A 57,321-nucleotide genomic window follows, 5' to 3' on the forward strand; every position below is an offset into this window, starting at 1 on the left:
GCCGGGATTCACCTGTCACCGAGAAGCTCACGCCCGCTTTCGATCAATTGATTCAACGTGTCGTGGAGGAGATCAACTGACCCTGTGGGAGCCGGCTTGCCGGCGATGCAAGCGCCGCAGTGTATGGCACCGGCTTTGCCGGTGATCGCCGGCGAGCCAGCTCCCACAAGACCCTGCTAAATCAATACGTTATGAGTTCCAAACGGTTTACTGCACAACCCCGCATGCCATCCGCGCACCACCACCGCCCAGTTTTTCCGGGTGGTCACTGTGGTTGTCGCCACCGGCATGCACCATCAACGCATGGCCTTTGAAGTCCGCAGCCTTGAGGCGTGGCGCGAGCACCGGATAGCTGGCCTTGCCATCGGCCCCCACGTACAGCGCCGGCAAGTCACCCCGGTGGCCGCTGTCATCGTAGGGGCCTTTATGCGCCTGGGTCGAATCCGGGTCCCAGTGGCCACCCGCCCCGCCAGCAGGCACCGGCTTGCCGTTCTCCTCCGTGGGAGCACACGACGCATTCTGATGCAGGTGGAAGCCATGCACGCCGGGTGGCAGGTCGTTGAGATCAGGGGTCAGAAGGGTGCCGTATTGGTTTTGCTCAATGCTGATGGTCCCGATCGACTTGCCTGGGCCGTCGGGGCCTGCCAGCTTGAGCTCCACCGTCTGGGCGGCCTGCGCAAGGCCGGTGCTGGCCAGCAATGCAACGAAAAGCGCTGCTTTCATGTTGGTTCTCCATGGCGTGGGATGACGGGTGTCGTACCCAGGTAACAGTTGGGACTGCACAGCCTGCCAGGTATTCCATTTGGCCACAGACTGAAACACTTCCCCCTGTGCGGTATGCACTCAGGCAGGTTGCTTGCGCGGTGTCAGCGACACCCAGTAGCGGGTCCGGTAATGCACCTGCAGCGGCAGGCTGGCAGCCAACAAGGCAAGGATGCGGTCGTTGTCGTCGAGCTGGAAGGTGCCGGTCACGCTCAGGCGCTCCAGGGCCGGGTCCCAACGCAGCAGCCCGGGGCGATAGCGGTCGAGTTCGCGCAATACATCGCCCAAGGGCTGGTTGTCGACCATCAACAGGCCTTGCTGCCAACCCGGTAACTGCGCGTCGAACGCCTCTATAGGCCCTGCCCCGCCTGCAGCAAGGGTTACCCTCTGCCCAGCCTGCAATGACAGCGCGCCGCCCTGGGCCGTTTGCAGGCGCACGGCGCCATCGCTGACCGACACGCGGTAGTGCTGCCCTTGCTGACGCACACAAAAACTCGCCCGGGTAGCAAAGACAGTGCCTTGGGCGGTCTGTACCTGCAACGGGCCGACGCAGTCCACGGCAATCTCACCCCGTACCAGTTGCACAACGTGCTGGCCGCCCTGCACAGACAGGTTCACCGCACTGGCAGTGTTCAAATGCACGCGCCCTCCCCCTGCCAGCACGTGGCCACGCCGTTCTCCGGTGGCGGTGTGCAGGTCGGCGCGCCAGCTGTCCACGGGTAGCTGACGGTAGCCATACCAAGCTAGCGGCGCCAGCGTGCCGATCGCCAGGGCCTGGCCCAGCAACCGGCGGCGGTCAGGGTCCGGACGGTCCAGGCAGGCCACGGCAAGCGACGATGGCACGGCGGAAAACTGCGTGCGCAGGGCCTCGGCTTTTTGCCACAGCGCTTCATGGGCAGCGCTGCGTGCACGCCAGCTAAGCAGCGCGGCAACCTGCCCATCATCCAGCGGGCCAGCGTCCTGCAAGGCCAACCAATGCGCGGCCTCGCGGGCCAGCTGCCGAGCGCGGGCGTCGACGGGCGCGCTCACAACGCCACCAACAGGCAATGCGCGTACGCCTTGACCATGTAGCGTTTGACCGTACGCTCAGAGACCTGCAAACGCTCGGCAATGGTTGCGTAGTCGACCCCTTCCAACTGCGCCCATAGAAAAGCTTGGCGCACGGCGCGTGGCAGGCCGTCGAGCAGTTCGTCCAAGGCCTGCAAGGCTTCAAGCAGTATCCAGCGTTGCTCCGGCGAGGGTGCCAGCGCTTCGGGCAGGTTGGCCAGGGCTTCCAGGTAAGCGCGCTCCAGGCTGCGTCGCTTGTAGTGGTTGATCAGCAGCCGCTTGCCCACGGTCAGTAGATAGGCCCTGGGCTCACGCAGGCTGGGTAGCGTCTGCCCGGGGTGCGCGGCGAGCACCCGCAAGAAGGTGTCCTGGGCCAAGTCGGCGGCCTCCCAGGCATCGCCCAGGCGGCGCGAGAGCCAGCCTTCCAGCCAACTGCGATGGTCGCGGTAAAGCGTGCCGAAGGAGGTTTCGTCTGCCGGGGTGGAGTCGGTCATTCAAGGGCACGCTAGCGGGCTAAAGGTATGAATGCGACTGATTCTAATTGCTTTTAGATCCCACCTCCAGCCAACAATTGCGTCATCACCTCGGCCAGTGCCTTGACCATCACGTCTGCCGTGGGCCGATGGACGATGACGATTTCGTAGCTGTCGACCTCGGGCAGCCCCTGCTCACCCCCCAGCACCCGGTGCTCGCGCGTTGCCGCCCGCGGCGGTAGCAGGCTGATGCCCATGCCATCGGCGACTGCAGCCTGGATTCCGCTGAGGCTGGAACTGGTAAAGCTGATGCGCCAGCGCCGGCCCATGCCTTCGATGGCGGTGATCATGTCATCGCGGTACAGCCCGCGTGGCGGAAAGGTCACCAACGGGATCGGGTCGAGTTCAAAAGCCGGCGTGCGCGCACTGTCTATCCACTGCAGGCGCTCTGGCCAGCAGGCCACCCCTTCGCGGCTGTTGCGCCGCTGCTTCAGCAGCACCAAGTCGAGCTCGCCATTGTCGTAGGCTTGGCTGAGGTCACGGCACAGCCCGCTGGTCACTTCCAGTTTGACCTGCGGGTGCAGCCGGCTGAACGCCGACAGGGCGTTGGTGGTGCGCCCACCGACGAAATCCTCGGGCACGCCAAGGCGCACGGTGACACCGACCATCGCCCCTGCCAGCGCTTCGAGCATCTGGTCGTTCAAGGCCAGCATATGGCGGGCATAGCCGAGCAAGGTCTGCCCAGCGTCGGTGGGCAGCACGTCACGGTTGCCGCGCACCAGCAAACGGTGGCCGACCATTTCTTCGAGTCGCCGCACCTTCTGGCTGATGGTGGACTGGGTCGAGTGCAGGCGTGCGGCGGCGGTGGTGAAACTGCCGCAATCGGCCACCACGACGATCGCGCGCAGCAAGTCGAGGTCGAACAGTGCTCTATTCGATTTCACGCTGATAGACATCTGGGTATTCAACTTCTGAATGGCAAGGTAGCGTTCTATCACGCCACCTCATACCCCGCAACGCGCTTGCTCAATCGCCGAGTGCCGCGCCTTCGCGTCGCGGGTCAGCCCCCCCGGACCAGCCAGCGCCAGTGCGCTGGATGATCTGCATGCCGCTGGTCATGGTCATGGGCGTGACCTCGTGCCCCCAGGCCGCCAGTTGCCGGATCAGCGCCGGGCTGGTCAGCCCCGCTTCCACCTCGGTACCGGCATTGCGGCTGCCGAAATTGGGCAGGTTGCTGGCTTGTTGCGGGTTTAGTTGCCAGTCCAGCAGGCCGACCAGCGCTTTGTTCACGTAGCCGATGATCTGCGAGCCGCCGGGGGAACCGACGCTGGCCACCAGTTCACCCGATGACCGCGAAAACACCAAGGTCGGCGCCATGGCCGACAAGGGGCGCTTGCCCGGCTCGACCCGGTTCGCCACGGGCTTACCTTGCTCCTGTGGCAAAAACGAGAAATCGGTCAGGTGGTTGTTCAGCAAAAAACCTTTGACCATCAAATGCGCCCCGAACGCCGCCTCCACTGACGTGGTCATGGCGAAGGCCTGGCCACTGTCGTCCACGGCAGAGAGGTGCGACGTGGAAATACGCAGCGGCGAACGGTCGGGGGCCATGGCCAGGTCGGCGCCCTGCGGGGTACCGGGGCGGGCGCGCTTCATGCTGTAGGTGCCGATCTGGGCGGCACGCCCAGCGAGGTAGGCAGGGTCGATGAGGGCTTTGACCGGCACCGGCACGTAGTCGCTGTCGGCCAGGTATTGGGCGCGGTCGGCATAGGCCAGGCGTTCGGCCTCGGCGATCACGTGGACCGCCAGCGGCGTGGGCTCCAGGCCGGCGGGCGATGACGTTGCGCGTGGCGCAAGTTTCGCCAGGTCATAGTGCGGCGACGCGCGCTGTAGCGCTTCAAGGATGCCCAGTGTCTGCAGTACAGCGACCCCGCCCGAAGAAGGCGGCGGCATGCCACAGATACGCCACAGTTTGTACGGGCCACAGACCGGCTCCCGCTCGCGCGCCCGGTACTGGCTCAGGTCCTGCAATGACAGTTGCCCGGCATTGGCATGCCCACGCACCTGGGCAACGATCGCTTCGGCCACTTCACCGGTGTAGAACGCATCAGGCCCCTGCGCGGCGATGCGCGCCAGGGTCTGCGCAAGCTCGGGGTTGCGCAGCAACGTGCCGACCGGCACTGGCTTGCCGTTTTCGCCGAGGAAGTAGCGGGCCATGCTGGGTGAGCGTGCGACATAAGGGTCAGCTGCCAGCAAGGTGTGTAGACGCTCAGAGACTGGAAAGCCCTTTTGCGCCAGCGCTATCGCAGGCGCGAACAAATCCTGCCACGCCAGCTTGCCATGCTGTTCATGGGCCAGTTTAAGCGCCCGTAGCACGCCAGGAACGCCGACCGCACGCCCACCGATTTGCGCCGCCCTGAATGGCATCGGCGACCCGTCGGCTTGCAGGAAGAGTGATTCCGTGGCCGTTGCAGGCGCCGCCTCACGGCCGTCGAACGCCTGCACACGCTTGCCATCCCAATAGAGGATGAAGGCCCCGCCACCTATGCCACTGGATTGCGGCTCGACCAGGGTGAGCACCATCTGCATGGCGATCGCCGCATCGATGGCACTGCCACCGGCGCGCAGCATCGCACGCCCCGCCTCGCTGGCCAGCGGGTTGGCAGCTGCGGCCATGTGCCGGCTGGCGTGGACGGGTTGCAAGGCGCTGCGGTAGCCGGACTGCAATTCTGGGGGTGGAGGTAGTACCTGGTCGGCCCAGGCCGGGCCAGCGGTGGTGGCCAGGCTTAGGGCGGCAATCAGTTGCCGAGGGCGTGATGAGAGGCTTGAGTGCATGGCGATGGATTGATTTCGCTTTTGAGATCGAGCACCGCCCGCGCGGCGCATCGCGAGCAACGCTCGCTCCTACGTTTGTTTCGGGCCAATTATGCCTGTGATGGCGGCGCGCGACCGCCTTGTTTTTCCAACTCGATATCGAGGCGGGCACCAAGGGGCGCGCGCGCCCATGCCATAGGACTCACCGGCCCGAAACAAACGTAGGAGCGAGCGTTGCTCGCGATGCGCCGCGCGGGCGGCGCTCGATTTTGCAGGCGCTGAAATTCTCCAGCCCTACCCCTACGCCACCTCTTCGAACGGCAAGCCCACATAGTTCTCGGCAATGTTCACCAACCCCGCCGGCGACGACAGGAAGTACTCGCGGTCAGCCTCCTGCATCTTCTGGTCCCAAGCGTCCTTGTGCGTACCAAAGTCATGCAGCAACTGGGTCATGAACCAGCTGAAACGCTCGCCCTTCCAGACCCGGCGCAAGGCCAGCGGCGAGTACTGCTGCAACAGGTCGGTGCGCCCTTCGTGGTAGACCTTGACCAGAATCCGGTACAGGTAATTGACGTCCGATGCCGCCAGGTTGAGGCCCTTGGCACCGGTAGGCGGGACGATGTGGGCGGCATCGCCGACCAGGAACAGGTGCCCGTACTGCATCGGTTCGACCACCAGGCTGCGCAGCGGGGCGATGCTTTTTTCCAGCGCAGGGCCGGTCACCAGGCTCGCTGCCACGTCCTCGGGCAAGCGGGCCTTGAGCTCCTCCCAGAAACGCTCGTCGGACCAGGCTTCGACCTGATCGTCCAACGGCACTTGCAGGTAGTAGCGGCTGCGCGTCTGCGAGCGTTGGCTGCACAGCGCGAAGCCCCGCTCGTGATGGGCATAGATCAGCTCGTGATTGACCGGCGGGGTATCCGACAACAAGCCCAGCCAGCCAAACGGATACACCCGCTCGTACTGCTTGAGCACACCCTCGGGGATGCTCTGCCGAGAAATGCCATGGAAGCCATCGCACCCGGCGATGTAGTCACAGTCCAGGCGGTGAACCTGCCCGTCCTTCTCGAACGTGAGGTACGGACGCTCGCCTTTGAGCTCATGCGGCTGCACATTGCTCGCCGCGTAGATGATCGGTGCACCACTGGCTTCACGGGCTTGCATCAAGTCACGGGTGACCTCGGTCTGGCCGTAGACCATCACCGTCTTGCCACCGGTCAGGGCCTTGAGGTCGAGGCGCTGGCGACGCCCGCCGACCAGCAACTCGACGCCTTCATGCACCAGCCCTTCGCGGTCCATGCGCGCAGCCACGCCGGCCTCACGCAACAGGTCGACCGTGCCCTGCTCCAGCACGCCGGCACGGATGCGGCCGAGCACGTATTCGGGGGTCTGGCGTTCGACGATGACCGTCTCGATGCCGGCCTTGTGCAGCAACTGGCCGAGCAGCAGGCCGGAGGGACCTGCACCGATGATTGCAACCTGAGTTTTCATTGTTGTTGTCTCTAGTCGGGCGATGCCGGCCCTGGACTGGCAGTGGCATGGCATCTGCTGTTAGGGTTTACACCTGCATTTTTACTGGCAAAGGCTGCCGGTTAAGTGTGCTATTCCATGCAAAACCTGCACTTTTACAAAAAACGTTCGATTAACGGACAGGCAAAACCGCATGAAATCCACCCTCCCCGGCATTCCGTTGTTCCAGCTGTACGGCGAAAACCAGGCGTGGCCTGGCACCGACCTGTTGCACTGCGAGTCGATCCCGGCACGCAGCCGCTTGCACCACTGGGAGATCAAGCCGCACCAGCATGCCGAGCTGTTCCAGTTGCTGTATGTGCAGCGTGGCCAGGCCGAGGTGGAGATCGAAGGTGTCCGCAGCTCGATCAGCCAGGCCGCCATCCAGGTGGTACCGCCACTGACCGTGCACGGCTTTCGCTTCAGTGCCGACATCCAGGGGCATGTACTGACCTTCGGCACCGCGCTGGTGGCCGAACTGGAACAGCAACTGGGCGCGCCCGTGGGCATGCTGGCCACGCCGGCGTGCTATGCGTTGGGCAAGGACCGCCAGCGTTTACGCAGCCTGATCGACACACTGCAGCAGGAATACCAGGGCAATGCCCCGGCACGGGCGACGATGCTGCAGGCGCTGGTGACCGCGTTGATGGTCTGGATCAGCCGCCGGCAGCAACTGGGCCAGGCGCCCCGTAACCGTGACGAACGGGACCGGCAGTTGCTCGGGCAATACCTGCGCCTGGTCGAGGCGCATTACCGCGAGCATTTGTCCGTGGAGGACTTCGCCGCGCGCCTGAACGTCTCGAGCCTGCAGCTCAACCAGCTGTGCCGGGCACTGAGCGGGCAAACGGCTTTGCAGGTGGTGCATCAGCGGCTGCTGCTGGAGGCGCGGCGCAACCTTCTTTATACGCGCATGAGCATTGGGCAATTGTCGGATAGTCTCGGGTTTACCGACCCCACCTACTTCGCGCGGTTTTTCAAGCGGCTGAGCGGGCAGACGCCCAATGGCTATCGCCGGGTGGGGGTGCCTGAATAGCGCCCCTGCTTGACGTAAACGTCAACCTGCATTCAGGATAGCCCCATACCCCACGCCGAGCCCCCGCATGAGCCTGCAGACCTACAGCATCTCCGACCTGTCCCGCGAGCTGGACATCACCACCCGTGCCATCCGCTTCTACGAGGAACAGGGCTTGCTGAGCCCCGAGCGACGTGGCCTGGAACGCATCTACTCGGCGCGTGACAAAGTCAGCCTGAAGCTCATCCTGCGCGGCAAGCGCATTGGTTTTTCCCTCGCCGAATGCCGTGAACTGATCGAGCTGTACGACCCCACCAGCGGCAACCTGAAACAGCTCAACAGCATGCTGGTGAAAATCGCCGAACGGCGTGCCCAGCTGGAGCAGCAGATGCTCGACATCCACCAGATGCAACTGGAGCTCGACACCGCCCAGGAGCGCTGCGAGCAGGCCCTTGCCGCGACCTTGAACAATAAAGACAACCGTTGACCCGCCACAGGAAACCCGCCATGTCCTTGCCTAAAGAAGTCCGTCTGGTCGAAGTAGGCCCCCGCGACGGTCTGCAGAACGAAGCCCAGCCCATCAGCGTCGCCGACAAGGTGCGCCTGGTTGACGACCTTACCGAAGCAGGCCTTGCCTACATCGAAGTCGGCAGCTTTGTCTCGCCCAAGTGGGTACCGCAGATGGCTGGTTCCGCAGAAGTGTTCGCAGGCATCGTGCAGCGCCCCGGTGTTACCTATGCCGCCTTGGCGCCGAACCTGCGCGGCTTCGAAGATGCGCTGGCTGCCGGGGTGAAAGAGGTGGCGGTGTTTGCCGCAGCGTCCGAGGCGTTCTCGCAGCGCAACATCAACTGCTCGATCAGCGACAGCCTCAACCGCTTCGAGCCGATCATGGAGGCTGCGCGCAGCCACGGCGTGCGCGTGCGTGGCTATGTGTCGTGCGTCTTGGGCTGCCCTTATGAAGGCAAGGTCAGCGCCGAACAGGTCGCCCCGGTCGCCCGCGCCCTGCATGACATGGGCTGCTACGAGGTATCGCTGGGCGACACCATCGGTACCGGCACTGCAGGCGATACCCGCCGGCTGTTCGACGTGGTGTCGGCCCAGGTGCCGCGCCAGCAGTTGGCCGGGCACTTCCACGACACCTATGGCCAGGCCTTGGCCAACGTCTATGCCAGCCTGCTTGAAGGTATCAATGTGTTCGACAGCTCGGTGGCCGGGCTGGGTGGCTGCCCCTATGCCAAGGGCGCCACCGGCAATATCGCAACCGAAGACGTGGTGTACCTGCTACAGGGGCTGGGCATCGAGACGGGCATCGACCTGGACCGCCTGATCGCCGCAGGGCAACGCATCAGCACGGTGCTGGGCCGCGCCAATGGGTCGCGAGTGGCGCGCGCACGCAGCGCGCACTAGTCACACGGGTGTCACATGAATGTGGGTGGAGTGTTACCTTCCCCACGTTTCGCAGCAAAAAATCGGGTAACAGGGAAACAAATCGACAAAATTTCAGGTCGAGCGTTTTCCACCAAAACACCTAAGTGCTTGATTTTAAAGGATTTGAAAAAGTTGGCACGGGCCATGCTATATCTTTGGTACAAGAACAATAAAAATGTGACACCCAATAAAAACAACAGGTAACGGCTCTGACATAACAAGAACAACACGGCAGAGGCGTAGCAAGCAGATTTTTTTGGAGTAGACACGCTTTTCAGGGGTACGCCCCGCGGTCTGACACAGAACAATAAAACTACCTCAAGGTAGCGGCAGTCAGCATCGGATCAGTCATGATGAAAGCAGGTCAGCGCTCAAAAAAATACGTTTGTTCTTGACCCCGCATGGGGGTCGCCCGCGACACAAAGACAGGCTGACAAAAACAACAAAAGGCCGTCTTCAATAATAAAAAGAGCAGGCAACAACGCTTTGGGGGGAGCTTCGGCTCCCCTCAGTGCTTCCTGCCCTCCTCCTCGCTCTGTTTCTCCTCATCCTGTTTCTCGAACTTGTCCACCAACATAGGCATCGTGCCCAGCACCAGCAGTGCCAGCACCGTGCTGATCAATGCCGTGGCTTCGCGCCCCATGCCGGCGGCCGTACCGATCGCGGCAGTCATCCACAGCCCTGCTGCGGTAGTCAGCCCTTTCACATGGCTGGCGTCCTGGCCGTTACCCTTGAGAATGGTACCCGCCCCCAGAAAACCGATCCCGGCGACAATGCCCTGGATCACCCGGCTTAGCGCCTGCTCGTCGGCCCCGGCCATGCTTGGCGCCAACACGAACAGCGCAGCGCCCAGTGAGACCAGCATGTGGGTGCGCACGCCGGCAGACTTGCCTTTGTGCTCACGCTCGAAACCCAGCACCGCACCCAGCACGGCCGCCATCAGCAGGCGCACCAGCACCCGCGTGACTTCGCGCTCGTCGCCGAGGTCGGCGAACTCGGCCTGAATGGTTTGCCAAATCGGATGCCACCAAGGGTTCATCGTGACGCTCCTGATCAAAATGCGCTGGGGCTGCCTCTGTGAGAGTTGACTCGCGCAGCGCCAGCAAGTGCGATACATCCCGCCCAGCGGATCGATGCAGCAACCACCTCTGCACAGTGGTCACAGCTGTAACCGCCACCAAGAGGACATTCCCATGCCGGTTGAAATCGACGAAAGCACCCGCCGTTGCACGCTCATCGGCGACCATGTGCACCTCGAAGGCGATGGCCCTGCCATTGAAATCATCACCGATGAACAGCTGCGCATGTCGGTGGCGGTGCTGGCGGGGGAACGGGTGCCTATCACCGAAGCAGAAGCTGATGCCCTCACCGTAGCGGGTGCGGTGGATAGCCGCAGGCATCTGAAGACCAGCGTGCCAGGCTCGGTAATCTAAGGCCTGGCGTGGTTTTGCTGATCATCTGATACGGTTTTTATCGCCAAACCTGAGCCTGTGCTGATAACAGCTCGGGGGCCATAGTGCTCATGCCTGATCGAGGCCTGATGAGCACCGAGCCATGAACGATAGAATCCCCTTTACCGAGATCGCCGCGCCCGCAAGTTCAGCCGCCAAACGCCACGTTGACAGCGGCCTTCACACCCGCAGTTTCACCGGGCTGTACCGCAACCTGCGGATCGGTTTCGCGGGGGCCTTGTTCGCACTGTTCTTTGGCACTGCCTGGCTTACCTGGAACGGCCGCCAGGCAGTGCTCTGGGACTTGGGCAGCAGCAAGTTCCACATCTTCGGCACAACGTTCTGGCCGCAGGATTTCATCCTGCTGTCTGCGCTGTTGATCATCTGCGCCTTTGGCCTGTTCGCCATCACGGTCTACGCCGGCCGCGTGTGGTGCGGGTACAGTTGCCCACAAAGTACCTGGACCTGGTTGTTCATGTGGTGCGAAAAGGTCAGCGAGGGTGACCGCAACCAGCGCATCAAGCTTGCCGCTGCCCCCTGGAGCCTGGAAAAACTGGCCCGCCGGGCGCTCAAGCACAGCCTGTGGCTGGCCATCGGCTTGCTCACCGGGCTGACCTTCGTCGGCTACTTCACCCCGATACGGCCCCTGGCGGCAGAACTGTTGACCTTGCAGTTGGGTGGCGTCGCGCTGTTCTGGGTGTTGTTCTTCACTGCCGCCACTTACATCAATGCCGGCTTGCTGCGCGAGGCAGTGTGCCTGCACATGTGCCCCTATGCCCGCTTCCAAAGCGTGATGTTCGACAAGGACACCCTGGCGGTGGCCTACGACCCGCGCCGCGGCGAAACCCGTGGCCCACGCAAGAAAGGCAGCGACGCCCACGCCCAAGGCCTGGGCGACTGCATCGACTGCACGATGTGCGTGCAGGTCTGCCCCACCGGCATCGACATCCGCGATGGCCTGCAAATGGCCTGCATTGGCTGCGCGGCCTGCATCGACGCCTGTGACGGGGTCATGGACAAGATGGGGTATGCCCGCGGCCTGATCGGTTACAAGTCTGAACACAGCCTGCAGGGCGGCACCACCCACTGGCTGCGCCCGCGCCTGTTGGGCTACGCCGCGGCACTGGTGGTGATGATCGGCGCGTTGGTAGTTGCCTTGCAACAGCGCCCGATGGTGTCGCTGGACGTGATCAAGGACCGCGGCCTGTTCCGCGAGAACGCCCAAGGCCAAATCGAGAACATCTACCTGCTCAAGGTCATCAACAAGACTGAAAGCACCCAACGTTATCACCTACGCCTGCTGGACGCTGACGGCTTCACCCTGCAGGGCAAAACAGAGTTCATCATCCCGGCTGGCGAAATGAGCGAACTGCCGGTCTCGGTGGCGATGCTTGCAGAACGCCCGACCAGCAGTTCGCAAACCTTGAGTTTCGAAGTGCAGGACAGTGACGAACCTGCCGTACGCAGCGTGGCACAAAGCCGCTTCGTCGCACCGATGAACCGCTGATCCCTTACACTGTTTTTCCACCTTGCCTGCCAGGCTTCGACAGAAGGCCAGAATGAAACGCTACGAACGATTCGCCGATGACATTGCCGAACTGATCCGCTCGGGTGTGCTAGGCCCTGGCCAGCGGGTGCCCTCGGTGCGCTATGCCAGCCAGACCCACGGGGTCAGCCCATCCACGGTGTTCCAGGCCTATTACCTGCTGGAACGGCGCGGGTTGATCCGCGCGCGCCCGCGTTCGGGGTACTTCGTCAACGCCCATGCACCGCGCCAGTTCTGCGAGCCGCAGGCCTTGCAGCCGGTCAGCGAGTCCACCGATGTCGACGTCAGCGCGCTGGTGTTCTCCATCCTCGACTCGATAAAGGACCCCAACACCGTGCCGTTCGGTTCGGCCTTCCCAAGCCCCGAACTGTTCCCGCTGCAGCGTTTGTCGCGCTCGCTGGCCAGTGCCAGCCGTGCGATGGACCCGCGCATGGTGGTCACCGACCTGTCGCCCGGCAACCCTCAATTGCGCCGGCAGATTGCCCTGCGCTACATGGTCGGCGGGCTGATGCTGCCGATGGAAGAGCTGCTGATCACCAATGGCGCGCTGGAAGCCCTGAACCTGTGCCTGCAAGCCGTGACCGAACCCGGCGACCTGGTGGCGATCGAAGCGCCGGCCTTCTATGCCTGCCTACAAGTGTTGGAGCGGCTCAAACTCAAAGCTGTGGAAATTCCCGTTCACCCCCGCGAAGGCATGGACCTGAGCGTGCTGGCGCAGACCCTGGAGAAGCACCCGGTCAAGGCCGTATGGTGCATGACCAACTTCCAGAACCCGGTAGGCGCCAGCATGCCGGAGGCCAAGAAGCAGGCGCTGGTGGAGTTGCTGGCACGCCATCAGGTGCCGCTGATCGAAGACGACGTCTACGCCGAACTGTATTACGCGCAACAGGCACCCAAACCCGCCAAGGCCTTCGACACCCAAGGCCTGGTGATGCACTGCGGTTCGTTCGCCAAGAGCCTGGCGCCCGGCTACCGCATCGGCTGGGTGGCCGCCGGGCGTTTCGCGCAGAAGATCGAACGCCTCAAGTTGATGACTTCGCTCTGCGCATCGATGCCGGCACAGGCGGCCATCGCCGACTACCTGCAACACGGCGGCTATGACCGCCACTTGCGCAAGCTGCGCTACGCGCTGGAAGGCCAGCAAGCCAACATGCTCGCCGCCATCTCCCGCCACTTCCCGGCGCAGACGCGGGTCAGCCAACCGTCTGGGGGCTACTTCCTGTGGCTTGAACTGCCAGAGCAGATGGATGCGCTCAAGCTGTTCCACATGGCCTTGGCCCAGGGCATCAGCATCGCGCCCGGCCCCATCTTTTCACCGACCCGTCGCTTCGGTAATTGCATCCGCCTGAACTACGGCAGCCCCTGGCATGACGGCGCCGAAAAGGCCATGGAAACCCTGGGGCGAATCATTCGTTCATTTTGATAGCTGTCAGCCTGCGCCGCGTCTATAGTTGCCCGATCCGCTCACCGGTTCGCCACCATGCAGCCAGTCACGCAAGCTTCCTACGAGCAACTGCAGGCACGTGTCGCAGAGCTTGAAACCCTGCTGGCCCAGCGCGGTGACATTGCGCAGGCAAACAACAATCTGCTCGGCGAACTGGTCGATAACAGCTTGGCCAACGTATTTGCAGCCGACCGCAAAATGCGCCTGTTGGCGATCAATCGCACAGCCCGCGAAACCTTCCAGCGGTGGCGCGGTTTTGTGCCGCAGATCGGCGATTACATCCCGCAGTTTCTGGCCAACCAACCGGACATCATGGGCCGCTTGGCCCCGGTGTGGCCGCGCCTGCTGGCCGGCGAAGCGTTCATCGACACCATCGCCCTCGGGCCACCTGACGCCCTGCGCCACTATGAAATCCGCTACCACCCGCTGCTCGACGCGCAGCAGCGCATCCAGGGCGGCTATATGTTCGCCTACGACATTACCGAGCGCATTGCCGAGCAGGAACGCCTGCTCCAAACCGAAGAGGCGCTGCGCCAATCACAGAAAATGGAAGCGGTCGGCCAATTGACCGGTGGCATTGCCCATGACTTCAACAACCTGCTTGGCAGCATCCTCGGCGCACTGGAGCTGGCCGAGCAACGCCTGAGGCAGCATCGTGTGTCCGACACCGCCAGGCTGCTCGAAGTCGGCAAGAACAGCGCGCTGCGTGCAGCCTCGCTGGTGCAGCGCCTGTTGGCTTTTTCCCGCCAGCAGACACTGCTGCCGCAACCCGTCGATGTACAGCGGTTGGTGGCCGGCATGCACGACCTGATCCGCAGTTCGATCGATGCGCACATCGACTTGCAGGACCGGACACTGGCCGGTCAGTGGTCGATCCGCATCGACCCCCAACAGTTAGAAAACGCCCTGCTGAACCTGTGCATCAACGCCCGCGATGCCATGCCCCTGGGCGGCACCCTGCGCATTGGCTGTGAGAATGCCGAGCTCGACGACGAGCAGGCCCGCCGCCTGGACGTGCCGCCAGGGCAATTTTTGCACATACGGGTGGACGACACTGGCATGGGCATGAGCAAGGACGTGATGCAGCGTGCCCTCGACCCGTTCTTCACAACCAAACCCATGGGCCAGGGTACTGGCCTGGGGCTGTCGATGGTCTATGGCTTCGTGCGCCAGTCTGGCGGGCAATTACGCATTGACAGCACGCCTGGGCAAGGCACCAGCGTCCACCTGTATCTGCCCCGGAACGAAAGCACCACCCCCGAGCATCCTTGCGCTACGCCTGAAAATACTGACGCCAGGCCGGTTCACAGGCCACACCGGATCATGCTGGTAGAAGATCAAGCGACCCTGCGCCTGGTACTCGGCGAAGTGCTAAAAGAGCTGGGCCACGAGGTCCAGGTTTTCGAGGACGGCCGCAGCGCACTCCAGGCGTTGCAGCACAGCCCATTGCCTGACTTGTTGATCACCGATGTTGGCCTGCCCGGCGGCATCGACGGCAACCAGCTCGCAGAGGCCTATCGGGGCCTTGCCAACGAAGCACCGGTGATACTGATCACCGGCTACGACATTGCCAGCAGCATGGCCCGAGGCTGGCCTGCAGAGCGCACCGAGGTGCTGTCCAAGCCCTTCGAGCTCAAGGCACTGGGTGAGCGGATCGATCGCTTGCTGGGCGTGGACGCGCATTTGCGTTAAGGGTGTTCTCGCCCTTGGGGTGAACACGTTAGAGTTTGGGCCTTTAATTTCGTCGGACGTCGGCATGCCTTCCCGCGACCTGCTTTCCCTGCGCCAACATGTCGAAGACCTGGAGCGCCGTAACGCGCTGCTGGAGTCGCAGTTGGCGAGCCACCAGGAGCACGATCAGATCCTCTATCGTTCGTTGTTTGACACCATGGACGAAGGGTTCTGCATCATTGAATTCTTCGATGGGCCACATGGCCCATTGAGTGACTACGTGCATGTCGTGGCCAATGCGGCGTATGCGAAACATGCCGGCATCCCCAATGTGGTCGGGCAAAAACTGCGCGAGATGGTCCCCGATGAGGCCGACGATTGGGTAGCCCGCTACGGTGAAGTGCTGCGCACCGGCGAGCCGCTGCACTTCGAACAGGAGCTGGTTGCCACTGGCCATGTCCTGTCCGTCACGACCTTTCGCGTCGAACCCGCCGAGCGGCGCCAGGTGGCGGTGCTGTTCAAGGATGTCACCGCACGGCGTCGTGCAGAGCTGGCCTTGCAGCGCATGAACGAAGAGCTCGAAGAACGGGTCAATGCGGCGCTGGCAGAGCGCCGGTTGTTTGCCGAAGTGGTCGAGCACAGCCTGGCTAACGTGCACATGATCGATAGCAACATGCGCTGGCTGGCGATCAACCGGCAGGCCAAGCTGGAATTTCATTACCTGTACGGCGCCACCCCGGAAGTGGGCGACTCTGTGACCACGCTGATGGGCGACAACCTCACCGACCTGAACGTGATCATGCCGATGTGGCAACGTGCGCTGGGGGGCGAGCAGTTCACAATAACTCAGCGTTTCGGCAAGGGGGCTACACAACGGCATTACGAGCTGCGCTTCAACTGCCTGCGCGACCCTGATGGCGCGATTCTTGGTGCCTACTTATTCGCGTATGACATCAGCGAACGCGTCGCCGCCCAGCAGCGCCTGCTCAGCGCTGAAGAGGCACTGCGGCATGCGCAGAAAATGGAGGCCGTGGGGCACTTGAGTGGTGGCATCGCCCATGACTTCAACAACCTGCTGGGTAGCATTCTGGCGGCCCAGGAATTGATGCAGCAACGCTTGCAACAGGCGCGTCACGACCAACTCGGCAGCCTGCTGGACGTTGCCAGTGGCGCGGCGCAGCGTGCCGCCGCCGTCGTGCATCGCCTGCTGGCGTTCTCGCGCCAGCAGACGCTGCAACCCCAGCCCACCGATGTCACCCAATTGGTCAATGACATGGAGCAGCTGGTCCGTGGCAGCATCGGTCCGTCCATCCAGTTGCACAGCCACTTCCCGCAGCACCTGTGGCCAACGTTCATCGACCCGCCACAACTGGAAAACGCCCTGCTCAACTTGTGCATCAACGCCCGAGACGCACTGCCAGAAGGTGGCGCGATTTCCCTCAGCGGCGACAACCTGACCCTTGACCTGCAGCGTGCCCAAGGGCTCGACCTGGCTGCAGGCGATTACCTGCGCCTTGGGGTCAAGGACAACGGGCGAGGCATGTCGGCAGAGGTCGCGGCGCGCGCCGTGGATCCGTTCTTCACCACCAAGCCGATGGGCCAGGGCACTGGCCTTGGGCTTTCCATGGTTTACGGCTTCGTGCGCCAGTCAGGGGGGCAGATGCGTATCCTGTCCAAGCCCGATGAAGGCACGCTGGTCGAACTGTATCTGCCCCGCCACCTTGCGTGGCAAGCGATGAACAGCTTCCAAACCCCGGCTCAGCGCCCGGCGAGTTGCAACACCGTGCAGGCTGGGCAAATCGTGCTGGTAGAAGACCAGGAGCCCCTGCGCTTGGTCATCCACGAAGTACTCGAAGAGCTCGGCCATGACGTCCAGGCATTCGCCGACGGCCCAAGCGCGCTGGCGTACCTCGAGCGCTGCCCGCCGCCGCACCTGCTGATCAGCGATATCGGCCTGCCCGGGGGCCTGAACGGTCGGCAGGTCGCCGACCGATGCCGCGTACGGCACCCGCACATAAAAGTGCTGTTCATCACCGGTTACGATGAAAGCGCTGTACTCAGTCACGGCCAACCCCTGGAAGCGTCCAGTGTATTGACCAAACCCTTTGACCTGGCGGCACTCGTGGAAAGGGTCGCACAGCTGCTGATGCATTAGCGGCCTGTGGTTTATCGATGGAGCGAAATGAATGCCCGGTGAATGCTTGAATACAACCGATGAGCTGGAGGGTTTACGCCAGCGAATCGATCAGCTCGAACAGCAAAACAGCCAGTTGAACAGCGAACTGTTGCGCTTGAACGCACGCGCGCAGGCGTCGGAAGGCTACCGCTTTCTGTTCGAGAACATGGAAGAAGGCTTCTGCATCATCCAGTTCATCGATGGACCGCTTGGGCCGTTGAGCGATTATGTACACCTGATGGCCAACCCGGCTTACTGCAGGCATGCCGGGCTGCCCAATGTCGTGGGCCGGACCCTGCGGGAAGTGATACCCGACGAGGCCCATGTCTGGCTGGACTACTTCGGCACCGTGGAGCGGACTGGCAATCCGCTGTACTTCGAGCATGAGTTGCTTGCCACCGGCCGCTGCCTTGGGCTGGCGGCAATCCGTATCGAACCGGCCCACAACCATCAGGTGGCGGTGATCTTTCGTGATGTGACAGCGCGCAAGCGCGCTGAGAGTGCCCTTCAAGACCTCAACGCAGAGCTTGAGCAGCGTGTCGAACAAGCCGTGGCGCAGAGCCAGAAGGCCGAAGAGGCTTTGCGCCAAGCGCAGAAAGTCGAGGCTGTAGGTCAGCTGACAGGGGGCGTTGCGCACGACTTCAACAACCTGCTCGGCGGCATACTCGGCGCACTGGAGCTGGCCAGGGACAGGGTGGCCATCGACCAGCCCAAGGCAACCATCACCCCCTTGCTGGAAAGCGCCCATAGCGCGGCACAACGGGCTGCGGCGCTTGTTCATCGATTACTCGCGTTCTCCCGTCAACAGACCTTGCAGCCACGCGCCACCGACGTCGCGGTGCTGGTCACCGGCATGCTAGACCTGATCAGCCGCAGCACCGGCCCCCACATCGAACTCGACTACCAGTGCAGCGACGCTTGCTGGACGGTGCATATCGACCCTCCTCAACTTGAGAGCAGCCTGCTCAACTTGTGCATCAACGCACGCGATGCCCTGCCCGACGGGGGCAGGGTCCGTATCGCCCTGTGCAATGTCTCGTTGACCAGCGAGCAAGCTGCGCAGCTTGAGCTGACGCCTGGCGACTACCTCTGCCTCAGCGTCGAAGACAACGGCAGTGGCATGACGGATGAGACCCTGACCCGCGCCGTCGACCCGTTCTTCACCACCAAACCGCTTGGCCGCGGCACGGGCCTGGGGTTGTCGATGGTCTTCGGTTTTGTGCGCCAGTCCGGTGGGCAACTGCACATCGCATCGTCCCTGGGCCAGGGCACCACGGTGCGCTTGCTGCTGCCGAGACACCACGCGCAGCCTGCGCCTGCCGTACTCAAACCCGTTGCACCGGCACCGCGCTCCAATACAAGCGCGACAAAGCGAATCGCCGTGGTCGAAGATGTCAGCGCCATGCGCCTGGTGATTGCTGAAGTGCTGCATGACCTGGGCCACGACGTGATGATGTTCGAAGATGGCCCCCAAGCGCTTGCAGGCTTGGCAGAGCAACCCGCGCCCGACCTGCTGATCAGCGACGTGGGCTTGCCGGGCGGGATCAACGGGCGCCAGTTGGCCGACACGTTGCGCGGGCGTTACACCGGGCTCAAGGTGCTCTTCGTCACGGGCTACGACGAAAGTGCAGCGCTGGCTAACGGCAACCTGGAAACCGACATGCGCGTGCTGACCAAGCCCTTCAGCCTCGAGGCACTGGCCGAGCAGGTCGGCCAGTTACTGGAAGGATAAGGCGCCTCAGCGCCCGCCGCCCAAATCGACGAAGCTGCCGGTGGAATACGAGGCCTTGTCCGAGAGCAACCAGACAATGGCCTCGGCAACTTCTTCTGGCCGGCCGCCGCGGCCCATGGGCAAGCCGGGTTCGAGCTTGGCGACCCGGTCCGGGTCACCGGAAAGCGCATGGAAGCCGGTGTGTATATAGCCTGGGCGCACGCCATTGACCCGCACGCCCTCGCCTGCCACTTCCTTGGCCAAGCCAAGGGTAAAGGTATCCAACGCGCCCTTGGAGGCCGCGTAGTCGACGTATTCGTTGGGCGAGCCCAGGCGCGCAGCCACTGAAGAGACGTTGACGATCGCCCCGCCCTGCCCGCCATGCCGACGCGCCATGCGCAACAGCGCATGTTTGGCGCAAAGCATGGGCCCAACGACATTGGTCTTCATCATCTTGAGCAAGCGAAACTCGGACATCTCCTCGACACGGCTTTGCTGGCCGATGGTGCCCGCGTTGTTGACCAGCGCAGTCACCGAGCCAAGCGCCTCATCGACACGCTGGAACAGCTGAATGATTTCATCCTCGACACTGACATCGGCCCGCACCGCAATCGCTTCGGCGCCAAGCGCGCGAACCTGCCCAAGGACGCGCTCGGCAGCCTGGTCATCCGCGTGGTAATTGATGCAGATACGATACCCCTGCCGAGCGGCCAGCAGGGCTGTCGCCGCGCCGATACCTCGGCTGGCGCCAGTAATGACGATGACATTCTCCATGGGCCTGCCAATGCTGTTGAAAGTGGGCTTTCGACAATAGGACAAATGCCAACGCATGGGAATGCCACCCCTTCCCCATAGCGCACAATCGCACGCAACGTTGACCCAGCTCTTGATCCGGCCCTTGATCCAGCTCTTGATCTTGATCTTGATCTGGCTTTTGACCTTCAGCGACTCAGGAGGCCGAGCGCAGGCCTTGCGGAGGGAGGTGACGGGCAAGGATGCCCGTCAAGCGCTGGGGCCCAGGATGGGCCCTGCAGCGCGGTCCTCCCGGGAGCAAGGCCGTAGCGAGGGGACCCCGAAGCGCAGCGTAGGGGCCGTATGATGGAGCGCAGCCCTTTTTGGTTACTTTTTGGGGCGTTTGCCAAAAAGTGACCCGCCGTAAGGGCGGAAAGGTGACTAAGCGTCGCCTTGGCAACTGGCCCCTGCCACACCTTCAACACCAACAACACCAACAACACCAACAACTACTATCCCATCAGTGCCCCGCAGAAGGCCCAGCCTTAGCCGTAAACGGCGGCCGCGCAAACCAAACCAACAAAATCAACCCCGCAAACACCCAAGTCATCATCATGAAATAGTCCACCGTAGACATCATGTAAGCCTGCGCATTCACGATCTGCTCCAACCGCGCATAGTTCTGCACACTGGCCCCCCCAAGCTGCTCCAGCGTATGCCGCGTCGCCGGATCAAACTGGCTGATATTCTCACTCAGATACGCATGATGCTGATCCGCCCGCCGTATCCAGATCCACGTCGTCAGCGACGCCGCAAAACTCCCCCCCAGCGTACGCAGAAAGGTCGCCAGCCCCGAGCCATCGGCAATCTGATGCGGCGGCAAGTCCGACAGCAAAATGCTCAACGTCGGCATGAAGAACAGCGCCACGCCAATCCCCATGAACAATTGCACCAACGCCACATGCTGGAAGTCCACCTCACTGGTAAACCCAGCCCGCATGAAGCAGCTCGTGCCAATCGCCAGAAACGCCAACCCCGCCAGCAGCCGCAAGTCGAACCGATGCGCGTACTTGCCGACAAAGGGCGACATGATCACCGGCAACAGCCCGATCGGCGCAACCGCCAACCCCGCCCAAGTCGCCGTATAACCCATCTGCGTCTGCAACCACTGCGGCAGGATCAGGTTGATACCGAAGAACCCCGCATAGCCCCCGACCAACACGATGGTGCCGACCCGGAAGTTGCGGTGCACGAACAGCCGCAGGTTGACCACCGGATGCCGATCGGTCAGCTCCCAGATCACGAACACCGCCAGGAACACCACCGAGATCAAGCTGCCCATGATGATGAACGACGACTCGAACCAGTCCAGGTCATTGCCCTTGTCGAGCACCACCTGCAACGCCCCCACCCCCACGATCAGCGTCAAAAGGCCGATGTAGTCCATCGGCTGGCGGCTGGTTACCACCGGCCGCGAGCGCATCTGTTGGCGTACAACAGCAGCGGCGAACAGGCCGATCGGCACGTTGATGAAGAAGATCCACGGCCAGCTGTAACTGTCGGTGATCCAGCCCCCTAGTATCGGCCCGGCGATCGGCGCCACCACCGTGACCATCGCCAACAACGCCAGGGCCATCCCCCGTTTCGCCGGCGGGTACACTGCTATCAGCAAGGTCTGGGTCATCGGGTACAACGGCCCTGCCACCACGCCCTGCAACACACGAAAGCCCACCAGCTCCGGCATAGACTGGGCGATGCCACACAAGAACGATGCCAGCACGAACAGCAACGTGGCCCAGATGAACAACTTCACCTCGCCAAAGCGCCGGCTCAGCCAGCCTGTAAGCGGCAAGGCGATGGCGTTGCTCACGGCGAACGAGGTGATCACCCAGGTGCCCTGCTCATAGCTCACCCCCAGGTTGCCGGAAATGGTCGGCAAGGCCACGTTGGCGATGGTGGTGTCGAGCACCTGCATGAACGTCGCCAGCGACAGACCGATGGTGGTCAGCAACAGGCTCGGCGGCGTGAACTGGGCGGCAGCCTGGTTGCTCATCGCTGCGCCGTCTTGCCGGATGCGCTGTTCTCGTGAATCAGCCGGGCGATCAGGTTATCGGCATCGACCAGTTGGCGGTCGTACACCTGGGTGGTGTAGCTGGCCTGCTGTGGCGGTTGCTGGGCCAGGGTCGGGCCGCTCTGGTCGTGCAAGTCGACCTCCACCAGCGTCGACAGGCCGATACGCAGCGGATGGTCCTTGAGCTGGTCCGGGCTTAGGTGAATACGCACCGGCACCCGCTGCACGATCTTGATCCAGTTGCCGGTGGCATTTTGCGCCGGCAGCAGAGCGAACGCGCTGCCAGTGCCTGCACCGAGGCTGTCGACCGTGCCGCTGTACTTGACCGCGCTACCGTACAGGTCGGCGCTGATTTCCACCGGCTGGCCGATACGCATGTCGCGCAGCTGGGTTTCTTTGAAGTTGGCATCGATCCACACCTGGTCCAGGGGGATTACCGCCATCGTCGCGGTGCCCGGCTGCAGGCGCTGGCCCAGTTGCACGGTGCGCTTGGCGACATACCCGGTCACCGGCGCTACCAAGGTGGTGCGGGCGTTGTCGAGGTAAGCCTGGCGCAGGTCGGCAGCGGCTGCCATCACTTCAGGGTGCGAGGAGACCACGGTGTCGTCGACCAGCGCGGTGCTGGTGTTGAGCTGCTGACGGGCACTGGCCAGGGCGCTCTGGGCCACACTCAGGTCGTCACGGGCGTGGGAGATTTCTTCTGCAGCAATCGCACCGCTGTCGGCCAGCACCTTGCGCCGGTTGTAGTTGTCCTGGGCCTTTTGCAATTCGGCCTGGCGCGTCTGCAACTGGGCCTTGAGCCCATCGACGTTACTGTACAGGCCACGCACCTGGCGCACCGTGCGCGCCAGCTTGGCTTCGGCAGACTGCAGCGCCACCTCGCTGTCGGACGGGTCGAACTGCAGCAGCACTTGGCCGGCGTGAACCAGGTCGCCGTCATCGGCACCAATGCTGGTGACGGTGCCGGTCACCAGCGGGGTGATCTCCACCACGTTGCCATTGACGTAGGCGTCATCGGTGCTTTCGTGCCAGCGCCCGACCAGGGAATACCAGGCCCAGGCGCCGACACCGCCAAGGATCAGCAGCAGAAGCAGGCCAAGCAGCCAGGCCTTGCGTTTGCGCGACGGCGCAGGTGGGTCGGCAGGGGTTGGGGTGTCTGTGGAAGTGGCCATGACAATACCTTGGATAATGCGTAACAGAGGTCAACGATCGCCAAAGCGGCGGATCGTCAAAGGGTCGCCAGCGCTGAGCAGCACCTTGGCCAACAAGCGCTCGAGCGTTTTGAGCTCTTCGGGTTCCAGTGCGCCGCACAATTCGTTCATCGCTGCCGCACCGATTTCTGGCAGCCGGTCCGCCAAGCGCTGGCCATCGGCGGTCAAGGCCAGGCGCACCTGGCGTCGGTCATCGGCGCAGCGGTTGCGCAGGATCAGACCCTTCTGCTCGAGGCGGTCGAGCATGCGGGTCATCGAACCGCTGTCCAGGCCCAGGTAGCGGCACAGTTCGGCCGGGGTGTCCACCTGGTACTGGGTGACGATGATCAACACCTTGAACTGCGCGGCGGTGACGCCCTCTGATTCGAGGTGCCAGTCGAGAATGCGGTCCTTGAGGATCGCCGCGCGGCCCAGCAGCATGCCGATGGCACAGGTCTGGAAGTTTTCTGGAGAGAAATGCGCCATGGAGTCTGCCCGGTTAATTGTTTAAAAATATTACTGCCTAGGCAGTGAATGTCAAAGCTTTGATTAGGGTGCTATGCAAAATTTCATGAATTTGCATAGCACGGACCTTTGTGGGCCGCGCCTACATCAATGCTGGCACCACGCCGCAGGCGATCGCCATGCCTACCAGTTCCGCCAGGCTTCCTGCTTGCAGCCGTTTCATCACCCGCCCCCGGTACAGGTCAACGGTCTTCACGCTAACCCCGAGGCGCTCGGCGATCTCACGGTTGTTCAAGCCTTGGGCCAACGGCACGAACACATCGCGCTCACGCGGCGTCAGGCCATCGACCCGCGCCTGAACCTGGGCCAACGCCTGGTCGCTCTGACGCGCGCGCCCTGCCCGCTCCAATGCCGCCTGCACACTGTCGAGCAGCAACTGGTCGCTGTAGGGTTTCTCGATGAAATCGCAGGCACCCGCCTTGAACGCCCTTACCACGATCGGCACGTCGGCATGGCCGCTGACAAAGATCACCGGCAGGTCCAGGCCCCGTTCCTTCATCAACTGCTGCACCGCCAGCCCGCCCAGCCCAGGCATGCGCACATCCAGCAGCACGCAGGCCGGGCCGTCATCGATGCACGCGTCCAGAAACGCCTGCCCACCAGCAAACGACAGGGCCTCGAGCCCCACCGACTGCAGCAGCCAGACCGTGGAATCACGCATGCCCTGGTCGTCGTCGACCACATACACCTTCGCTTGCACCCTGACCTCCCGTTATTCCCTGCTCACTGCCAAGCGGCAGCACAACACCAACCCACCGTTCTCGCCCGCACGCGCCCATAAGCTGCCACCAAAGCCTTCGATGAGGCTGCGGCTCATGCTCAGGCCCAGCCCCAGGCCATCGGCCTTGCTGGTGGTGAATGGGGTAAAGATTTCATCCAGGCGCTCGGCCGCCACGCCCGGCCCTTGGTCGGTGACCTCGACCAACACGCCGTCGCCTTCGCGCACGGCGCCCAGCAGGATACGTGAGGGCCGTTCGCCCTGCTGCTCGCGATTGGCATCGATGGCATTGCGCAGCAGGTTCAGCAGCACCTGCTCCAGCAACACCCGGTCGGCATACACCGCCGGCAATTGCGCGCTCATACGCAGTTCGATGCTGACCTGGTCGCGCGCCGCCTCCCAGGCACACAGGCGCATGGCTTCATTGGCCACATCGAGCATGTCGAGCGCTTGCAGCCGGCGGGGCCCTTTACGCAGGAACACGCGTAGCCGGCGGATCACCTGCGCGGCGTGGGTAGCCTGCTCGGTGATGCGCTGCAGCCCCTGCCCGACCCGCTCACGCGCCTGCGGGTCGCGCTCCAGGCCTTGCAGGTAACGCTGGCTGGCGTTGGCATAGTTGACCACCGCCGCCAACGGCTGATTGATCTCGTGGGCGATACCGGACGCCAACTCGCCCAAGGTAGCCAGCCGCGCGCTGTGGGCCAGGCTCTCCTGGGCTTCGATGCGCAAGGTGATATCACGTGAAACACTGACGATTTCCACCACTGCCCCGGTGTAGGTCTCGCGGATGGCGCGGCTGGCAATCTCGAACCAGCGGTAGCCGCCCGCCGCCTGGCGCACCCGGCAGGTCATGGTGTGGTAGCCGTCCTGGTCCAGGGCAGCAGCAGCCTGAGCCAGCACCTGGCGGCGTTCACGCGGGTGCAGCAAGGTCCGCACGGCCATGCCCCGCAGTTGCTCGGGCCACCGGCCCAACAGGCGGAAGGCCGCCGGCGAGGCGTCGAGGAAGCGCCCGTCAGGGCTGTGCCGGGAGATCAGGTCCGTGGTGTTCTCGATGATCAAACGGTACAGGCGCCGGGCGCGGCTGGCTTCGCGTGCACCCTGGCGTTCGGTGCTGGCGTCACGGCAGCGGCCAAGTACCTGCTGGCCCTGGTCGTCAGGGATGAAGGACCACAGCACGATGCGCTCGCCAACCTGTACTTCCACGTCGGCAATTGCCCGGTGCTGCCGCAGGCAGGCCCGCACCAGCGCGGCGCAGTTGGCCGGTAGCCAGGCCGCCAGCGGCGGGCCTTCCTGCAGCAAGGCCTGCAAGGCCGGGTTGGTGGCCAGCGGCCTGGCATCGGCGGCCAGCAACAGGCTGGGCTGCGGGTCTTTGGCGAGCAAGGGAGACAGGGTCTTGTCCACGGCGTGCAACTCGTTGTTATAGTAGTTTTACTATATTGCTATAGTCGATATTCCATCTACCATAGCGACTCGCGTAAAACTGCGACAGGGGAAAGCGGCTAACCGTACGCTTTTCCACACCCTGAACAGAGCTAACAATCAGCCACCGGGGGTCACGCGCACAGGCTGCGCTTGCCTCCCCTACAGGATTACCGCATGTCGATCTATGCCCAGGGCCTGATGCCCGCTGCCGTCAACCATGTCGCCCTCACCCCATTGAGCTTCATCGAACGCACCGCTGCGGTGTATGGCAACTACCCGGCTGTCATCCATGGCGCCATCCGCCGTAACTGGCAGGAAACCTACCAACGCTGCCGGCGCCTGGCCAGCGCCCTGGTGGGGCGCGGCATCGGCCGTGGCGACACGGTCGCGGTGATGCTGCCAAACACCCCGGCCATGCTCGAAGCGCACTTCGGCGTGCCCATGACCGGTGCAGTGCTCAACACCCTCAACGTTCGCCTGGACGCCGAAGCCATCGCCTTCATGCTGCAGCACGGCGAGGCCAAGGTGCTGATCACCGATCGCGAGTTCCACACGGTCATCGAAGCCGCCCTGGCCTTGCTCGAACACCCGCCCCTGGTGGTCGACGTCGATGACCCGGAGTACGGCGAAGGCCGCGCGGTCAGCGCGCTTGACTACGAAGCCCTGCTGGCCGAGGGCGACCCGGAATTTGCCTGGGAATGGCCCGATGACGAATGGCAGGCCATTTCGCTCAACTACACCTCCGGCACCACCGGCAACCCCAAGGGCGTGGTCTACCACCATCGCGGTGCCTACCTCAACGCGCTGGGCAACCAGATGACTTGGGCCATGGGCCACCGCCCGGTGTACCTGTGGACCCTGCCCATGTTCCACTGCAACGGCTGGTGCTACCCCTGGACCATCACCGCCTTGGCCGGGACCCACGTGTTCCTGCGCCGGGTCGACCCGCAAAAGATCCTCACCCTGATCCGCGAACACCGGGTCACCCATCTGTGCGGCGCGCCCATCGTGCTCAACGCCCTGGTCAACATGCCTGAGGCCGCCAAAGCTGCCATCGAGCACCCGGTGCAGGCCATGGTCGCAGGCGCCGCACCACCCGCCAAGGTGATTGGCGCGGTGGAAGAAATGGGCATTCAGGTGACCCACACCTACGGCCTGACCGAGGTGTACGGCCCGGTGACGGTCTGCGCCTGGCATGAGGAATGGGACGCGCTGCCGCTGGAAGCGCGCGCGCGCATCAAGTCCCGCCAGGGCGTGCGCTACCCGACGCTCGACGGCCTCATGGTCGCCGACCCGCAAACCCTCGCCCCGGTGCCGCGCGACGGCAACACCCTGGGCGAGATCTTCATGCGCGGCAACACGGTGATGAAGGGTTACCTGAAAAACCCTGAGGCCACGGCCGAAGCCTTCCGCGGCGGCTGGTTCCACACTGGCGACCTGGCAGTCTGGCATGCCGATGGCTATGTCGAGATCAAGGACCGGCTCAAGGACATCATCATTTCCGGTGGCGAAAACATCTCCACCATCGAAGTCGAAGACGCCCTCTACAAACACCCAGCGGTGCTGGAAGCCGCCGTGGTGGCGCGCCCCGACGACAAATGGGGCGAAACGCCCTGCGCCTTCGTGGCACTCAAGCCTGGCCGGGAAGACACCCGCGAAGCCGACATCACCCACTGGTGCCGTGAGCACTTGGCCGGGTTCAAAGTGCCGAAGACCGTGATTTTTGGCGAGCTGCCCAAGACCTCCACCGGCAAGATACAGAAGTACGTCCTGCGCGACCGCGCCAAAGCCCTTTAAGGCTGTAACTGCCTCTTCGCGGGTAAACCCGCTCCCACAAGAACAGCGCCGTTCTTGGGAACTGCATTAAACCGGTGGGAGCGGGTTTACCCGCGAAGAGGCCCGGCCAGACAACCTATTACTCACTTCCTCGAGCCGACGATGCCCCACTACACCGCCCCACTGCGCGACATGCGCTTCATTCTCCACGATGTGTTGCAGGGCCCTGCCCTGTGGGCACGCCTCCCTGCCCTGGCCGAGCGCATCGACGCCGACACCGCCGACGCCATCCTCGAAGAAGCGGCCAAGGTCACCAGCCAGCTGATCGCCCCGCTCAGCCGCAACGGTGACGAGCAGGGTGTGCACTTCGAAGCCGGCCAGGTCACCACCCCGGATGGCTTTCGCGACGCCTGGCGCACCTACCGGGAAGGTGGCTGGGTTGGCCTGGGCGGCAACCCCGAGCATGGCGGCATGGGCATGCCGAAGATGCTGGGCGTGCTGTTCGAAGAAATGCTCTACGCCGCCGACTGCAGTTTCAGCCTGTATTCAGCCTTGAGTGCCGGCAGTTGCCTGGCAATCGACGCCCACGCGAGCGAAACACTCAAGGCCACCTACCTGCCGCCGCTCTATGAAGGCCGTTGGGCCGGCACCATGTGCCTGACCGAACCCCACGCCGGCACTGACCTGGGGTTGATCCGCACCCGCGCAGAACCCCAGGCCGATGGCAGCTACCGCATCAGTGGCAGCAAGATTTTCATCACCGGCGGCGAGCAGGACCTGACCGAGAACATCGTCCACCTGGTGTTGGCCAAGTTGCCGGACGCACCGGCGGGGGCTAAAGGCATCTCGCTATTCCTGGTGCCTAAGTACCACGTCAATGCCGATGGCAGCCTGGGCGAACGCAACGCCGTGCAGTGCGGGTCGATCGAGCACAAGATGGGCATCAAAGCCTCGGCCACCTGCGTGATGAACTTCGATGGCGCCATCGGCCACCTGGTCGGCGATGCGAACAAGGGCCTGGCGGCCATGTTCACCATGATGAACTACGAGCGGCTGTCCATTGGCATCCAGGGTATCGGCTGCGCCGAAGCGTCGTACCAGAGCGCCGCACGCTACGCCAACGAACGCCTGCAAAGCCGTGCCGCCGCGGGCCCGCAGGCGAAGGACAAGGTGGCCGACCCGATCATCCAGCATGGCGATGTGCGGCGCATGCTGCTGACCATGCGCACGCTTACCGAAGGTGGCCGGGCCTTTGCGGCCTACGTGGGGCAACAGCTGGACCTGGCCCGCTATGCCGAAGACGCCGGAGAACGCGAACATGCCCAGCGTCTGGTGGCACTGCTGACGCCCGTGGCCAAGGCGTTTTTCACCGACAATGGCCTGGAAAGCTGCGTGCTCGGCCAGCAGGTGTATGGCGGCCATGGCTACATCCGCGAATGGGGCCAGGAACAACGCGTGCGCGACGTGCGTATCGCACAGATCTATGAGGGCACCAACGGCATCCAGGCCCTCGACCTGCTCGGGCGCAAGGTGCTGGCAGACGGTGGCCAGGCGCTGGCCAGTTTCACCGCCGAAGTGCGCGCCTTCAGCGTTGCCGCGCCACTGTACCGCGAAGCCCTGCAAGCCAGTGTTGCGCGCCTGGAAGCCACCAGCGCCTGGCTGCGGGCACGCGCAAGCCAGGACGCCAACCTGGTCAGCAGCGTGGCCGTGGAGTATTTGCACCTGTTCGGCCTCACCGCCTACGCCTACATGTGGGCGCGCATGGCCGCCGTGGCGCAGGCCAAGCGCGAACAAGACCCGGCCTTCCATGAGGCGAAACTGGCGTGTGCAGCGTTCTTCTTCCAGCGCGTGTTACCACGCAGCCTGGGGCTGGAAGCCAGTATCCAGGCCGGCAGCGCGAGCCTGTACGGGTTGACCGCGGAACAGTTCTGATCAGCGTGGGGGCGTAAAGCGCCCCCAGGCACTGCCCGCGAAGGGTTCTCAAACGCTGAAATTCCATTGCAAATCCGACGAAAAACCGGCACAACTGATAGTCATTCGCCATTACCTCGGTTCTCGGGAACCCTCTAGCAAGGGTAGAATGCGCAAAACCCGGAGCCGCAATGAATCACGACCGCCTCAATCCCAGCCCAGACGATGCCATTACCGACGCCGCCGCGCAGTGGTGCATGCGCCTGCACGCCGATGATTGCACGGCGGCAGAGCGCGAGGCGTTCGCCCGCTGGCTAGCGGCTGACCCACGGCACGCTGAGGAATACCAGGCGATGCTGGAAATCTGGCAGACTGCCGACCTGCTGCCGCGCAACGCGACCGTGGTCGACTTCAACCCGCCGTCACGCCAGGCCGCACGCGTGCGCAACTGGCGCCCGCTGGCCTCGGCTGCGGCCATCGCCCTGGCGGTACTGCCATTGGCAGGCTGGATGGGCTGGGAACAAGGTTGGCTGCCCAACCATTACCAGCACTTCGAAGCCAGCGACCGGATGCAGACAGTAGAGCTGAGCGACGGCAGCACGGTGCAGCTCAACCTCAATACCGAGCTGACATACCTCAACTTCAAGGACCAGCGCCAGGTTACCCTCAAGCGCGGCGAGGCGTTCTTCAAGGTCCAGCACGACAGTGCGCACCCCTTCATCGTCCACGCTGGCCGCGGCCAGACCCGGGTAACCGGCACCCAGTTCAACGTCTGGAAGTACCAGGACCAGGTCAAGGTCACCTTGGTGGAAGGTTCGGTGCTGGTGTCCAGTGACGGCAGTGCCGGCGGCTACCGCCTAGGCCCTGGGATGCAGGCCAGCTATCACAAGGGCGATTTCGAGCCGCAACTGGCGCAAAGCGACGATTACGGCAATGCCTTGGCTTGGCGCAATGGCAAGCTGGTGCTCGATAACCTGAGCCTGGAACAGGCGTTGCCAGTGATCAACCGCTACCTCGACGCCCCGCTGCTGCTGGCCGATGCCAGCACCGGGCGGATCCGCATCAGCGGCATCTATAACACCCGCGAAGTCGGGCGCCTGGTCAACAACCTGCCCAAGGTGCTGCCGGTCTACCTGACCCGCAGCAAGGACGGCAGCACAGTCCTCAACAGGATCTCGCCGCCGCCCGACAAGGGCTGACGCCCTCCCCGCCTTACAGCGTCATCGCCGCCAACCAGCCAAACGCCAGCAGCGGCAGGTTGTAGTGGATGAAGGTCGGCACCACCGTGTCCCAGATGTGGTGGTGCTGGCCGTCCACGTTCAGGCCCGAGGTCGGGCCCAAGGTCGAGTCCGACGCGGGCGAACCTGCATCCCCCAATGCCCCGGCGGTACCCACGATGCACACCGTGGCCACGGGGTCGAAGCCCAGTTGCACGCACAGCGGTACGAAGATCGCGGCCAGAATCGGCACGGTGGAGAACGACGAGCCGATGCCCATGGTCACCAGCAATCCCACCAGCAGCATGAGCAAGGCGCCAACGCCCTTGCTGTGGTCGATCCACTGCGCCGATGTCTCGACCAGGCTCTTGACCTCGCCGGTGGCCTTCATCACGTCGGCAAAACCCGATGCTGCAATCATGATGAAGCCGATCATGGCCATCATCTTCATGCCTTCGGTGAACAGGTCGTCAGTGTCTTTCCAGCGCACGATGCCCGACAGCGAGAAGATCAGGAACCCGACCATGGCGCCAATGATCATCGAGTCCAGCAACAGCTGGACGATAAACGCCGCCGCGATCGCCAGGCCAGCGACCATCAGGGTCAACGGGTTGTATTGCACGCTGACCTGCTCGACCTGCTCGATACGCGCCAGGTCGTAGTCGCGCTTCTTGCGGTAGCTGAAGAACACCGCCAGCAACAGGCCGGCGAGCATGCCCGCCGCCGGAATGGCCATGGCATGGGTGACATTGACGCCGCTCACATCGACCCCGGCGCGGGCGACGTTGGCCAACAGGATTTCGTTGAGGAAGATGTTGCCAAAGCCCACCGGCAGAAACATGTACGGGGTGATCAGGCCAAAGGTGATCACGCAGGCGATCAGCCGACGGTCGATGCGCAGACGCGTCAACACATACAGCAGCGGCGGCACCAGCAGCGGGATGAAGGCGATGTGAATGGGCAGGATGTTCTGCGACGACACCGCCACCACCAGCATCAGGCCGATCATCATCCACTTCACTTTGCCGCCATTGGCATGGCCCTGGCGGTCGATCATGGCCAAGGCCCGATCGGCCAGGGCGTGCGCCAGCCCTGACTTGGCGATGGCCACGGCAAAGGCGCCCAGCAGCGCATACGACAATGCCACGGTGGCGCCGCCACCCAGTCCGCCATTGAAGGCCTTCAGCGTGCCCTCGATGCCCAAGCCGCCGACCAGGCCGCCGACCAAGGCACCAATGATCAGGGCGATGACCACGTGTACCCGCGACAGGCTGAGTATCAGCATGATGCCGACCGCGGCGATCACTGCATTCATGGTTGGCTTACCTCATAAGGACAGAAAAAAAGCGCGCACTCTGAAGCAGTGGGCGGCAGATGTCAAAAGCGCCATGGTGCGGCGCATTACTCAGCCCCGCCTTAATTTAAATTGAACGTTTGAATAAAGAAAAAAGCGCGATGGCCGACACAGTCGACAGCCAGAACTATTACAAGGGATTCGCCCCATGCCTTTGCGACAACTTTCCATCCAGTGGAAGATCACCCTGCTCGCCGGTCTGTGCCTGGCCGGCATCGTCACCCTGCTCGTCGGCCTTTCGCTGTACCGCATGGACCACAGCTCGGACCTGGTCAAGGCGAGCAGCATGCAGATGCTCACCGATGCGGCCCAGGGGCGCATCGAGTCGCAAGGTGAAGTGCAGGCCTTGAACATTCGCCGTCAATTCATGGACGCCTATCAGTACGGCGCCGGCTTCGCCCGCCAGGTGCTGTTCCTGCGCGAGCAGGCTGAAAAGCGCTTTCTCGACGCTTACGACCTGCGCGAGGACATGACCCGCCAAGTGCGCGCCGCGTTGCAGGCCAACCCCGACCTGCTCGGCATGTCGCTGGTGTTCGAGCCCAACGCCCTGGACCACAAGGACAACCTGTTCACCGCCAAGCCAGCGCTGGGCAGCAACGAAACCGGGCGTTTCGCGCTGTACTGGTCGCAACCACGTGCCGGTCAGCTGACCGCCATGGCCCTGCCCGAGCATGACATGGCCAACACCGAGATCGGCCCCAGCGGCCAGCCCGCGAACACGTGGTGGGTGTGCCCGCGCAGCAGCGGCAAGGTCTGCGTGGTGGAGCCCTACTTCTATGACATCGATGGCCAGCGGGTGCTGATGACCAGCATCGTCTTCCCCCTGGCCGTCAACGGCAAGGTGATCGCCACCCTGTCGATCGACATCAACCTCAACAGCCTGCAGGCCTTGACCCAGAACGCCAGCCGCAGCCTGTACGAAGGCCGCACCACCGTGGGCATTCTCAGCCCGGCGGGCCTGTTGGCCGGTTACAGCGCCGATGCCGGCAAGCTGGCTCAGCGCTTCGACCAGGTCGACACGGCAAAGGGCGCCGAACTGGTGCGCAAGCTGGCCGAGGGCAAGCTGAGCATCCTGCACGACCAGCAACGCCTCAAGGTGCTGGCGGCCTTCGAGCCGATCCCCGGCGCCCAGCCCTGGGGCGTGCTTCTGGACGTGCCGGAAAACGCCCTGACCGGGCCCGCCGAAACGTTGAAACAGGAACTCGATACACTGAACACCAGTGGCACCTTGCTGGAGCTGGGCCTGGGCCTGGCCGCTGCAATCGCCGGCCTGCTGCTGGTGTGGCTGATGGCACGTGGTGTGACCCGGCCGATTCTGGGCGTGGCGGCGATGCTCAAGGACATCGCCAGTGGCGAAGGTGACCTGACCCGCCGCCTGGCCTACCAGAAGCAGGACGAACTGGGCGAGTTGGCCGGTTGGTTCAACCGCTTCCTCGACAAGTTGCAGCCCACCATTGCCGAGGTCAAACGTTCGGTGCAGGCCGCCCGTGGCACGGCTGACCAGTCCTCGGCGATCGCCAGCGAGACCAGCGCTGGCATGGAGCAGCAGTACCGCCAGGTTGACCAGGTGGCGACCGCCTCGCACGAAATGAGCGCCACCGCCCAGGACGTTGCCCGCAGCGCTGCCCAGGCTGCGCAGGCAGCCCGCGAGGCCGACCAGGCCACCCGCGAGGGCCTGGCCGTGATCGACCGCACCACCCACAGCATCGATGCCTTGGCCGCCGACATGAACAACGCCATGGCCGAAGTCGAGGGCCTGGCGCAGAACAGCGAGAAGATCGGCTCGGTGCTGGAAGTGATCCGCTCGATTGCAGAGCAGACCAACCTGTTGGCACTCAACGCCGCCATCGAAGCCGCCCGCGCCGGTGAGGCCGGCCGTGGCTTTGCCGTGGTCGCCGATGAAGTGCGCAACCTCGCCCGGCGCACCCAGGAGTCGGTGGAAGAAACCCGCCAGGTGATCGAGGCCTTGCAGGCCGGTACCCGCGAAGTGGTCGGTGCCATGGACAACAGCCATCGCCAGGCCCAGGGTGGCGTGGAGCAGGTCGGCCAGGCCGTTACTGCACTGCAGCGCATCGGCCAGGCAGTGACGGTGATCACCGACATGAACCTGCAGATTGCTTCGGCCGCCGAAGAACAAAGCGCGGTGGCCGAAGAGATCAACAGCAATGTCGCAACCATTCGCGACGTCACCGAATCGCTGTCAGGGCAAGCCAACGAGTCGGCGCGGGTCAGCCAGTCGCTCAACAGCCTGGCCAATCAACAACAGGCGCTGATGGATCAGTTCCGCGTCTGAAGCGTTAGAGGCCGGCGCTTGCCGGCCTCACCTCAAGGTTCGAAGCGGCCGTTGCCGAGTATGCGATCAAGCATCACCAGCGCACCGTGCACGTTGGGCCTGGCCCCCATCGGCAGGACATCGGTACCCGGCACGGTGGCGTCTTCGTATCCGGACGCCATGACCAGCAGGTGCATCTGGTCGGCATTCAGGTAGACGTGATGGTGCTCCATGGCATACGACTGGATCAGGCTAAGTGCGCCCGTCACCATGGGAGTTGCACTGGAGGTGCCGGCGTAGTTCTCGGAGTAGTCCCTGTTTTCACCGGGCAGGTCCTGCAAGTCGCCTCTGGACAACGTCACGACGCTATCGCCCCAGGCGTTGAGCATGCGATGGCGGTAGCGGTAGTTGGAGTACGCGTGGGGCTTGCCGCTGTACGATTGACAAGCACCAATCAAGATGACCCCAGCATCGCCGTAATCGTTGAAGTAGGGCCAATTGGCAAGATCGACGCCCTGGCTAGCCTGGGTCCCTTTTTGCGCCAAGGTCTTACTGCTGCCATTGGCAGCCGCATTGATCACCACGGCGCCTCGCTGGGTCAGTTGCTGCATCACTGTCCACCAGGCCTTGTCGTGCACGGACGGCAACATCGTACTCAGCACGGACGGGTTCGCGGTCTGACGGTTGATAGCGACGATATCCCCTGGCTCAACATTGCGCAGCAGGTCTTTGAGCACCTGATAGCTACCGTGAGTGTCCATCAAGCGGTTGTGGTAGAGGTACAATTCGCTGTCATGGCTGACACCCGTAGCCCCGAGGCCATTGCGCGCCGCCAGAATGACCCCCACAGACGCAGTTCCGTGCTTGGGGTCATCGTTTGGCTTTAGCGAGACTATCTTCAGGTCAGGATTGTCCCGCAGGTCTTCATGGTCAGGAAACAACCCACCGTCACTGAAATGGATCCGCGAGCCTCGCCCAGTTACCCCCCCGGCCCAGGCCTTGCGCACGTTCAATCCTTTCCATCTTGGCCCTGGTGCGTCGAGGTAATGCTGGCGATGCTCGAAGTCGGGCGTGGGCTGGGCATTTTCGTGGGCTCGATTGCCCGCCACCACGGCGGTGCCGGTCAACAGCGTGGCTACCACCGCCGCCGCGCCAAGCAAGATCAGGTTTGGCTCAGCGCTGGCTTGCAGAAAGTGCATGGACTGCACGTACTCCAGCGCGGCCAGGGTCTTGAGCAGTGCGAGGTAAGTGTCGTTGAGCATGCTCGGCGGCTGCTCCAGGTAGCAGAACGTGCGTAATGCCTGAAGCCGATCGTCATGCTGCTCCTGCTCATCCAGAACAGGCCGGGGGGTAAGCACGGTAATCAGATTCGGCCAATAACGAACCAGTACCGAGCCTGAATCGGGTTGCAGATCATCAAGCAGCCGTTGGTAGCCACCCGCTTCGAACGCGATAACCAGCGTGGGGTACGCGGCACCTGGCGCTACTGCCGCAAGGCTTTGCGCGGGCTGCTCACGAGGTTCGTATTCGCGGCTGCTCTGGTCCACCTCACGCTTGCCTCGCCCGCCCGCGGCCGGCAGCGGTATTTTTTCGAGCACGCTTCGGTTCAACTCCTCGGCCTTGATTTCGAGCACCAAAGGCGGCAAGTCAATGATCCCGGCAGCCCCGGTAGGCCGGTTCGCAGCCCGGGCATATTCATCTAGCAGGACGACCCTTGGCCGGATGCTGTAGACACCTACCGCTTCTTCGGCGATCAACGTGGCTGGGCATCCGTGGTCATTCAAGCGACCACTGTGCGCCTGTGACTGTACCGAAACGCCTCTGAACGAAACCGCACCCTCAGGCCCGGCCCGCTCCAGCTCGTAGCGAATGCTTCTGATTTTGTGCAGGTCTGCACCCATGCACCGAACGTGAAATTTTCCGTCGAAACAGAAGTTGCGGTAATAGACAAAACTCAAATCAAGGGTCATCAGGAATGCCTCGCGCCGTGGGCCAAATGGGCTGCCGAAATGGCAGCGCACACTCTTGCAACCGCGCGCCACGGAGCACAGAGAGAGCGCCTTCCCTGCCCCCGCCAGGCAAAGCAGACAAAGAGGTCGTCTACACTTGCCGGCACTGACTCAGCAGCTACCGAGGAGGCCCCGATGAAGAGAATTCCAACGCTGCTGGCCGGCCTGCTGCTGGCTGCTGGCTTGGCCAGCACCGACAGCGCCGCCTCAGCGGAACGCAACGCACCGATTCACTTTGGCGCAATTGGTTGGGAAAGCGGTGCACTCACCACCGAGATCCTGCGCCTGATCGTCGAACGGGGTTACGGCTACCCCACCGACACACTGCCCGGCAGCACCGTGAGCATGGAAGTGGCCTTGGCCCGCAACGACCTGCAGGTGATCGCCGAGGAATGGGCCGGGCGTAGCCCCGCGTGGATCAAGGCCGAGCAGGCCGGCCAGGTGTTCGCCCTAGGCGACACGGTCAAGCACGCTGAAGAAGGCTGGTGGGTGCCGGCCTACGTGATCCAGGGCGACCCATCGCGCAACCTCAAGCCCTTGGCACCTGACCTGCACAGTGTCGACGACCTCAAGCGTTACCCCAAGGTGTTCAGGGACCCTGAAATACCGGACAAAGGGCGCTTCCTCAACAGCCCCAGTGGCTGGACTTCTGAGACGGTCAACAGCCAAAAACTCAAGGCCTATGGGCTGGATGCGCTGTACAACAACTTCCGCAGTGGCTCTGGCGCAGCGCTGGATGCCGAGATCAGCTCGTCCATCCGCCGCGGCCAGCCAGTGCTGTTCTATTACTGGAACCCAACCCCGCTCATGGGGCGCTACAAGCTGATCCGCTTGCAAGAGCCACCCTTCAATGAAAAGGCCTGGGCCACCCTGACAGATGCCAGCAACCCCAACCCGCAAGGTAGCCAGTCACTGCCAGCCAAATTGTCGATTGGCGTTTCCAAGGCGTTCAAAGAAGGCTACCCGGACCTGGTGGCGGTGTTCGAAAAAGTCGACCTACCGATCGATCGGCTCAACAGCGCCCTGGCCGAGATGAGCGAAAAGCGCATCTCGCCCAACCAGGCTGCCCTCGCCTTTTTGCGCGATAACCGCGATGTGTGGAAAGCCTGGTTGCCTGCGCAGGTCGCAGCCAAGGTCGAGGGCAGCCTATGAGCGGCGGCTTTCCCGAAGCCCTGCAATTTTCCTTCGCGGGTCGCGTCAACCAGCTAGTCGACTGGCTGGTGTTGAACTACGGCGACCACTTGCGCAGCCTCTCGGATCAACTGCTGCAACTGCTGGTGGGGCTGGAAAACCTGCTGCGTCTGTTGCCCTGGTGGGCACTGTTGCTGGTGGTCGGGCTGCTCGCCTGGCACGCCAGCCGCAGCCTGTTGCGCAGCCTGATGATGGTGGCCCTGCTGGCCTTGATCGGTGTGCTCGGGCTGTGGGACAAGCTGTTGCAAACCTTGGCCTTGGTCCTGATCAGCACGGGCTTGTGCGTGATGGTCGGCGTGCCGCTGGGCATTCTGCTGGCGTCCCGCCCGCTGGCTCGACGGCTGTTGATGCCGGTGCTGGATGTGATGCAGACACTCCCGGCCTTCGTCTACCTGATCCCGGTGCTGATGCTGTTTGGCCTTGGCAAGGTGCCAGCGGTGTTCGCCACCCTGATCTACGCCTTACCGCCACTGGTGCGGCTGACCGAACTGGGCTTGCGGCAGATCGACCCGTCCTTGTTGCAGGCTGCGCACGGCCTGGGTGCCAGCCGCTGGCAGCGGCTACGTCGCATCGCCCTGCCACTGGCCCTGCCCAGCATCATGGCCGGGCTCAACCAGTCGGTGATGATGGCGTTGTCGATGGTGGTGGTGGCTTCGATGATTGGCGCCCGCGGGCTGGGTGAGGATGTGCTGGCGGGGATCCAGACCCTTAACGTCGGCCAGGGCGTCGAGGCGGGGTTGGCGATCGTGGCGCTGGCCATGGTGATTGACCGCATCAGCCAGGCGTATGGGCGCACGGGGCGTTGAAGTACGCAGATGCCGGCTTGCCGGCGACCGGCCCCGCACTGACAATGCACGCCTGCCCGCTCAGCCCTGGAGCCCCTTCGCGTGTCCCTCAAAGCCCTGCGCACCCTGGTGACCATCGCCCGCCACGGCACCTTCGCCCGTGCCGCCGACCTGCTCAGCCTCACCCCTTCGGCCGTGAGCCTGCACATCAAGACCCTCGAAGACGAACTGCAGGTCACCCTGTTCGACCGCAGCCGACGGCAAGTCGTGCTGACTGAAGCCGGGCAGTTGGCGGTTGCGCGCGCCGAGAGCATCCTCGGCGCCTATGACGAGCTGGCTGATGCCTTGGCCAGTGGCCCGAGCCTGCGTGGCCGCTTACGCCTGGGGGCGATCCACACGGTGCTGGCCCGGCGCTTGCCCAAGGCCCTGCTGTGGATCAAGACCCACCACCCGCAGTTGCACATCAGTGTCGCCTCGGGCATGTCGGCAGAATTGGCGCGGCGCGTCGAAGACGGCGAACTCGATGCGGCGATCACCACCGAGCCGGTCAGCCCCTACCCGCAGAGCCTGGTCTTCACCCCGCTGTTCGCTGACCGCTTCTGGGCCATCGCCAGCCCCGACCTGGCTGGCCAGAGCGTGCCCGAGCTACTGGCCAGCCAACCGTTTCTGCGCTTCGACAAACGCGCCTGGGCCGGACGGCAAATCGAACAGGAGCTGCGCCGCCAGCACCTGCAAGTCAGCGAACAAATGGAGCTGGACAGCCAGGAAGCCCTGGCCAGCATGGCGGTGATGGGCCTGGGCGTGGCCATCATCCCCATGGCCGACGCGGACCTGCAGCGCTTGCCGCCGGCAACCTGCCTGCCGTTTGGCGAGCCGCAACTGACGCGCCGGGTGGTGCTGCTGGAGCATGAGAAAAGCCAGCGGCGCCACCTGAGTGCGGTGCTAAAGACGGCCCTGGATGCCTGAACCGCGGCAACCGTGCAGTTTTTCTCAACGGTCACTGAAGAAAACAACGTTTTTACAAACCAAAGCGCCCCCGTAGTCTGTAGCGGTACCCGACGACGGAACGCCGACCATGCTCCACCTTCTGCTGACCACACTGCTACCCATCATCCTGCTGATTGCCCTGGGCACCTTTCTGCGTGTGCGCGGCTTTCTGGCCGAAACCTTCTGGCCCGGTGCCGAACGCCTGAGCTATTACGTGCTGCTACCGTCGCTGTTCCTGCATGGCCTGGCCACCGCCAACCTCGACGGGGTACCGATACTGGGCATGGTCGCAGTGCTGATGCTGTCGACCCTGCTCGGCGCCCTGCTGCTGGTGCTTTACCAAGGCGCGGTGAACCATGACGGTGCCGATTTCACCTCGGTGTTCCAGGGTGGCATTCGCTTCAACAACTACATCGGCGCAACCCTGGCGGCGGGCATCTATGGCAGTGCTGGCATTGCCTTGGCGGCCGTTGCCAACGCCGCCATCGTACCCTTGGTCAACCTGCTGTGCGTACTGGTGTTCGCCCGTTTCAGCGCACGCCACAGCTCACCAGCCACGGTACTGCGGGCGATCTTCGCCAACCCGCTGATCGTTGGCTGCGCGGCTGGCCTGCTGCTGCGGGTCACAGGGCTGGGCTTGCCGGCAGGGCTTGAACCGACGGTCAAGGCGCTCGGCCAGGCCGCCCTGCCCTTGGGCCTGCTGTGCGTAGGCGCAGCCTTGGGCGGTGCCAGCGTCGGCCACCAGGTGCGCCCGTTGATGGCCGCCTCGGCGTTCAAGTTCCTGGTCATGCCGCTGACTACCTGGGGCCTGTGCCGTGTGCTGGGCCTGGGTGGGCAGGCGGCAGTCGTGGCCGTGCTGTTCCAGGCCTTGCCTACGGCGTCCTCGTCCTATGTGATGGCCCGGCAGATGGGCGGCAACGCACCGCTGATGGCCACCATCATCGCTCTGCAGACCGTGGTAGCCGCCGCAACCCTTCCTTTGGTGCTAATGCTTACGCTTGGCTAGACTCTGAATCAACCCAGCGATCGGAAGCTCGGCCATGCGCCTCTCGTGGATGGTAATCGGCTTGACCTCGGCCCTGCTTGCAGGCCCATTGCACGCCGCCGACACGGCCAAGGCCGCGGTCGCCGAGGACAAGGCCGAAGTCCTTGAAGAAAAGGTGGTCGAGGACGCCCCGCCGCCGAAAAAGGCCGAAACCATCACCCCAGGCGAAGTAAAAGCAGTCGACCCGGCAGGCCAATCGCCGCTAGACGACAGCATCACCTGCCTAGCCCGCACCATCTATTGGGAAGCCAAGGGGGCCAACGAAAAGGACATGACGGCGGTGGCCAGTGTCGTGCTCAACCGCCTGGGCCATGATGGCTTCCCGGACACCATTTGTGGCGTCGTCAAACAGGGCGTGGAAACCAAGGCCTGCCAATTTTCCTGGTGGTGTGACGGGCGCTCGGACCAGGTCGAGGAAGCGCAGCGTTACGACATCGCCAAAGAGATTGCGCGCAAGGCGCTCAACCAGCAGCTCAAAGACCCTACCGGCGGTGCGCTGTACTTCCACGACCGCAATGTGCACCCGGATTGGGCCAAGGCCTACCGCAAGACTGCGGTAACCACACATTTTCTGTTCTACAAGCCTAAGCAGGCGCAGGCCCGCTGACGTGTGTGTGTGGGTGTAGGAGCAGCCTTGTGCTGCGAAGAGGCCGGTGAAAGCAGCGAAGATTCACTGTGCTTTCACCGGCCTCTTCGCAGCACAAGGCTGCTCCTACAGTGAGCGTCAGAAGTCTATCGAGCCGGAGAACTTGACCTGGCGCGGGTCGCCTTGGGTCAGGTAGCCGCCGTTGGCCGAGGCCCAATAGTTCTTGTCGGTGAGGTTCTCCACGTTCACCCGCAAGGTGACCTCTTTCTGCTGCACCTTGAACCGGTAACGTGCGCCTACATCGAAGCGGTTCCAGGTGGGCAGGGTGAGCGTGTTGGCCGGGTTGGCGTACTGGCCACCGGTGCGCAGCATGCGGGCATTAAGCGCTACGCCTTGCAGGCCAGGCACGTCCCAGTCGACGCTAGCGTTGAGCTGGAAGGTCGGTACACCGACCGCATGGTTGCCATCATTGGTACCGTTCTGGGTGTTTTTCAGTTCTGTGTCCATGCGGGTGCCGCCGGCCATCAGGCGCAGCCCCTGCAGCGGCTCGCCGAACACGCTCAGCTCAACGCCCTTGTTTAGCTGCTCGCCGTCCTGGACGAATACATTGCCCTGCACGAAGCCATCGGTGGGCCGCTCGATACGGAACAGCGCCAGGTTGGCACCGAAGGTCTGGTAGTCGAGCTTGACCCCTGCTTCGATCTGTTTGGTCTTGGCGGGTGGGAACACTTCCCCGGCGTTGATGACCTGCCCCGACGCCGTCGCGCCCTGCGCCAGGCCCTCGATGCGGTTGGCATACAGCGAGATCGACGGGTTGAGCTTGTAGACGATGCCGTACACAGGCGTGGTCACCGACTCGTCGTAGAACGCGTTGCGCCCAAGGTCTGCGCCCTCGCCGTCATAGGCATACCCTTCGACCCGCAATTGCTGGCGCCTCACCCCCACCGTGACCAGCAGGCTATCGTCGAACAGGCCCAGCGTATCGGACACGGCAATGCTGCGGTTGCGCGTCTTGCCGGTCACCCCAGGGTCATCCAACTTGCCACCGGTAAAGGTTGGGGTGGTGGGCTTGGGCAACGGGTCAGTGTGATAGAGGTTGGTGGCCTGCGCGTTGTAGAAGACGAACGCATTTTCTTGCTGGGTCCAGATGCTGGCCGCACCAATGTTCAGCTGATGGCTGACCGGGCCGGTCTGCATGCGGCCGTTGATGCCCCCCATGAAGGTGGTGTTGTCTTCATTGTGGGGGATTTTCGAACCGGCGATGGTGGCGTCGCCCGTGGCGGCGTTGGTCAGGATCGGCGTGCCGTAGAAGCCGTTCTCATGGGTGTGCTTGACGCCACCGGCCAGGTAGCCGCTCCAATTGTCGTTGAAGTCGTAGTCGCCCCGGGCCATGCCGAACGTGTCTTCGGTTTCAGTCCAGGCCCAGTCCTGGCCATAGTTGTGGTCGGCATCTGGCGCGCGTGGGATATCGGTGAGGCCGGCCCCCAGGCGCACCGAGTTACGCAGGTGGTTGACGCGCTGCTTCTGGTAGCCGAAGTCGGTAGACAGGCGGAAGTTGTCGCCCCGGTAGTCAAGGCCGGCAATGAACAGCTTGCTACGTTGATCCTGGTCGTCGACTGCGGTTTCGCCTTCACGTTGCGACAGGTTCAGGCGCACGCCAAAGCGGTTGTCCTCACCGAAACGCTGGCCGATGTCCAGGTGTTCGCCAACGCGGCCGTCGCTGCTGATGTCTTGGGTGTAGCGACGCGTGGGGACATCGCCGGCACGCTTGGGCTGCAAGTTGACGTTGCCGCCAAGGCCGGTTCCGGTCGGGCTGGCGCCGTTAAGGAAGGCGTTGGGCCCCTTGAATACCTCGACCCGCTCTACCGCATCGGTTGATATCATCTGCCTGGGCAACACGCCATACAGGCCATTGAACGCCACATCATCACCGCTGAGTGGCAACCCGCGGATGACGAACACCTGCGACTGGTTGCCGAAGCCAAACGACTGGCGCACGGACGGGTCGTTGAGCAGCACATCGCCGATATCCTCGGCCTGCTGGTCCTCGATCAATTGCGCGGTGTAGCTGGTCATGGTGAACGGCACGTCCATCATGTCCTGATTGCCCAGCACGCCCATCTGCCCGCCCCGCGCGACCTGCCCACCGGCAAAGGCTTGCGGGAGTTCGCCCTTGACCTTGGCAGACTCGGCGTCGATAGCAGTGGCATCCAGCTGGATCACGCCATCAGCCGCCTGTGCAGTAACCGCAACGGAACAGCAGACAGCGAGAAAGGTCGATTGATAATGACGGGGTCGTGCCATGAAAGGCTCCTGGGTATCGGATGGACGCCTTCCTGGCAACGTGGGTGGAGGGCATAAATTAATCGCGATTGCGAATTGTTTCCAGCTGAAGTTACGAATAATTACCAAGTGATCGCACTTTTTGCGCGTCCAGTGGTCTACTTCCTCTTATGCCGCCTGCAACGATTGCCGTCGTTTGTATTGCTTTGCACGGGACTGGGCCAAAAACCCTGTGCTTGTGTAGGATGAGCAGCGCTTACCACGACGCTGCCAGTCATAGGGAGATTCACATGCGCGTCCTGTCATCTGTTGCCGCCTTGTCGCTGGGCCTGGTCATCGCGACCGGGGCCTTGGCCGTCACCGGCGAGGAGGCGCAACTGATCGAATCGATCAACGTCTACCGCAGTAAGGCCCAGCCCTGTGGTGGCGAGGCGTCGCTGGAGCTGCCGCCACTCAACAGCGACACCCGTCTGGCGCTGTCGCCCGAGGGCACGCGCGATTTGCAACAGGCCATGTCCCGCGCGGCCTACCCGATGGTGAACGTGCAGGCCATCAGCCTCTCGGGCCCGCGCGATGCGCGCGCGGCCATGCATGCCATCGAGGAGAGCTTCTGCCAGGTGGTGCTCGACCCGCAGTTCGTCGACATCGGTGTCAGCCAGGAAGGCCGCGACTGGCGCATCGTCCTTGCTCGCCCCCTGCTCAGCAGCCGCCTGGGGGATTGGCAGGCTGAAGGGCAGAAAGTGCTGCAAGAAATCAACGCTGCGCGCAAGGTGCCACGCCAATGCGGCGGCCAGCCGTTTGCCGCCGCGCCCGCGCTGAGCTGGAGCACCGTATTGGCCGGCGTTACCGCCACCCATACGCGGGCCATGGCCAACCAGAACTTTTTCGACCATATCGACCGCGACGGCCGCACCCCTGGCGATCGGGCCGAGCTGGCCGGTTACTTGTATCAGCAGATCGGCGAGAACATCGCTGCAGGCCGCGACACCGCGCATAAGGTGGTCGACGGCTGGCTGGCCAGCCCTGGGCATTGCGCGACCCTGATGAACCCGGATTTTCGCGAGCTAGGGGCGGCCTATGCCGTCGACCCGAAGAGTGATGCGGGGATCTACTGGACGGGGATGTTTGGCACACCGCAGTAAAAGCCAGAACAGCCTGGGCGGGCGATGCGGCCGCTCAGGCAACAGCGGCACCCTCGCGCAGTTGCAGTGCCGTACAACCAAAGCGCCGCCGCACGCATTTACCCAGGTGGCTGGCATCCCCCAACCCCACTTCATCGGCAATCTGCGCCAGGCCGTGGCTGGAATTGAGCAACCGCCAACGCGCTTGCTGCAAGCGCATCTCCAGCCACCAGGCCTTGGCGCTCATCCCGTGGCTGGCCTGGAATTGACGATCAAGCTGACGCCGGCTGATGCAAAGCTCCGTCGCCAGTTGCTCGATCGACAACGGTGAACCCAGGTGATGCCGCATCAACGCCAGGGCCCGCTGCACCGCTCGCCCGTGCCCCACCCCCGGCTCCAACGAACGCAAGGCATGGCGGCTGTCGCGCGTCTCGTCCACCAACATGTCGGCCAAGCCCTTCAGCGCCCGAGCCCGGCCACAGGCACGCGACAGCAGTTCCACCGCCAGGTCGATTGCCGCGGTCCCTCCCGCGCAGGTAATGCGCCCACCTTGAATGTGATAGAGCTGGTCGCGCAGCACCTTCAGATGAGGGAACGTCGCTCGAAACTCGGCTTCATGCCGCCAATGGACCACTACGTCATGCCCGTCCAACAGGCCGCAAGCGGCCAAGAGGAAGGCGGCGTTGTCGACGGCCACCAGCTTCACACCCGCCTTGGCAGCCCGCTTCAGCAACGCCTTGTAGCGCGGAGCCAGTTCAGCGGTGGCCATGGCGTTGCGGCCGCCGAACAGCACCAGGTAGTCGTAGTGGGCCATGTCGAGCTGTTCGGCAATGGCTTCCACCTGCACCACCGCACCACTGCTCGCGGGCACCGGGTCTAGGGTCAAGCCTGCCAGGGTCCAGCTGCAATAGCGCTGCTGGCTGTAGTCTTCGTCATCGGCGCTGAAACGCAGCTTGTCGAGAAATGCACCGAACGGCAGCAGGGCAAACGCCGGCAGGGGCAGGATCAGCAGGCGGATATCAGGGGGCATGAGAGCACGTCCAGATCAGACCATCGAATATCTAGATCATACCTTCGAAAAAACGCGTTGTGCCCTAGACTGGCGCTCTCCAACCCTATCAGGCACTCCCCCATGGCACTCGACACCTGGCTTATCTACCTGCTGGCCAGCATCGGCCTGTCGCTGACTCCAGGCCCCAACAGCTTGCTCGCGTTGACCCACGGCGCGCTGTATGGCGCACGCCGTACGCTGTTCACCATCGTTGGCGGGGTAGTTGGCTTCAGTGCCTTGATCGCCCTGGCAATGTTCGGCCTCAGTGCCCTGCTGCAAACCTCTGCAGCAGTGCTTGGCATACTCAAATGGGTGGGCGGCGCTTACCTGGTCTGGCTGGGTATCCAGCTGTGGCGCAGCCCGGCGCTGCACCTTGAAGTGACGCAGCGGGCCCGCAGCCTGGGCAATGCGGGCCTGTTTCGTCAGGGCCTGCTGTCGGCCATGGCTAACCCCAAGGTGTTGCTGTTCTACGGTGCGTTTCTGCCGCAGTTCCTCGACCCTCAGCGTGGGCTGTTGATGCAGTTCGTGGTGATGGCGGCGACCTTTGCCAGCGTGGAATTCCTGGTCGAATACTGGCTCGCGCGTTTGGCGTTTCGCATCCGGCCCTGGCTGGCCAAGGGTGGCAAAGGGTTCAACCGCTGCTGTGGCAGCTTGTTCGCAGTGATCGGCGTCGCGTTGCCACTGGGGCGCTGATTCAGCTCAGCCGCGGCGCCCTTGCAGGAGGAACACCAACAGCGCCAAACCCGGCAGCCCGGCACCCACCAGCGCAACCCCCTGCCAACCATACTGGGCAAACACGGCACTGGCCACCGACGAACCCAGCGCCCCGCCCAGGAAGATACTGGTCATGTACACCGCGTTCAGGCGCCCGCGGCTTGCCGGGTCCAGCGCATAGACTTCGCGCTGGCCAATCACCATGTTCATCTGCACCGCGAAGTCCAGCAACACACCGGTCAGCCCAAGGCCGATCACACTGAAGCCCGGTGCCGTCAGCCCGACCAGTAGCGCCACAGGCGCCAGTACCAACGCCGCCAGGGAACCTGCACGGGCATGCCCGGCATCGGCCAGGCGGCCGGCGATGGGCGCGGCCACGGCCCCTACCGCCCCTACCAGGGCGAACAGCGCGATCTGGCTCTGCGACAGGCCATGCGCCCCCGCCAACGCGAGGGGTACAGCCGTCCAGTACAGGCTGAACGCAGCGAACATCAACGCCTGGTACAGCGACCGTTGACGCAGCACCGGGTAACGGCGCAGCAACGCGACCAGCGACAGCATCAGCCCGGCATAGCTGGCTTTGTGCTCCGGGACCCGGCGTGGCAGGGTCAACGCCAACAACAGGATGATCGCCAGCATCACGCCCGCCGCGCCGATGAACACGGTGCGCCAGCCGAAGTGATCGGCCACCAGGCTCGACACCGGCCGCGCCAGCAGAATGCCCAACAGCAGACCACCCATGATGTTGCCGACCACACGGCCACGCTGTTGCTCAGGGGCCAGATGCGCTGCCAGGGGGATCAGCATCTGCACCGCGACCGAACTGAACCCGATCAACAGTGCATAGCCCAGAAACAGCTGCCCTTGGCCACTGCTACTGGTACCAGCCAACAGCAGGCTGACGCAGGCCAGCACCGCGGTAGCGATCATCAGGCGGCGGTTTTCCAGCAGGTCGGCCAGCGGAACCAGTAACAGCAGGCCTAAGGCATAGCCCAGTTGGGTCAGGGAAACGATCAGGCTCGCCCGTTCAGTGGACAGGCCCAGGTCGGGGGCGATCAGCCCAACGATGGGCTGGGCATAGTAGATATTGGCAACGATGGCGCCGCAGCAGAACGCCAGCAGGGTCACCAAGGCCCGGCTCAGGCCAGTGGCCGACGGCTGCTCTGCGGCTAGGGAGGGGTTCATGCGATGTTCCTCAAGAAGGGACGGAATATGCCACACACCTTAGCCAGACGTGCCGCAGGCGAGAATCCGGCGGGCGCGCAACAGGGCTTTGCACCCTGCGCAACGCTGACGGCTCAGTGCGCCAACAGGCCTTCGCAAAAGGTGATGAAGGCGTTCACGCGGCGCGACCCGCGATGGTTGGGCAAGTACAGCGCGTTGATCCTGTCGTTGGCAGTACCGGGGCTGACCTGCCAGTCGCCGAACACGCGCTGCAGCGTGCCATCGGCCACGTCCTCACGCACCAGCCAGTCGGCCAGCAGGGCAATGCCGCTGCCAGCCAACGCGGTTTCGCGCAACAGGTCGGCATTGGCGCTGCGCAACGGCCCGCTCACGTCCAGTTCCAGCACCTCCTGGCCCCGCGTCATGCACCAGGGGCGCGCCTTCTGCCCATAGCGAAAACGCAAGCAGGCGTGCTCCAGCAATTGCTGCGGGTGCTCCAGTGCTGCACGACCGGCCAGGTAGCCCGGGCTGGCCACCAGCCAACGCTCGAACCGGCCCAGTGGGCGGCACACCAGTTCGTCATTGGGCGCTGGGTCACCCAGCCGGATCGACAGGTCGTAACGGCCATCGAGCAAGTCGTCCAGGCGGTCGCTCAGATCGATGTCCAGTTCAAGCGCCGGGTGCTTGGCCAGAAAGGGCCCCAGGTGCGGCGCAATCACCCGCCGGCCGAATTCCACCGGCAGGCACAGCCGCAGCACACCGACCGGCTCCTCGCCCCGGTCAGCGACACTGGCATCGGCTTCATCCAGCGCTTCGAAAATGCCCCGGGCCCGCGCGTAGTAACGGGCACCCGCCTCGGTCAGGCTGACCTGGCGCGTCGAGCGGTTCAACAAGGTGGCCCCCAGCTCGGCCTCCAGTGCATCGACCAGGCGGGTCACCGACGAGGTCGCCACGCCAAGCTTGCGCGCGGCCGCGGAAAACCCCTGGGCATCGACCGTCGCCGCGAACATCTTCATGGCCAGCAGCTTGTCCATGTGTCTTCCGTCTTTTAAAGCTCGGAACAGTCCTACAAACCGCAGGGATGGTCAAGAAGCGCACGCCCCCGCAATCACGTCCATAGTGGAAGCACCTCCCTTTGAACGAGATTTCAGATGGCCCCCTTCAACATGCTGAATACCTTGCCTCCCTGCGACCCGACCGCTGCCGAGCGCGTCGACGAACTGCTCAGCCGCCCCGGTGTGCGCATCGAGCGCATTGTTTCCAGCGGCCAATCCAGCCCGCCCGGGTACTGGTACGACCAGGCCGAAGGTGAGTGGATCGTGCTGCTCAGCGGTGCCGCGGGCCTACGCTTCGAGCATGAAAACCATACGCGGCTCCTTCAGCCCGGCGACTGCGTCGATATACCAGCGCATTATCGCCACCGCGTGGAATGGACCGCGCCGGGCATCGCGACAGTATGGCTGGCCGTGTTCTACAGCAGCGCTAGCCCTTGGCCGGAATAGGTGTCGAACCGTCCAATCGGGGCCTGCTGGCGCAGCGTGGCCCCTGCACACATTGCTTTTCGACGACTCGACCAAAGTATGAGTACTGATTCCATATCTGTCATGAACGCTTTGTTTACTGCATTTTTCGCTGCCTGATCTAGACTTTTGCCAACACCTTGGCAAGTTCAACCCTGCGACAATCAGCCTCACAAAACTTTGTACTAACTTGTTAATTAGCTTGCTAAGGGCTTAAACTGCGCCCATTCCACCTGCTGAGATCCCTGGCATGAAAGAAACACCGCGCGCCTCTGGCGCCACAAACCTCATTCTGGTCGGCCTAGGCGTTATCGTCGCCCTGCTCGGCCTGCTCCTGGCCGCCGGCGGTATCAAGCTGGCCGGCCTCGGCGGCTCCTGGTACTTCCTGATCGGCGGCCTGGCCATGGCCATCGCCGGTATCCTCATCGCACGCCGCAAGGTCGCCGGTGCCTGGCTGTATGCCCTGTTCCTGATCGGTACCGCAATCTGGGCCGTGATCGACACCGGCCTGGTGTTCTGGCCGCTGTTCTCGCGCGTGTTCATGTTCGGCGCAATCGGCATGGTCGTGGCGCTGGTCTACCCCCTGCTGGTACGTGCCAACGGCGGCACCGCTGGCCGTGGCGCGTACGGCCTCGCAGGTGTGATGGCGGTGGCATTGGTCATTGCCGCAGGCAACATGTTCGTTGCTCACCCAAGCGTCGCTCCGACCGGCAAAGGCCCTGGCATGACCCCGGTCGAAGCCGGCAAAGAGCAGAAAGACTGGGCCCACTACGGCAACACCGAAGGTGGCAGCCGCTTCGCCGCGCTGGACCAGATCAACCGCGACAACGTCAACAAGCTCAAGGTGGCCTGGACCTACCACACCGGTGACGTCGCCATCAGCGACGGCAACGGTGCCGAGGACCAACTCACTCCACTGCAGGTTGGCAACAAGGTGTTCATCTGCACCCCGCACAACAACCTGATCGCCCTCGATGCCGACACCGGCAAAGAGCTGTGGAAAAACGAGATCAACGCCCAGTCCAAGGTCTGGCAGCGTTGCCGCGGCATGGCCTACTTCGACGCCACCGCGCCGTTGGCCCAGCCAACCCAGCCGAACAGTTCGCCCATCGCCATGGCCACTGTCCCGGCCGGTGCCAACTGCCAGCGCCGTCTGCTGACCAATACCATCGACGGCCGCCTGATCGCCGTCGACGCCGACACCGGTGAGTTCTGCCAAGGCTTCGGCAACAACGGCCAGGTCAACCTCATGGCTGGCCTGGGCGATGTGCCGGACTCCTTCTACCAACTGTCGTCCGCGCCGCTGATGGCCGGTACCACCGTGGTGGTTGGCGGTCGCGTTGCCGATAACGTTCAGACCGACATGCCAGGCGGCGTCATCCGCGGCTTCGACGTCATCACCGGCGCCATGCGCTGGGCCTTCGACCCAGGCAACCCGGAAGACCGCAACGCCCCGGCCGACGGCAGCACCTACGTGCGCAGCACCCCGAACAGCTGGGCCCCGATGTCGTACGACCCGGCAATGAACACCGTGTTCCTGCCGATGGGTTCGTCGTCCACCGACATCTATGGCGTAGAACGCAACAAGCTGGACCACACCTACGGTGCTTCGGTCTTGGCACTGGACGCCACAACCGGCAACCAGAAGTGGGTGTACCAGACTGTTCACAACGACCTCTGGGACTTCGACCTGCCAATGCAGCCAAGCCTGATCGACTTCACCAAGGATGATGGCAAGACCGTACCTGCGGTGGTGATCGGCACCAAGGCCGGGCAGATCTACGTGCTTGACCGTGCAACCGGCAAGCCGCTGACCCAGGTCGACGAAGTTCCGGTAAAACCGGGCAACATCCCGAACGAGCCGTACTCCCCGACCCAACCAAAATCGGTGGGCATGCCACAGATCGGCGCGCAGACCCTGACCGAGTCGGACATGTGGGGCGCCACCCCGTATGACCAGCTGCTGTGCCGCATCGACTTCAAGAAAATGCGCTACGACGGCCTGTACACCGCGCCGGGCACCGACCTGTCGCTGAGTTTCCCAGGCTCGCTGGGCGGCATGAACTGGGGCAGCATTTCCACCGACCCGGTGCATGGCTTCATCTTCGTCAACGACATGCGTCTGGGCCTGTGGATCCAGATGATCCCTTCGCAGAACAAAGGCAACGCGGCCTCCGGTGGCGAAGCCTTGAACACTGGCATGGGCGCCGTACCGCTCAAGGGCACGCCGTATGCAGTGAACAAGAACCGCTTCCTGTCGGTTGCCGGTATCCCTTGCCAGGCTCCGCCGTTCGGCACCCTGACCGCGGTTGACATGAAGACCCGCCAAATCGCCTGGCAGGTCCCGGTCGGCACCGTCGAGGACACCGGCCCGCTGGGTATCCGCATGCACCTGCCGATCAAGGTCGGCCTGCCAACCCTGGGCGGCACACTGTCCACCCAAGGTGGCCTGGTGTTCATCGCCGGCACCCAGGACTTCTACTTGCGCGCCTACGACAGCAGCAACGGTAATGAAATCTGGAAGGCCCGTCTGCCGGTTGGCAGCCAGGGCGGCCCGATGACCTACGTTTCGCCGAAAACCGGCAAGCAGTATGTGGTTATCACCGCCGGTGGCGCGCGTCAGTCGACTGACCGTGGCGACTATGTGATTTCTTACGCCCTGCCGTAAGACTGCGTCGCCTGCTTCGCGGGTGAACCCGCTCCCACAGGATGATCACTGCACTTGCAAAGGGTGCAGGCCCTGTAGGAGCGGGTTCACCCGCGAAGAGGCCCTAGAACACTACCCGAGACCCCGCAATGCCATCCGCAATTCGCATCACTTCTCCCCTCCTGCTCGCCCTGGCCAGCACCACCGCCCTCGCCGACGGCGACCTGATGACCCGCAACACCCTGACCGGTGACTGGGGCGGTCTGCGCCATCAGCTGGAAGAAGACGGCGTCAAGTTCACCGGCGACTACAGCGGTGAAACCGCCTACAACACCCACGGTGGCCTGCACCGTTCGGCCCGCTACTCGCAGAACCTCAAGCTGGGCGTGCAGTTCGACCTGTCGAAACTGTACGGCCTGGAAAACGGCGGCAAGGTGCAGTTGACCATCAATGACCGTCGCGGCAACAGCGCCTCGGAAGACCTGGTGGGCAACCGCTTGCCGATCCAGGAAAACTACGGTGGCCTGTACACCCGCCTGACTGAACTGAGCTACGAGCGGACCCTGTTCACCCCGGCCTTGAACGTCAAGCTCGGCTACATGGCCATGGGCAACGACCTCGGCGGCTTGGACAGTGGCATCCTGTGCAACTTCATGAACGCCGGCTTCTGTGGCCACCCACTGAACATGTCGGGCGGCAGCGGCTGGACCAACTACCCCAACGCCCACCTGGGCGTGCGGGTGAAATACGACCTGTCGCCGTCCTGGCAGCTGCGTGTCGCGGCCTTCAACGTCGACCCCGAGAGCAACGGCAATTCCAGCCGTGCCTGGCACCTGGGGCCCAAGCACACCACAGGTACCGTGGTACCGGTTGAGCTGGTGTACAAACTGCAAGGCGAGCTGCCAGGTGAGTACAAGCTGGGCTACTACTACGACAGCTCCGATGTGAAACGCATTGGCAGCGACAAGGAAGTGTCCGGCCGCGGCGGCCATTACCTGCTGATCGACCAAGCCGTGTGGAATGACCCACGTTCGCCAGGCCGCAGCCTGCACGCCTTTGGCCAGTACTCGGCATCGAGCGAGGCCGCTTCGCCGTTCACCAAGTGGTATGGTACCGGCGTTGTGCTGTACAAGCCGTTCGAAGGCCGCCCGCGCGATACCCTGTCGCTGGGCTATGGCCGTGCCGTGCCAAACCCACGCAGCCGCGATGTGCTGGAAGACGCTGCGTTCAACGCAGGGCAACAGTTCCCGAACATCGACAGCGCCGAGCAGTTGATTGAACTGAGCTACGGCTACCAGGCCACGCCATGGCTGAACCTGCGCCCGGATGTGCAGTACATCATCGAGCCGGGTGCGTTCTCGGGCAAAGCTATCGACAATGCGCTGGTAGTGGGCCTACAGGTCAAGGCCACGTTCTGATTCATCACGGCATTGCCCGCATCCTGTAGGAGGAGCCTTGTGCTGCGAAGAGGCCCGTGACAGCACAGTGAATTTTCTCTGCTGCCACGGGCCTCTTCGCAGCACAAGGCTCCTCCTGTCAGGAATGCCTACCGGCAAAAATGACTCAACCTTCGCGCAGGTAATCCACCAGCCGCAGCAGCATCTCATCGCACCCCTGCAACTGCTCGGCACTGACAAACTCGTCCGGCTTGTGCCCCTGCTCCATGCTCCCCGGCCCGCAGACCACCGTCGGGATTCCGGCCTGGTCGAACAAGCCGCCTTCAGTACCAAACGCGACCGTGCCGAACGCCGCTGAACCACTGAGCAAGGCGACCAAACGTGCCGCTTCGCTGTCAGCCGGCGTGGCCAGCCCCGGGTAAGCACTCAGCGCCTCAAGGCGAATATCGGCGCCCTGGTTGACGGCGCGCATGCGCGGCAGCAACTCAGCCTCGGCGTAGCCCTGCAACTGGTCAGCCACCCCCTGAGCATCGAACCCTGGCAATGCGCGCACCTCGAAGTCGAATTCGCATTCCTCGGGCACGATGTTCAACGCCCTGCCACCTTTGATCACGCCGGTCTGTACCGTGGAAAACGGCGGATCGAAACGCGTGTCATGGTGCTCAGGCTGTGCCAAACCATTACCGATCTCACCTAGCTTGCCGATCAATCGCGCGGCGTACTCGATGGCGTTCACCCCATAAGGCGCATAAGCCGAGTGACAGGCGGCACCGTGCACCTGGCAACGCATTGCCAACTTACCCTTGTGCCCCAGCACTGGCTTGAGCTCGGTCGGCTCGCCGATCAGGCACAACCGCGGCTTGTGTGGGCGCTGCGCAAGCGCCGCAAGCATCGAGCGTACGCCCAGGCAACCCACTTCTTCGTCATAGGAGAACGCGAGGTGCAGCGGAATACGCAAAGGCTGCGCGAGAAACGCGGGGACCGCTGCCAGGACAGAGGCGATGAAGCCCTTCATGTCCGCAGTACCCCGCCCATACAGGCGCCCCTCCCGCTCACTCAAGGCAAACGGCTCGACCGTCCAGGCCTGGCCGTCAACCGGCACCACATCGGTGTGCCCCGAAAGCACTACACCGCCAACGTCCAGCGGGCCGAGGGTGGCAAACAGGTTGGCCTTGGTGCCCTCAGCGTTATGGAACAACTCGCATTCCACGCCAAGGTCCGCCAGGTAGTCACGGATGAAACCGATCAGCGCCAGGTTCGAATCGCGGCTGACCGTGGCAAAACCGATCAGCCGGGCAAGCAACGCGCGGCTGGTGCGCTCATTCATTGCCCGGCACTCCATAGCTTGGCGCGGCGGTCGGGTCGAGGGCGCGGGTCACGTAGTCCTGCATCTGCGGGCGATAGGCTTGCCACAGGCCATCGAGCTGGCCGATCGGGTCTTCATCGGCCCAGTCGACGCGCAGGTCCACCAGCGGCCAGGTCAGCTCGCCGGCAATCTTCAGCGCTGCGGAATGCACCGGCCCGGCCTCGCCCCCGGCCGCCATCGCCGCCTGCATGGCCGCCAACAAGCGATCGGCCAGGTGCCCGCCGGCCTGTTCAAACGCGTGCACCATGGCCTCGATCACCTGCTTGGACGCCAGCAAGTTACCCGCAGCAGCGCACTGCTCGCCGGCCACGGCATTGTGCACCCCAAGTGCCTGCTTGCCAGTAAACAACGCGACCTGGCCCTGGCTGTCGATCACGGTGACCTGGCGGTATTCGCTCCAGCCATTGGCGTTGAGCACCCTGTCTAGTGCAGCTGCCGGCGGCAACTGGCCCTGCTCCAGCACATCGAGCAGCTGCGGCCCCAATGCCGGCAAGGTGATGTTCTGCGTTGCGACCGCCCCCACACCTGCGCGCACCCAGGGGCAACGCGCCCCGACCGCGATGCTCGACGAGCTGATGGCGATACCGACTTGGCCGGTTTCCTGGCAACGACCGATGATGGAGAAAGTCATGTCATGGTTCCTGTTGTTCTGTCCGATGCAGGGCATTCTGGGTGGAACCCTCCAGCGCGCGAAACCACCTTTTTCCGAGGGCTTGAAGAGGAAAAAACTAAGGCCGCCCGCACCACCCCGAACGGCATGAAAAATCCCCCTCAAGCACCGCGGCAAGCCCTATGAATCAAGGCCTTCGCCGTTTTATCGGCAAGCCCTAGCTAAATACTATTTTCGCCATTTGCGCAGCGTCCCTAGTCTGGCCCCAGGCAACGGCGGTCCTCCAACCGACCTGACAAAAACCGCCTGATAAAGGGCTCGGACATGACTTTGAACAACCTCGAAATCGACACCCTCGTCGTCGGCGCCGGCCAAGCCGGCGTGGCCATGAGCGAACACCTGAACAAGCTCGGCGTGCCGCACCTGGTGCTGGAGCGCAAGCGCATCGCCGAAGCCTGGCGTACGGGCCGCTGGGACTCGTTGGTCGCAAACGGCCCGGTCTGGCACGACCGCTTCCCTGGGCTGGAATTCAACCTCGACGCCGATGCCTTCGCTGGCAAGGATCAGGTTGCCGACTACTTCGAACAATACGTGCGCAAGTACAACCTGCCGGTGCGCACCGGCATCGAGGTGAAGAAGGTGGTGCGCAACAGCGATCGCCCAGGCTTCACCATCGAAACCAACGAGGGCGTGATCCGCGCCAACCGCGTGGTTGCTGCCACTGGCCCGTTCCAGCGCCCGGTGATCCCGGCCATCGCGCCAAAGGACGAGCGCCTGCACCAGATCCACTCTGCCGCCTACTACAACCCCGAGCAGCTGCCCGCCGGTGCCGTGCTGGTGGTGGGCGCCGGTTCTTCGGGCGTGCAGATTGCCGAAGAACTGATGCGCGCCGGGCGCCAGGTATACCTGTCGGTCGGTGCCCATGACCGGCCGCCGCGTGCCTACCGCAACCGCGACTTCTGCTGGTGGCTGGGTGTGCTGGGCGAGTGGGACGCAGAAATCGCCAAGCCTGGCCGCGAGCACGTGACCATTGCTGTCAGCGGCGCACGCGGCGGCCACACCGTGGACTTCCGCGCCCTCGCCCACCAAGGCATGACCCTGGTCGGCCTGACCCAATCGTTCGCCGATGGCATTGCCACCTTCCAGGACAACCTGGCAGACAACATCCGCCGTGGCGACGAAAACTACCTGGCCCTGCTCGATGCCGCCGATGCCTACATCGAACGCAACGGCCTGGACCTGCCTGAAGAGCCGGAGGCGCGCAAGCAACTGCCCGACCCTGAGTGCCTGAGCAACCCGCTGCACACACTCGACCTGGCCCAGGCCGGTGTCAGCACCATCATCTGGGCCACCGGCTACGGCGTGGACTTCAGCTGGTTGCAGGTCGACACCTTCGACACCAACGGCAAGCCACAACACCAACGCGGTGTTGCCCGCGAACCTGGCGTGTACTTCCTCGGCCTGCCTTGGCTGTCACGCCGCGGCTCGTCGTTCATCTGGGGCGTGTGGCACGACGCCAAGCACGTCGCCGGGCACATCGCCACGCAACGGACCTACCTGGCCTACCGCGACAGCGAACAACGCGCCGCGGATGAGCAGCAACAACCCACGATCAGCAACGTCAGCACCCTCGGAGCCCACTGATGCCAACCCATACCCGTATCCGCATGTTCAACACCAAGGTCACCTACCCTAACCAGACCCTGGACAACGACCTGTGCCAGGCGGTGCGTGCCGGCAACACCATCTACGTACGCGGCCAGGTGGGCACCGACTTCGAAGGGCGCCTGGTAGGCCTGGGCGACCCTCGGGCACAAGCCGAACAGGCGATGAAAAACGTCAAGCAACTGCTTGAAGAGGCCGGCTCGGACCTGTCGCACATCGTCAAGACCACCACCTACATCACCGACCCGCGCTTCCGCGAGCCGGTGTACAAGGAAGTCGGCAAGTGGCTCAAAGGCGTGTTCCCGATCTCCACCGGGCTGGTGGTGGCGGGCCTGGCCCAGGCCGAGTGGTTGATGGAAATCGATGTGATCGCCGTGGTGCCGGATCAGGCCTGACCTGCCGGCACCCCGCTCAGCCAGGCCTGCGTGACTCGCGCAGCTGCCGTTAGCCGCTCTGCCCCCTGCAAGTGGGCAGACGGCACCTCGACGCTGAGGCTGACGTCGTGGGGCAAGGCTGCGAGCAACTGCGCCAACGGCAGCTGCCCGCAGCCAGGCAACTGCCTGCCCTCGCGCGCTTCCTGGATGATGCCGCTGTCGGGTGGTGCCTGCAGTGGGGCATCGCACAACTGCACGGCGCGCAAGTAACGCGGGTCGATTCCGGCAAGGTCCGCTACCGCTGCGCCAGCGCGAAACAGGTGCAAGGCATCGACCAGCACGCTGCTGTTGTCCTGCCCCGCCCCTGCCACCACGGTATAGGCCTGGTGCACGTTCGCCACCGGCCGCCAGCGCATGAATTCAAGGTCCACGCGCACGCCATAACCCCCTGCCAGCTCGCACAAGGCCGCGAAATGCCCGGTCAGCCGCGCGACATCGGCATCATCGCCCGACACCGTCAGGCTTACCGCCCCCAGCTCCGCACCTGCCGCCAGCAAAGGCTCGTAATCGGCGACCACCA

48 protein-coding genes and 1 pseudogene (2 of these 49 running past the window's edge) are annotated in these 57,321 nt (G+C 63.5%); 27 read left to right on the top strand and 22 right to left on the bottom strand.

From position 1 onward, the window contains the following. Positions 1-51: the 3' end of a citrulline utilization hydrolase CtlX gene (gene ctlX / locus HU750_RS12975; RefSeq protein ID WP_186680189.1), read on the top strand. 909 nt of this gene lie to the left of the window's left edge; the window shows 51 of its 960 coding nt (coding positions 910-960); its start codon lies off the left edge, out of view; its stop codon occupies positions 49-51. A gap of 156 nt (positions 52-207) precedes the next feature. Here ctlX and sodC read toward each other — a convergent pair whose 3' ends face one another. The 6 genes from sodC to pobA all read right to left on the bottom strand — a co-directional run bounded on the left by sodC (position 208) and on the right by pobA (position 6,581). Further along, a complete protein-coding gene (gene sodC, locus HU750_RS12980; RefSeq protein WP_186680191.1) occupies positions 208-723 on the bottom strand; it encodes a superoxide dismutase family protein in 516 nt (171 codons plus the stop codon). Between the two features lie 120 nt (positions 724-843). Further along, positions 844-1,791 carry a FecR domain-containing protein gene (locus tag HU750_RS12985; RefSeq protein ID WP_186680194.1) on the bottom strand — a complete coding sequence of 316 codons (948 nt, stop codon included), beginning with the start codon at positions 1,789-1,791 and terminating at the stop codon, positions 844-846. Then, positions 1,788-2,303: a sigma-70 family RNA polymerase sigma factor gene (locus tag HU750_RS12990; RefSeq protein ID WP_186680196.1), complete on the bottom strand. Its 516-nt coding sequence runs from the start codon at positions 2,301-2,303 to the stop codon at positions 1,788-1,790. The genes HU750_RS12985 and HU750_RS12990 overlap by 4 nt, the downstream gene beginning before the upstream one ends. Before the next feature lie 53 nt (positions 2,304-2,356). Then, complete coding sequence (locus HU750_RS12995; protein ID WP_085274280.1) at positions 2,357-3,238, bottom strand: LysR substrate-binding domain-containing protein; 882 nt, start codon at positions 3,236-3,238, stop codon at positions 2,357-2,359. A gap of 70 nt (positions 3,239-3,308) precedes the next feature. Beyond that, entirely contained in the window at positions 3,309-5,114 is a 1,806-nt protein-coding gene (gene ggt, locus HU750_RS13000) for a gamma-glutamyltransferase (protein ID WP_186680198.1), read from the bottom strand. A 279-nt stretch (positions 5,115-5,393) separates the two neighbouring features. Further along, entirely contained in the window at positions 5,394-6,581 is a 1,188-nt protein-coding gene (gene pobA, locus HU750_RS13005) for a 4-hydroxybenzoate 3-monooxygenase (RefSeq protein WP_186680200.1), read from the bottom strand. Positions 6,582-6,753: 172 nt separating this feature from the next. Between pobA and HU750_RS13010 the strand changes: the two genes are divergently transcribed. The 3 genes from HU750_RS13010 (at position 6,754) to HU750_RS13020 (ending at position 9,018) form a co-directional block, all read left to right on the top strand. Further along, positions 6,754-7,632: a helix-turn-helix domain-containing protein gene (locus HU750_RS13010; RefSeq protein ID WP_027593542.1), complete on the top strand. Its 879-nt coding sequence runs from the start codon at positions 6,754-6,756 to the stop codon at positions 7,630-7,632. Between the two features lie 67 nt (positions 7,633-7,699). After that, on the top strand, positions 7,700-8,098 hold the full coding sequence (locus tag HU750_RS13015; protein ID WP_027593543.1) for a MerR family transcriptional regulator: 399 nt from the start codon (positions 7,700-7,702) through the stop codon (positions 8,096-8,098). 20 nt (positions 8,099-8,118) lie between these two features. Then, positions 8,119-9,018, top strand: coding sequence for a hydroxymethylglutaryl-CoA lyase (locus HU750_RS13020; protein ID WP_186680203.1), 900 nt, complete (start codon positions 8,119-8,121; stop codon positions 9,016-9,018). A gap of 529 nt (positions 9,019-9,547) precedes the next feature. Here HU750_RS13020 and HU750_RS13025 read toward each other — a convergent pair. Beyond that, positions 9,548-10,078, bottom strand: coding sequence for an MgtC/SapB family protein (locus HU750_RS13025; protein WP_186680204.1), 531 nt, complete (start codon positions 10,076-10,078; stop codon positions 9,548-9,550). A gap of 154 nt (positions 10,079-10,232) precedes the next feature. Between HU750_RS13025 and HU750_RS13030 the strand changes: the two genes are divergently transcribed. The 6 genes from HU750_RS13030 (at position 10,233) to HU750_RS13055 (ending at position 19,059) form a co-directional block, all read left to right on the top strand. Beyond that, positions 10,233-10,472: a DUF3203 family protein gene (locus HU750_RS13030; RefSeq protein ID WP_027593546.1), complete on the top strand. Its 240-nt coding sequence runs from the start codon at positions 10,233-10,235 to the stop codon at positions 10,470-10,472. 121 nt (positions 10,473-10,593) lie between these two features. Further along, complete coding sequence (gene ccoG, locus HU750_RS13035; protein ID WP_186680205.1) at positions 10,594-11,997, top strand: cytochrome c oxidase accessory protein CcoG; 1,404 nt, start codon at positions 10,594-10,596, stop codon at positions 11,995-11,997. A 52-nt stretch (positions 11,998-12,049) separates the two neighbouring features. After that, positions 12,050-13,459, top strand: a complete 1,410-nt coding sequence (gene mapR / locus HU750_RS13040; RefSeq protein ID WP_027593548.1) for a GntR family transcriptional regulator MpaR — start codon at positions 12,050-12,052, stop codon at positions 13,457-13,459. A 57-nt stretch (positions 13,460-13,516) separates the two neighbouring features. After that, positions 13,517-15,172, top strand: coding sequence for a PAS domain-containing hybrid sensor histidine kinase/response regulator family protein (locus HU750_RS13045; protein WP_186680206.1), 1,656 nt, complete (start codon positions 13,517-13,519; stop codon positions 15,170-15,172). 64 nt (positions 15,173-15,236) lie between these two features. Next, positions 15,237-17,306, top strand: coding sequence for a hybrid sensor histidine kinase/response regulator (locus tag HU750_RS13050; protein WP_186680207.1), 2,070 nt, complete (start codon positions 15,237-15,239; stop codon positions 17,304-17,306). 46 nt (positions 17,307-17,352) lie between these two features. Continuing rightward, entirely contained in the window at positions 17,353-19,059 is a 1,707-nt protein-coding gene (locus HU750_RS13055) for an ATP-binding protein (RefSeq protein WP_225935633.1), read from the top strand. 6 nt (positions 19,060-19,065) lie between these two features. On the opposite strand, the gene HU750_RS13060 is transcribed toward HU750_RS13055, so the two are convergent. From HU750_RS13060 to HU750_RS13085, 6 genes are all read right to left on the bottom strand, one after another. Beyond that, complete coding sequence (locus HU750_RS13060) at positions 19,066-19,812, bottom strand: SDR family oxidoreductase (protein ID WP_186680209.1); 747 nt, start codon at positions 19,810-19,812, stop codon at positions 19,066-19,068. Between the two features lie 478 nt (positions 19,813-20,290). After that, positions 20,291-21,823 (bottom strand): DHA2 family efflux MFS transporter permease subunit, encoded by a 1,533-nt coding sequence (locus HU750_RS13065; protein ID WP_186680211.1) that lies wholly within the window; start codon positions 21,821-21,823, stop codon positions 20,291-20,293. Further along, a complete protein-coding gene (locus HU750_RS13070) occupies positions 21,820-23,013 on the bottom strand; it encodes an HlyD family secretion protein (RefSeq protein WP_027593554.1) in 1,194 nt (397 codons plus the stop codon). The genes HU750_RS13065 and HU750_RS13070 overlap by 4 nt, the downstream gene beginning before the upstream one ends. 30 nt (positions 23,014-23,043) lie before the next feature. Beyond that, complete coding sequence (locus HU750_RS13075; RefSeq protein WP_027593555.1) at positions 23,044-23,517, bottom strand: MarR family winged helix-turn-helix transcriptional regulator; 474 nt, start codon at positions 23,515-23,517, stop codon at positions 23,044-23,046. A 121-nt stretch (positions 23,518-23,638) separates the two neighbouring features. Beyond that, the gene (locus HU750_RS13080; protein WP_186680213.1) at positions 23,639-24,256 is read right to left on the bottom strand and encodes a response regulator; all 618 of its coding nucleotides are present in this window, start codon (positions 24,254-24,256) and stop codon (positions 23,639-23,641) included. Positions 24,257-24,268: 12 nt separating this feature from the next. Next, positions 24,269-25,675: an ATP-binding protein gene (locus HU750_RS13085; protein WP_186680215.1), complete on the bottom strand. Its 1,407-nt coding sequence runs from the start codon at positions 25,673-25,675 to the stop codon at positions 24,269-24,271. Between the two features lie 195 nt (positions 25,676-25,870). Here HU750_RS13085 and HU750_RS13090 point away from each other — a divergent pair, with 195 nt between their 5' ends. The 3 genes from HU750_RS13090 (at position 25,871) to HU750_RS13100 (ending at position 30,582) form a co-directional block, all read left to right on the top strand. Further along, on the top strand, positions 25,871-27,493 hold the full coding sequence (locus HU750_RS13090) for an acyl-CoA synthetase (RefSeq protein WP_027593558.1): 1,623 nt from the start codon (positions 25,871-25,873) through the stop codon (positions 27,491-27,493). Positions 27,494-27,634: 141 nt separating this feature from the next. Continuing rightward, positions 27,635-29,404: an acyl-CoA dehydrogenase C-terminal domain-containing protein gene (locus HU750_RS13095; protein WP_186680217.1), complete on the top strand. Its 1,770-nt coding sequence runs from the start codon at positions 27,635-27,637 to the stop codon at positions 29,402-29,404. 170 nt (positions 29,405-29,574) lie between these two features. Next, complete coding sequence (locus tag HU750_RS13100; protein WP_085274265.1) at positions 29,575-30,582, top strand: FecR family protein; 1,008 nt, start codon at positions 29,575-29,577, stop codon at positions 30,580-30,582. Between the two features lie 13 nt (positions 30,583-30,595). Here the strand turns inward: HU750_RS13100 and HU750_RS13105 are convergent, their stop codons facing one another. Beyond that, complete coding sequence (locus HU750_RS13105; protein WP_027593561.1) at positions 30,596-31,915, bottom strand: Na+/H+ antiporter family protein; 1,320 nt, start codon at positions 31,913-31,915, stop codon at positions 30,596-30,598. A gap of 508 nt (positions 31,916-32,423) precedes the next feature. Here HU750_RS13105 and HU750_RS27565 point away from each other — a divergent pair. Continuing rightward, positions 32,424-33,389, top strand: a pseudogene (locus tag HU750_RS27565) (methyl-accepting chemotaxis protein); the annotation flags it as partial. 102 nt (positions 33,390-33,491) lie between these two features. Continuing rightward, complete coding sequence (locus HU750_RS27570) at positions 33,492-34,247, top strand: methyl-accepting chemotaxis protein (protein WP_371097434.1); 756 nt, start codon at positions 33,492-33,494, stop codon at positions 34,245-34,247. A gap of 32 nt (positions 34,248-34,279) precedes the next feature. On the opposite strand, the gene HU750_RS13115 is transcribed toward HU750_RS27570, so the two are convergent. Then, positions 34,280-36,196 (bottom strand): S8 family serine peptidase, encoded by a 1,917-nt coding sequence (locus HU750_RS13115; protein ID WP_186680222.1) that lies wholly within the window; start codon positions 36,194-36,196, stop codon positions 34,280-34,282. A gap of 174 nt (positions 36,197-36,370) precedes the next feature. On the opposite strand from HU750_RS13115, the gene HU750_RS13120 reads away from it, so the two are divergent. From HU750_RS13120 to HU750_RS13140, 5 genes are all read left to right on the top strand, one after another. Then, complete coding sequence (locus tag HU750_RS13120) at positions 36,371-37,387, top strand: ABC transporter substrate-binding protein (RefSeq protein WP_186680224.1); 1,017 nt, start codon at positions 36,371-36,373, stop codon at positions 37,385-37,387. Next, on the top strand, positions 37,384-38,232 hold the full coding sequence (locus HU750_RS13125; protein WP_085274270.1) for an ABC transporter permease: 849 nt from the start codon (positions 37,384-37,386) through the stop codon (positions 38,230-38,232). Before HU750_RS13120 ends, HU750_RS13125 begins: the two co-directional genes overlap by 4 nt. 81 nt (positions 38,233-38,313) lie before the next feature. Continuing rightward, a complete protein-coding gene (locus HU750_RS13130; protein WP_085274271.1) occupies positions 38,314-39,177 on the top strand; it encodes a LysR family transcriptional regulator in 864 nt (287 codons plus the stop codon). A 109-nt stretch (positions 39,178-39,286) separates the two neighbouring features. Further along, the gene (locus HU750_RS13135; protein WP_186680227.1) at positions 39,287-40,204 is read left to right on the top strand and encodes an AEC family transporter; all 918 of its coding nucleotides are present in this window, start codon (positions 39,287-39,289) and stop codon (positions 40,202-40,204) included. A 34-nt stretch (positions 40,205-40,238) separates the two neighbouring features. Further along, positions 40,239-40,850: a cell wall hydrolase gene (locus HU750_RS13140; RefSeq protein ID WP_027593568.1), complete on the top strand. Its 612-nt coding sequence runs from the start codon at positions 40,239-40,241 to the stop codon at positions 40,848-40,850. 117 nt (positions 40,851-40,967) lie between these two features. On the opposite strand, the gene HU750_RS13145 is transcribed toward HU750_RS13140, so the two are convergent. Continuing rightward, on the bottom strand, positions 40,968-43,133 hold the full coding sequence (locus HU750_RS13145) for a TonB-dependent receptor (RefSeq protein WP_186680230.1): 2,166 nt from the start codon (positions 43,131-43,133) through the stop codon (positions 40,968-40,970). A 269-nt stretch (positions 43,134-43,402) separates the two neighbouring features. Here HU750_RS13145 and HU750_RS13150 point away from each other — a divergent pair, with 269 nt between their 5' ends. Beyond that, positions 43,403-44,254 (top strand): CAP domain-containing protein, encoded by an 852-nt coding sequence (locus tag HU750_RS13150; RefSeq protein WP_186680233.1) that lies wholly within the window; start codon positions 43,403-43,405, stop codon positions 44,252-44,254. 34 nt (positions 44,255-44,288) lie between these two features. Here the strand turns inward: HU750_RS13150 and HU750_RS13155 are convergent, their stop codons facing one another. Next, positions 44,289-45,263: a GlxA family transcriptional regulator gene (locus tag HU750_RS13155; RefSeq protein ID WP_186680237.1), complete on the bottom strand. Its 975-nt coding sequence runs from the start codon at positions 45,261-45,263 to the stop codon at positions 44,289-44,291. A gap of 102 nt (positions 45,264-45,365) precedes the next feature. Here HU750_RS13155 and HU750_RS13160 point away from each other — a divergent pair, with 102 nt between their 5' ends. Further along, positions 45,366-45,977 (top strand): LysE family translocator, encoded by a 612-nt coding sequence (locus HU750_RS13160; protein ID WP_085274275.1) that lies wholly within the window; start codon positions 45,366-45,368, stop codon positions 45,975-45,977. A gap of 6 nt (positions 45,978-45,983) precedes the next feature. On the opposite strand, the gene HU750_RS13165 is transcribed toward HU750_RS13160, so the two are convergent. Beyond that, positions 45,984-47,183 carry an MFS transporter gene (locus HU750_RS13165; RefSeq protein ID WP_186680240.1) on the bottom strand — a complete coding sequence of 400 codons (1,200 nt, stop codon included), beginning with the start codon at positions 47,181-47,183 and terminating at the stop codon, positions 45,984-45,986. 113 nt (positions 47,184-47,296) lie between these two features. Then, positions 47,297-48,196 (bottom strand): LysR family transcriptional regulator, encoded by a 900-nt coding sequence (locus tag HU750_RS13170; protein ID WP_027593574.1) that lies wholly within the window; start codon positions 48,194-48,196, stop codon positions 47,297-47,299. 117 nt (positions 48,197-48,313) lie between these two features. On the opposite strand from HU750_RS13170, the gene HU750_RS13175 reads away from it, so the two are divergent. From HU750_RS13175 to HU750_RS13185, 3 genes are all read left to right on the top strand, one after another. Continuing rightward, positions 48,314-48,664, top strand: a complete 351-nt coding sequence (locus tag HU750_RS13175; RefSeq protein WP_027593575.1) for a cupin domain-containing protein — start codon at positions 48,314-48,316, stop codon at positions 48,662-48,664. Positions 48,665-48,932: 268 nt separating this feature from the next. Next, positions 48,933-51,350 (top strand): glucose/quinate/shikimate family membrane-bound PQQ-dependent dehydrogenase, encoded by a 2,418-nt coding sequence (locus HU750_RS13180; protein WP_186680243.1) that lies wholly within the window; start codon positions 48,933-48,935, stop codon positions 51,348-51,350. A 128-nt stretch (positions 51,351-51,478) separates the two neighbouring features. Further along, complete coding sequence (locus HU750_RS13185) at positions 51,479-52,747, top strand: carbohydrate porin (protein ID WP_186680245.1); 1,269 nt, start codon at positions 51,479-51,481, stop codon at positions 52,745-52,747. A gap of 145 nt (positions 52,748-52,892) precedes the next feature. On the opposite strand, the gene argE is transcribed toward HU750_RS13185, so the two are convergent. After that, complete coding sequence (gene argE, locus HU750_RS13190) at positions 52,893-54,053, bottom strand: acetylornithine deacetylase (RefSeq protein ID WP_186680247.1); 1,161 nt, start codon at positions 54,051-54,053, stop codon at positions 52,893-52,895. After that, positions 54,046-54,723 (bottom strand): DUF1028 domain-containing protein, encoded by a 678-nt coding sequence (locus HU750_RS13195; RefSeq protein WP_099429103.1) that lies wholly within the window; start codon positions 54,721-54,723, stop codon positions 54,046-54,048. The genes argE and HU750_RS13195 overlap by 8 nt, the downstream gene beginning before the upstream one ends. Before the next feature lie 303 nt (positions 54,724-55,026). Here HU750_RS13195 and HU750_RS13200 point away from each other — a divergent pair, with 303 nt between their 5' ends. Next, entirely contained in the window at positions 55,027-56,346 is a 1,320-nt protein-coding gene (locus tag HU750_RS13200) for a flavin-containing monooxygenase (RefSeq protein WP_186680249.1), read from the top strand. Next, entirely contained in the window at positions 56,346-56,762 is a 417-nt protein-coding gene (locus tag HU750_RS13205; RefSeq protein WP_027593581.1) for a RidA family protein, read from the top strand. Before HU750_RS13200 ends, HU750_RS13205 begins: the two co-directional genes overlap by 1 nt. On the opposite strand, the gene HU750_RS13210 is transcribed toward HU750_RS13205, so the two are convergent. Next, a protein-coding gene (locus HU750_RS13210; RefSeq protein ID WP_186680251.1) for a sugar phosphate isomerase/epimerase family protein crosses the window boundary here: on the bottom strand, positions 56,753-57,321 show its 3' portion. Its footprint extends 238 nt past the window's final position; the window shows 569 of its 807 coding nt (coding positions 239-807); its start codon lies beyond the right edge, outside the window; the stop codon is at positions 56,753-56,755. The genes HU750_RS13205 and HU750_RS13210 overlap by 10 nt on opposite strands.

This window comes from Pseudomonas sp. SWRI50, assembly GCF_014269095.1.
In the GTDB taxonomy this organism is placed as follows: domain Bacteria; phylum Pseudomonadota; class Gammaproteobacteria; order Pseudomonadales; family Pseudomonadaceae; genus Aquipseudomonas; species Aquipseudomonas kermanshahensis.

What these genes read in the sequence shown, in the direction of transcription:
- sodC (WP_186680191.1), bottom strand. Translation starts at nt 723, where the DNA reads ATGAAAGCAGCGCTTTTCGTTGCATTGCTGGCCAGCACCGGCCTTGCG.
- HU750_RS12990 (WP_186680196.1), bottom strand. Translation starts at nt 2,303, where the DNA reads ATGACCGACTCCACCCCGGCAGACGAAACCTCCTTCGGCACGCTTTAC.
- HU750_RS12995 (WP_085274280.1), bottom strand. Translation starts at nt 3,238, where the DNA reads ATGTCTATCAGCGTGAAATCGAATAGAGCACTGTTCGACCTCGACTTG.
- ggt (WP_186680198.1), bottom strand. Translation starts at nt 5,114, where the DNA reads ATGCACTCAAGCCTCTCATCACGCCCTCGGCAACTGATTGCCGCCCTA.
- pobA (WP_186680200.1), bottom strand. Translation starts at nt 6,581, where the DNA reads ATGAAAACTCAGGTTGCAATCATCGGTGCAGGTCCCTCCGGCCTGCTG.
- HU750_RS13010 (WP_027593542.1), top strand. Translation starts at nt 6,754, where the DNA reads ATGAAATCCACCCTCCCCGGCATTCCGTTGTTCCAGCTGTACGGCGAA.
- HU750_RS13015 (WP_027593543.1), top strand. Translation starts at nt 7,700, where the DNA reads ATGAGCCTGCAGACCTACAGCATCTCCGACCTGTCCCGCGAGCTGGAC.
- HU750_RS13020 (WP_186680203.1), top strand. Translation starts at nt 8,119, where the DNA reads ATGTCCTTGCCTAAAGAAGTCCGTCTGGTCGAAGTAGGCCCCCGCGAC.
- HU750_RS13025 (WP_186680204.1), bottom strand. Translation starts at nt 10,078, where the DNA reads ATGAACCCTTGGTGGCATCCGATTTGGCAAACCATTCAGGCCGAGTTC.
- HU750_RS13030 (WP_027593546.1), top strand. Translation starts at nt 10,233, where the DNA reads ATGCCGGTTGAAATCGACGAAAGCACCCGCCGTTGCACGCTCATCGGC.
- ccoG (WP_186680205.1), top strand. Translation starts at nt 10,594, where the DNA reads ATGAACGATAGAATCCCCTTTACCGAGATCGCCGCGCCCGCAAGTTCA.
- mapR (WP_027593548.1), top strand. Translation starts at nt 12,050, where the DNA reads ATGAAACGCTACGAACGATTCGCCGATGACATTGCCGAACTGATCCGC.
- HU750_RS13045 (WP_186680206.1), top strand. Translation starts at nt 13,517, where the DNA reads ATGCAGCCAGTCACGCAAGCTTCCTACGAGCAACTGCAGGCACGTGTC.
- HU750_RS13050 (WP_186680207.1), top strand. Translation starts at nt 15,237, where the DNA reads ATGCCTTCCCGCGACCTGCTTTCCCTGCGCCAACATGTCGAAGACCTG.
- HU750_RS13060 (WP_186680209.1), bottom strand. Translation starts at nt 19,812, where the DNA reads ATGGAGAATGTCATCGTCATTACTGGCGCCAGCCGAGGTATCGGCGCG.
- HU750_RS13065 (WP_186680211.1), bottom strand. Translation starts at nt 21,823, where the DNA reads ATGAGCAACCAGGCTGCCGCCCAGTTCACGCCGCCGAGCCTGTTGCTG.
- HU750_RS13070 (WP_027593554.1), bottom strand. Translation starts at nt 23,013, where the DNA reads ATGGCCACTTCCACAGACACCCCAACCCCTGCCGACCCACCTGCGCCG.
- HU750_RS13075 (WP_027593555.1), bottom strand. Translation starts at nt 23,517, where the DNA reads ATGGCGCATTTCTCTCCAGAAAACTTCCAGACCTGTGCCATCGGCATG.
- HU750_RS13090 (WP_027593558.1), top strand. Translation starts at nt 25,871, where the DNA reads ATGTCGATCTATGCCCAGGGCCTGATGCCCGCTGCCGTCAACCATGTC.
- HU750_RS13095 (WP_186680217.1), top strand. Translation starts at nt 27,635, where the DNA reads ATGCCCCACTACACCGCCCCACTGCGCGACATGCGCTTCATTCTCCAC.
- HU750_RS13100 (WP_085274265.1), top strand. Translation starts at nt 29,575, where the DNA reads ATGAATCACGACCGCCTCAATCCCAGCCCAGACGATGCCATTACCGAC.
- HU750_RS13105 (WP_027593561.1), bottom strand. Translation starts at nt 31,915, where the DNA reads ATGAATGCAGTGATCGCCGCGGTCGGCATCATGCTGATACTCAGCCTG.
- HU750_RS27570 (WP_371097434.1), top strand. Translation starts at nt 33,492, where the DNA reads ATGGAGCAGCAGTACCGCCAGGTTGACCAGGTGGCGACCGCCTCGCAC.
- HU750_RS13115 (WP_186680222.1), bottom strand. Translation starts at nt 36,196, where the DNA reads ATGACCCTTGATTTGAGTTTTGTCTATTACCGCAACTTCTGTTTCGAC.
- HU750_RS13120 (WP_186680224.1), top strand. Translation starts at nt 36,371, where the DNA reads ATGAAGAGAATTCCAACGCTGCTGGCCGGCCTGCTGCTGGCTGCTGGC.
- HU750_RS13125 (WP_085274270.1), top strand. Translation starts at nt 37,384, where the DNA reads ATGAGCGGCGGCTTTCCCGAAGCCCTGCAATTTTCCTTCGCGGGTCGC.
- HU750_RS13135 (WP_186680227.1), top strand. Translation starts at nt 39,287, where the DNA reads ATGCTCCACCTTCTGCTGACCACACTGCTACCCATCATCCTGCTGATT.
- HU750_RS13140 (WP_027593568.1), top strand. Translation starts at nt 40,239, where the DNA reads ATGCGCCTCTCGTGGATGGTAATCGGCTTGACCTCGGCCCTGCTTGCA.
- HU750_RS13145 (WP_186680230.1), bottom strand. Translation starts at nt 43,133, where the DNA reads ATGGCACGACCCCGTCATTATCAATCGACCTTTCTCGCTGTCTGCTGT.
- HU750_RS13150 (WP_186680233.1), top strand. Translation starts at nt 43,403, where the DNA reads ATGCGCGTCCTGTCATCTGTTGCCGCCTTGTCGCTGGGCCTGGTCATC.
- HU750_RS13155 (WP_186680237.1), bottom strand. Translation starts at nt 45,263, where the DNA reads ATGCCCCCTGATATCCGCCTGCTGATCCTGCCCCTGCCGGCGTTTGCC.
- HU750_RS13160 (WP_085274275.1), top strand. Translation starts at nt 45,366, where the DNA reads ATGGCACTCGACACCTGGCTTATCTACCTGCTGGCCAGCATCGGCCTG.
- HU750_RS13165 (WP_186680240.1), bottom strand. Translation starts at nt 47,183, where the DNA reads ATGAACCCCTCCCTAGCCGCAGAGCAGCCGTCGGCCACTGGCCTGAGC.
- HU750_RS13170 (WP_027593574.1), bottom strand. Translation starts at nt 48,196, where the DNA reads ATGGACAAGCTGCTGGCCATGAAGATGTTCGCGGCGACGGTCGATGCC.
- HU750_RS13175 (WP_027593575.1), top strand. Translation starts at nt 48,314, where the DNA reads ATGGCCCCCTTCAACATGCTGAATACCTTGCCTCCCTGCGACCCGACC.
- HU750_RS13180 (WP_186680243.1), top strand. Translation starts at nt 48,933, where the DNA reads ATGAAAGAAACACCGCGCGCCTCTGGCGCCACAAACCTCATTCTGGTC.
- HU750_RS13185 (WP_186680245.1), top strand. Translation starts at nt 51,479, where the DNA reads ATGCCATCCGCAATTCGCATCACTTCTCCCCTCCTGCTCGCCCTGGCC.
- argE (WP_186680247.1), bottom strand. Translation starts at nt 54,053, where the DNA reads ATGAATGAGCGCACCAGCCGCGCGTTGCTTGCCCGGCTGATCGGTTTT.
- HU750_RS13195 (WP_099429103.1), bottom strand. Translation starts at nt 54,723, where the DNA reads ATGACTTTCTCCATCATCGGTCGTTGCCAGGAAACCGGCCAAGTCGGT.
- HU750_RS13200 (WP_186680249.1), top strand. Translation starts at nt 55,027, where the DNA reads ATGACTTTGAACAACCTCGAAATCGACACCCTCGTCGTCGGCGCCGGC.
- HU750_RS13205 (WP_027593581.1), top strand. Translation starts at nt 56,346, where the DNA reads ATGCCAACCCATACCCGTATCCGCATGTTCAACACCAAGGTCACCTAC.